General features: G+C 69.0%; 55 protein-coding genes (2 of these 55 running past the window's edge). 22 read left to right on the plus strand and 33 right to left on the minus strand.

What is annotated here, in order from left to right; translation table 11 throughout:
- Nucleotides 1-339, plus strand: the 3' end of a protein-coding gene (locus EOINJALH_RS14175) for an alpha/beta fold hydrolase (protein ID WP_088281065.1). 558 nt of this gene lie to the left of the window's left edge; the window shows 339 of its 897 coding nt (coding positions 559-897); its start codon lies beyond the left edge, outside the window; its stop codon occupies nt 337-339.
- 36 nt (nt 340-375) lie between these two features.
- Here the strand turns inward: EOINJALH_RS14175 and EOINJALH_RS14180 are convergent, their stop codons facing one another.
- Both EOINJALH_RS14180 and EOINJALH_RS14185 read right to left on the minus strand, forming a co-directional pair.
- Nucleotides 376-1182 carry an RES family NAD+ phosphorylase gene (locus EOINJALH_RS14180; RefSeq protein WP_088281067.1) on the minus strand — a complete coding sequence of 269 codons (807 nt, stop codon included), beginning with the start codon at nt 1180-1182 and terminating at the stop codon, nt 376-378.
- Nucleotides 1179-1589 (minus strand): MbcA/ParS/Xre antitoxin family protein, encoded by a 411-nt coding sequence (locus EOINJALH_RS14185; protein ID WP_088281069.1) that lies wholly within the window; start codon nt 1587-1589, stop codon nt 1179-1181. Before EOINJALH_RS14185 ends, EOINJALH_RS14180 begins: the two co-directional genes overlap by 4 nt.
- 283 nt (nt 1590-1872) lie before the next feature.
- Here EOINJALH_RS14185 and EOINJALH_RS14190 point away from each other — a divergent pair, with 283 nt between their 5' ends.
- From EOINJALH_RS14190 to EOINJALH_RS14200, 3 genes are all read left to right on the plus strand, one after another.
- Nucleotides 1873-2055 carry a DUF3563 family protein gene (locus EOINJALH_RS14190; RefSeq protein WP_088281071.1) on the plus strand — a complete coding sequence of 61 codons (183 nt, stop codon included), beginning with the start codon at nt 1873-1875 and terminating at the stop codon, nt 2053-2055.
- Nucleotides 2055-2315, plus strand: coding sequence for a hypothetical protein (locus tag EOINJALH_RS14195; RefSeq protein ID WP_144290036.1), 261 nt, complete (start codon nt 2055-2057; stop codon nt 2313-2315). Before EOINJALH_RS14190 ends, EOINJALH_RS14195 begins: the two co-directional genes overlap by 1 nt.
- A gap of 119 nt (nt 2316-2434) precedes the next feature.
- Entirely contained in the window at nt 2435-2656 is a 222-nt protein-coding gene (locus EOINJALH_RS14200) for a hypothetical protein (protein ID WP_088281075.1), read from the plus strand.
- A gap of 45 nt (nt 2657-2701) precedes the next feature.
- Here EOINJALH_RS14200 and EOINJALH_RS14205 read toward each other — a convergent pair whose 3' ends face one another.
- From EOINJALH_RS14205 to EOINJALH_RS14225, 5 genes are all read right to left on the minus strand, one after another.
- Nucleotides 2702-3394: a DUF2894 domain-containing protein gene (locus tag EOINJALH_RS14205; protein ID WP_088281409.1), complete on the minus strand. Its 693-nt coding sequence runs from the start codon at nt 3392-3394 to the stop codon at nt 2702-2704.
- A gap of 49 nt (nt 3395-3443) precedes the next feature.
- Entirely contained in the window at nt 3444-4091 is a 648-nt protein-coding gene (locus EOINJALH_RS14210; protein ID WP_199873384.1) for an OmpA family protein, read from the minus strand.
- Complete coding sequence (locus EOINJALH_RS14215) at nt 4088-6301, minus strand: DUF802 domain-containing protein (RefSeq protein WP_088281079.1); 2214 nt, start codon at nt 6299-6301, stop codon at nt 4088-4090. The genes EOINJALH_RS14210 and EOINJALH_RS14215 overlap by 4 nt, the downstream gene beginning before the upstream one ends.
- Nucleotides 6298-7089 carry a DUF3348 domain-containing protein gene (locus EOINJALH_RS14220; RefSeq protein WP_088281081.1) on the minus strand — a complete coding sequence of 264 codons (792 nt, stop codon included), beginning with the start codon at nt 7087-7089 and terminating at the stop codon, nt 6298-6300. Before EOINJALH_RS14220 ends, EOINJALH_RS14215 begins: the two co-directional genes overlap by 4 nt.
- A gap of 169 nt (nt 7090-7258) precedes the next feature.
- A complete protein-coding gene (locus EOINJALH_RS14225; RefSeq protein ID WP_088281083.1) occupies nt 7259-8167 on the minus strand; it encodes a LysR family transcriptional regulator in 909 nt (302 codons plus the stop codon).
- Between the two features lie 143 nt (nt 8168-8310).
- Here EOINJALH_RS14225 and gcl point away from each other — a divergent pair, with 143 nt between their 5' ends.
- From gcl to glxR, 3 genes are read left to right on the plus strand one after another with little or no spacing between them, the layout of a single operon-like run.
- Nucleotides 8311-10101, plus strand: a complete 1791-nt coding sequence (gene gcl, locus EOINJALH_RS14230; protein WP_088281085.1) for a glyoxylate carboligase — start codon at nt 8311-8313, stop codon at nt 10099-10101.
- Nucleotides 10102-10146: 45 nt separating this feature from the next.
- Entirely contained in the window at nt 10147-10941 is a 795-nt protein-coding gene (gene hyi, locus EOINJALH_RS14235; protein ID WP_088281087.1) for a hydroxypyruvate isomerase, read from the plus strand.
- Nucleotides 10942-10970: 29 nt separating this feature from the next.
- A complete protein-coding gene (glxR, locus tag EOINJALH_RS14240) occupies nt 10971-11876 on the plus strand; it encodes a 2-hydroxy-3-oxopropionate reductase (RefSeq protein WP_088281089.1) in 906 nt (301 codons plus the stop codon).
- A 178-nt stretch (nt 11877-12054) separates the two neighbouring features.
- Here the strand turns inward: glxR and EOINJALH_RS14245 are convergent, their stop codons facing one another.
- Nucleotides 12055-12552 (minus strand): DUF4405 domain-containing protein, encoded by a 498-nt coding sequence (locus EOINJALH_RS14245; protein ID WP_088281091.1) that lies wholly within the window; start codon nt 12550-12552, stop codon nt 12055-12057.
- A 519-nt stretch (nt 12553-13071) separates the two neighbouring features.
- Between EOINJALH_RS14245 and dusA the strand changes: the two genes are divergently transcribed.
- Genes dusA through mtnA form a run of 3 tightly spaced genes read left to right on the plus strand, consistent with a single transcriptional unit; the run spans nt 13072 to nt 16056 of the window.
- A complete protein-coding gene (gene dusA, locus EOINJALH_RS14250) occupies nt 13072-14094 on the plus strand; it encodes a tRNA dihydrouridine(20/20a) synthase DusA (protein WP_234413843.1) in 1023 nt (340 codons plus the stop codon).
- A gap of 13 nt (nt 14095-14107) precedes the next feature.
- Complete coding sequence (locus EOINJALH_RS14255) at nt 14108-14986, plus strand: S-methyl-5'-thioadenosine phosphorylase (protein ID WP_088281095.1); 879 nt, start codon at nt 14108-14110, stop codon at nt 14984-14986.
- Entirely contained in the window at nt 14983-16056 is a 1074-nt protein-coding gene (gene mtnA, locus EOINJALH_RS14260) for an S-methyl-5-thioribose-1-phosphate isomerase (protein ID WP_088281097.1), read from the plus strand. The genes EOINJALH_RS14255 and mtnA overlap by 4 nt, the downstream gene beginning before the upstream one ends.
- Here mtnA and EOINJALH_RS14265 read toward each other — a convergent pair.
- The 13 genes from EOINJALH_RS14265 to EOINJALH_RS14325 all read right to left on the minus strand — a co-directional run bounded on the left by EOINJALH_RS14265 (nt 16053) and on the right by EOINJALH_RS14325 (nt 31924).
- Nucleotides 16053-16916, minus strand: coding sequence for a DMT family transporter (locus EOINJALH_RS14265; protein WP_088281099.1), 864 nt, complete (start codon nt 16914-16916; stop codon nt 16053-16055). The two genes, mtnA and EOINJALH_RS14265, sit on opposite strands and share 4 nt — an antisense overlap.
- Before the next feature lie 136 nt (nt 16917-17052).
- Nucleotides 17053-18405 carry a type III glutamate--ammonia ligase gene (gene glnT / locus EOINJALH_RS14270; RefSeq protein WP_088281101.1) on the minus strand — a complete coding sequence of 451 codons (1353 nt, stop codon included), beginning with the start codon at nt 18403-18405 and terminating at the stop codon, nt 17053-17055.
- Nucleotides 18406-18507: 102 nt separating this feature from the next.
- Nucleotides 18508-20001 (minus strand): aldehyde dehydrogenase, encoded by a 1494-nt coding sequence (locus EOINJALH_RS14275; RefSeq protein WP_088281103.1) that lies wholly within the window; start codon nt 19999-20001, stop codon nt 18508-18510.
- 66 nt (nt 20002-20067) lie between these two features.
- Nucleotides 20068-21432, minus strand: coding sequence for a DUF3138 family protein (locus EOINJALH_RS14280; protein ID WP_088281105.1), 1365 nt, complete (start codon nt 21430-21432; stop codon nt 20068-20070).
- A 47-nt stretch (nt 21433-21479) separates the two neighbouring features.
- Nucleotides 21480-22319: an ABC transporter permease gene (locus EOINJALH_RS14285; protein ID WP_088281107.1), complete on the minus strand. Its 840-nt coding sequence runs from the start codon at nt 22317-22319 to the stop codon at nt 21480-21482.
- Complete coding sequence (locus EOINJALH_RS14290) at nt 22316-23257, minus strand: ABC transporter permease subunit (protein ID WP_088281109.1); 942 nt, start codon at nt 23255-23257, stop codon at nt 22316-22318. The genes EOINJALH_RS14285 and EOINJALH_RS14290 overlap by 4 nt, the downstream gene beginning before the upstream one ends.
- A 7-nt stretch (nt 23258-23264) precedes the next feature.
- Nucleotides 23265-24374, minus strand: coding sequence for an ABC transporter ATP-binding protein (locus tag EOINJALH_RS14295; protein ID WP_088281111.1), 1110 nt, complete (start codon nt 24372-24374; stop codon nt 23265-23267).
- A gap of 4 nt (nt 24375-24378) precedes the next feature.
- Nucleotides 24379-25497 carry a polyamine ABC transporter substrate-binding protein gene (locus tag EOINJALH_RS14300; protein ID WP_088281113.1) on the minus strand — a complete coding sequence of 373 codons (1119 nt, stop codon included), beginning with the start codon at nt 25495-25497 and terminating at the stop codon, nt 24379-24381.
- A 108-nt stretch (nt 25498-25605) separates the two neighbouring features.
- On the minus strand, nt 25606-27009 hold the full coding sequence (locus EOINJALH_RS14305) for an aspartate aminotransferase family protein (protein WP_088281115.1): 1404 nt from the start codon (nt 27007-27009) through the stop codon (nt 25606-25608).
- A gap of 31 nt (nt 27010-27040) precedes the next feature.
- Entirely contained in the window at nt 27041-28408 is a 1368-nt protein-coding gene (locus tag EOINJALH_RS14310; protein WP_088281117.1) for a glutamine synthetase family protein, read from the minus strand.
- A gap of 92 nt (nt 28409-28500) precedes the next feature.
- A complete protein-coding gene (locus tag EOINJALH_RS14315) occupies nt 28501-29271 on the minus strand; it encodes a gamma-glutamyl-gamma-aminobutyrate hydrolase family protein (RefSeq protein ID WP_088281119.1) in 771 nt (256 codons plus the stop codon).
- On the minus strand, nt 29268-30569 hold the full coding sequence (locus EOINJALH_RS14320) for an FAD-binding oxidoreductase (protein ID WP_088281121.1): 1302 nt from the start codon (nt 30567-30569) through the stop codon (nt 29268-29270). Before EOINJALH_RS14320 ends, EOINJALH_RS14315 begins: the two co-directional genes overlap by 4 nt.
- 47 nt (nt 30570-30616) lie before the next feature.
- Nucleotides 30617-31924, minus strand: a complete 1308-nt coding sequence (locus EOINJALH_RS14325; RefSeq protein WP_088281123.1) for an aspartate aminotransferase family protein — start codon at nt 31922-31924, stop codon at nt 30617-30619.
- Nucleotides 31925-32080: 156 nt separating this feature from the next.
- On the opposite strand from EOINJALH_RS14325, the gene EOINJALH_RS14330 reads away from it, so the two are divergent.
- A complete protein-coding gene (locus EOINJALH_RS14330) occupies nt 32081-32560 on the plus strand; it encodes an Lrp/AsnC family transcriptional regulator (protein ID WP_088281125.1) in 480 nt (159 codons plus the stop codon).
- A 112-nt stretch (nt 32561-32672) separates the two neighbouring features.
- Here the strand turns inward: EOINJALH_RS14330 and EOINJALH_RS14335 are convergent, their stop codons facing one another.
- Nucleotides 32673-33116 (minus strand): hemerythrin domain-containing protein, encoded by a 444-nt coding sequence (locus EOINJALH_RS14335; protein ID WP_144290043.1) that lies wholly within the window; start codon nt 33114-33116, stop codon nt 32673-32675.
- A 144-nt stretch (nt 33117-33260) separates the two neighbouring features.
- A complete protein-coding gene (locus EOINJALH_RS14340) occupies nt 33261-34196 on the minus strand; it encodes an agmatinase (RefSeq protein WP_088281129.1) in 936 nt (311 codons plus the stop codon).
- Here EOINJALH_RS14340 and EOINJALH_RS14345 point away from each other — a divergent pair.
- Both EOINJALH_RS14345 and aceA read left to right on the plus strand, forming a co-directional pair.
- Nucleotides 34195-34971, plus strand: a complete 777-nt coding sequence (locus EOINJALH_RS14345) for a type 1 glutamine amidotransferase (RefSeq protein ID WP_234413844.1) — start codon at nt 34195-34197, stop codon at nt 34969-34971. The genes EOINJALH_RS14340 and EOINJALH_RS14345 overlap by 2 nt on opposite strands.
- A 251-nt stretch (nt 34972-35222) precedes the next feature.
- Nucleotides 35223-36521, plus strand: a complete 1299-nt coding sequence (gene aceA, locus EOINJALH_RS14350; protein WP_088281133.1) for an isocitrate lyase — start codon at nt 35223-35225, stop codon at nt 36519-36521.
- A gap of 119 nt (nt 36522-36640) precedes the next feature.
- Here the strand turns inward: aceA and EOINJALH_RS14355 are convergent, their stop codons facing one another.
- On the minus strand, nt 36641-38212 hold the full coding sequence (locus EOINJALH_RS14355) for a hypothetical protein (protein WP_158219772.1): 1572 nt from the start codon (nt 38210-38212) through the stop codon (nt 36641-36643).
- Between the two features lie 158 nt (nt 38213-38370).
- Here EOINJALH_RS14355 and trkA point away from each other — a divergent pair, with 158 nt between their 5' ends.
- Both trkA and EOINJALH_RS14365 read left to right on the plus strand, forming a co-directional pair.
- Nucleotides 38371-39780 carry a Trk system potassium transporter TrkA gene (trkA, locus tag EOINJALH_RS14360; protein WP_088281137.1) on the plus strand — a complete coding sequence of 470 codons (1410 nt, stop codon included), beginning with the start codon at nt 38371-38373 and terminating at the stop codon, nt 39778-39780.
- Nucleotides 39781-39791: 11 nt separating this feature from the next.
- On the plus strand, nt 39792-41249 hold the full coding sequence (locus EOINJALH_RS14365; protein WP_088281139.1) for a TrkH family potassium uptake protein: 1458 nt from the start codon (nt 39792-39794) through the stop codon (nt 41247-41249).
- 24 nt (nt 41250-41273) lie between these two features.
- Here EOINJALH_RS14365 and EOINJALH_RS14370 read toward each other — a convergent pair whose 3' ends face one another.
- Nucleotides 41274-42422: an iron-containing alcohol dehydrogenase gene (locus tag EOINJALH_RS14370; RefSeq protein ID WP_088281141.1), complete on the minus strand. Its 1149-nt coding sequence runs from the start codon at nt 42420-42422 to the stop codon at nt 41274-41276.
- Nucleotides 42423-42519: 97 nt separating this feature from the next.
- Between EOINJALH_RS14370 and EOINJALH_RS14375 the strand changes: the two genes are divergently transcribed.
- Both EOINJALH_RS14375 and EOINJALH_RS14380 read left to right on the plus strand, forming a co-directional pair.
- Entirely contained in the window at nt 42520-43431 is a 912-nt protein-coding gene (locus EOINJALH_RS14375; protein ID WP_088281143.1) for an alpha/beta hydrolase, read from the plus strand.
- Between the two features lie 4 nt (nt 43432-43435).
- Nucleotides 43436-44311, plus strand: coding sequence for a YbgC/FadM family acyl-CoA thioesterase (locus EOINJALH_RS14380; RefSeq protein ID WP_088281145.1), 876 nt, complete (start codon nt 43436-43438; stop codon nt 44309-44311).
- Between the two features lie 55 nt (nt 44312-44366).
- On the opposite strand, the gene EOINJALH_RS14385 is transcribed toward EOINJALH_RS14380, so the two are convergent.
- From EOINJALH_RS14385 to EOINJALH_RS14415, 7 genes are all read right to left on the minus strand, one after another.
- A complete protein-coding gene (locus EOINJALH_RS14385) occupies nt 44367-45125 on the minus strand; it encodes a 3-hydroxyacyl-CoA dehydrogenase (protein WP_088281147.1) in 759 nt (252 codons plus the stop codon).
- 4 nt (nt 45126-45129) lie between these two features.
- Nucleotides 45130-45786: an adenylate kinase gene (adk, locus tag EOINJALH_RS14390; RefSeq protein ID WP_088281149.1), complete on the minus strand. Its 657-nt coding sequence runs from the start codon at nt 45784-45786 to the stop codon at nt 45130-45132.
- Nucleotides 45787-45960: 174 nt separating this feature from the next.
- Nucleotides 45961-46713: a 3-deoxy-manno-octulosonate cytidylyltransferase gene (gene kdsB / locus EOINJALH_RS14395; RefSeq protein ID WP_088281151.1), complete on the minus strand. Its 753-nt coding sequence runs from the start codon at nt 46711-46713 to the stop codon at nt 45961-45963.
- Entirely contained in the window at nt 46710-46913 is a 204-nt protein-coding gene (locus EOINJALH_RS14400; RefSeq protein WP_088281153.1) for a Trm112 family protein, read from the minus strand. Before EOINJALH_RS14400 ends, kdsB begins: the two co-directional genes overlap by 4 nt.
- Nucleotides 46910-47953 (minus strand): tetraacyldisaccharide 4'-kinase, encoded by a 1044-nt coding sequence (lpxK, locus tag EOINJALH_RS14405; RefSeq protein ID WP_088281155.1) that lies wholly within the window; start codon nt 47951-47953, stop codon nt 46910-46912. The genes EOINJALH_RS14400 and lpxK overlap by 4 nt, the downstream gene beginning before the upstream one ends.
- Nucleotides 47954-47963: 10 nt before the next feature.
- Complete coding sequence (locus tag EOINJALH_RS14410; RefSeq protein WP_088281157.1) at nt 47964-48386, minus strand: biopolymer transporter ExbD; 423 nt, start codon at nt 48384-48386, stop codon at nt 47964-47966.
- Between the two features lie 13 nt (nt 48387-48399).
- Nucleotides 48400-49050: a MotA/TolQ/ExbB proton channel family protein gene (locus EOINJALH_RS14415; RefSeq protein WP_088281159.1), complete on the minus strand. Its 651-nt coding sequence runs from the start codon at nt 49048-49050 to the stop codon at nt 48400-48402.
- Between EOINJALH_RS14415 and xseA the strand changes: the two genes are divergently transcribed.
- The 4 genes from xseA to EOINJALH_RS14435 all read left to right on the plus strand — a co-directional run bounded on the left by xseA (nt 48983) and on the right by EOINJALH_RS14435 (nt 53375).
- Complete coding sequence (gene xseA / locus EOINJALH_RS14420; protein ID WP_234413845.1) at nt 48983-50458, plus strand: exodeoxyribonuclease VII large subunit; 1476 nt, start codon at nt 48983-48985, stop codon at nt 50456-50458. The two genes, EOINJALH_RS14415 and xseA, sit on opposite strands and share 68 nt — an antisense overlap.
- Nucleotides 50459-50580: 122 nt before the next feature.
- Nucleotides 50581-51165: a superoxide dismutase gene (locus EOINJALH_RS14425; RefSeq protein ID WP_088281161.1), complete on the plus strand. Its 585-nt coding sequence runs from the start codon at nt 50581-50583 to the stop codon at nt 51163-51165.
- Nucleotides 51166-51241: 76 nt separating this feature from the next.
- Nucleotides 51242-51940 (plus strand): response regulator transcription factor, encoded by a 699-nt coding sequence (locus EOINJALH_RS14430; protein ID WP_088281163.1) that lies wholly within the window; start codon nt 51242-51244, stop codon nt 51938-51940.
- A gap of 22 nt (nt 51941-51962) precedes the next feature.
- On the plus strand, nt 51963-53375 hold the full coding sequence (locus EOINJALH_RS14435; protein WP_088281165.1) for a sensor histidine kinase: 1413 nt from the start codon (nt 51963-51965) through the stop codon (nt 53373-53375).
- A 5-nt stretch (nt 53376-53380) separates the two neighbouring features.
- On the opposite strand, the gene EOINJALH_RS14440 is transcribed toward EOINJALH_RS14435, so the two are convergent.
- A complete protein-coding gene (locus tag EOINJALH_RS14440) occupies nt 53381-53851 on the minus strand; it encodes a DUF192 domain-containing protein (RefSeq protein ID WP_088281167.1) in 471 nt (156 codons plus the stop codon).
- Nucleotides 53852-54018: 167 nt separating this feature from the next.
- Between EOINJALH_RS14440 and EOINJALH_RS14445 the strand changes: the two genes are divergently transcribed.
- On the plus strand, nt 54019-55163 hold the 5' portion of the coding sequence (locus tag EOINJALH_RS14445; protein WP_234413846.1) for a cation-translocating P-type ATPase. 1009 nt of this gene lie beyond the right edge of the window; only the first 1145 of its 2154 coding nucleotides appear in the window; its start codon is at nt 54019-54021; its stop codon lies off the right edge, out of view.

The following is a 55163-nucleotide window of genomic DNA, read 5'->3' on the forward strand; positions in this document are numbered from 1 at the left end:
GGCTACCCGCCCGATCCGTCGCGGCAGCGCGCACGGCTCGAGGCCATGGTGCGTCGGGCCTGGCGTCCAAAGGGCACCGCCCGGCAGTTGCTGGCCGTGGTGGCCGATGGGGACCGCAGCCCCCTGCTGCGACTGATCACGGCGCCCACGCGGGTGGTGCATGGCCAGGCCGATCCGCTGATCCCGGTGGCCTCGGCGCACGACCTGGTGGCCAGGATTCCGAAGGCCGTGGCGGACATCATCCCGGGAATGGGGCATGACCTGCCCTTGCCGCTGATGCCGCGGCTGGCCGCCGCCATCGCGGAGAACGCGGCCCGCGCCGCGCCAGCCGTCGGCTGACCGCCACCTGGCGCGCCGTTGCGCCGCGCCGGTGGCTCAGCCGCCCGGGATGGGCTTGCGCGCCCTGGCTGGAGCAGTGCGACGCGGTGATCGCGTCGTCGGGGCGGCCGTGTCGCTTGCGGCCTCGCCTTGCGCTCCAGTGGCCTCCAGCACGTGCGGCTCGCCCTTCTCGAACCAATGCGTGATGCGATGGCCATCCCAGTGCAGGCTCACGTGCCCGGCGGGCCGGGCATTGGCCAGCGCGCGCGGCACGAACACCGCCACGCATTCGCCAGTGCGGTGGCGCACGCTGTCGTAGGCGAGGGCGGCGCTGCCGGCGTCCCGCATCGCCTGCGCCAGCGCTTGGCCGGCGCCATAGCGATCAGGGTGGTAGACCTCCGCGAAGTCCGCCGCACGCCCGCGCAGATCGTGTGCGGCCACCTGCAGGTCGGCCTGGATCCATCGCAGGTCGACGTCGATTTCGGGTTCAGCGGTGCGGGCCAGGAAGATGGCGCGATGGTGGCTGACCTCCGCGATCGCGGTCTCCAGTGCGCGAGCGGCGTAGTACACGCCACGGCTGCCGTCGCTGAAGCGCGAGCCTTCGGGGTTGAGGTGGGTGAACGCCGCCATCACCAGCGTGGCCCCGGGGCCGGTCACCCGCTCGGCGGGTGGCACCAGCGACAGCGCACCCAGTTCCTGGCGAATGCGCGGGTTGGTGAGCGCCTCGATGGCGAAGACGACGTCGAGGTCTTCGGGGCGGGCGATGTCGTCGTACAGGCCGACCGTGGGAAAGCGGCTGGCAATCAGCCGGTGGCAGGGCGTCCAGGACAGGTCGACGACCGGGATGGCGTCCAGACCCGTCATGCCTTGCCGCCGCGCTGGGCATCGAGGTACTGGCGCACGACGTAAAGGTCGACCACCTGCCCCGCAAGCATGCGGTCGAGCGCCGACTGCCCACCCAGGAAGGGTGCGCTGTTGGGCTTGCGCACCCAGGCATCGGCACGCTCGGGCACCGGGAACAGCACGTGCAGCGCGGCATAGATGCCGAAGAGATAGGACAGGCGCTCCAGCACATGCCGGTCGAGCGGGCTGAATCGGCCTTGCCGCCACTGGTACAGCGTGGTGCGCCCGACCCCCAACAGGGTGTGCTGCTCGGCCGCGGTGAGCTGCCAGGCCTCCGCAAGGCGCCAGAAGGTGCGCAAGGCTGCCTCTGCGGCGGCGGCGGACTGCAGATCGACGGAAGGACCGGCCGGTTGGGGAAGGGCGCTCATGGGTGGCTCCAGTGCACACCCGCGATCGTACGCTTTTGAACAGAAACTTGCCTGGTGTTCAGAAACGAATATGGTTTATGAATGCGTGGAGGGAGCCCGGGCCCCTGCGATCCATCCGGCGCCCGCTCGCCGGATGCCCCGTGTTGGTGGTTTCGAAAGCTTGCAGATCGTGGTTTCGATGCCCATGGCACGAACTGCATGGGGCTGGCCGTGCTGTTCCCCACATTGAAAGATAAGGGTTTGCCCTAATATGGTGTCCTTATCCCATCTCAAGTGACTGACCATGTCCAACCTGACAGAGCTCATCCAAGCTCTCCTCCCGCACCTTGCGACAGAAGCCGAGGCTGACGAGGCCTATCTCAACCAATCGGTCGATCTGAACGACCTCGAGCGCCGCATGCACGAGATCGACGTGCGAGGCCGCGCCGACACCACGGGCCTGGTGCAAGGCCTGTTCCTTCCGTGATGCAGGCGCGCAAGCACATCGTCGCCGCCAGGCCAGACCCGGTCGCCGGCCTGTCCAGGGGCTGGACGATGCCGTTGGAAGGCGCTCGGCGGGCCGCCATCGGGCTGCTGACGCTGCCTTTCGACACCGCCCGAGTCCGATACGGCGCGGCCGTCGAACTGGGCCTGGTGCATCGCTCGATGTTGGCTGGCGCGGCCTTCGAGCGTGACCTCGCCGCCTGGGAGCACTTCACCTTGGGCGCCTGGGCTCGCAGGGTCTGATCTGTCTGCCTGCGTTCGGCGTGCACAACGCCGTATTGAACTTGGCAGCGGTTCAGGCGCATCGACGCAGGCCGACGTTCGGCAGGTCATACTGCCCCTTTTTCTCGCAGGATGGGGCAATGGCGGACAGCCGGATCATTCGACACAAGGAATACGACCTGCACTGCAGCGCCAGGGCGGTCGACGGGGGCCTGTATGCACCGGTGCTGGTGGCGGTGAAGGCGACTTGGCCCACCCGACCCCGGACGATCGAGGTGCCGCGCGGGCACCATCAGGACGAGGCCTCCGCCATCGAGGCGGCCCGCACCCTCGGCATCGAGTGGGTGTCGAACTACGGCTAGCGGCCAACCGGCTGGAGGATGCCCCGACTGACGCGCCCGCAGCCGTCAGGCGCCCTTGCGGCGGGTCGGTTTGCGCTTCTTCTCGACGACGCCGCGCGGGGCGACGGCGGGCGCCGGTGCGACGCTGCCACTCGCGTGGTCCAGCCACAGCAAGGCGTCGACATGCGAGACAAAACGCTGCAGGTAGGCCGGCGACAGGCCTCGCAGGCAGCCGAGCGATCTCGACACGAGCCGGTGTGAGTTGAGCGGGCCCGCGTTCTGAGGCACCGTGGCCAGCGATTGGCTCAACTGGTGGTCGACGCTGAGCGTCGACCAGACGCGCCTGAAGTAACGCAGCGTCGCCTCCTCGACCCTCGCGCCGGCAGCCGGCGTCCCAGCACCAGGCGACCCCTTCATGCCGTTCTCCGGCGAGTGCCGAGCGATGTGGTCGACCAGTTCGGCCAACGGGCCGCGGTGGCCCCGGGAAGGCGCTTCAGTGGCCAGCCTGCGACGCGGACCGCCCGCAGCGCCCATGGCAGTGCCGCGCTGGTGCTCGGGAAGGCTTCCAGCCGAGCAGTCCACCCGGTCGAGCTGTTCGACGCACTCCGCCAGCGCCTTGGAGAGCTTGGTCTCCAGGACGCGTCTGACCTCGCCATCGCAGGCCGTTGTCCTTCGAGCCAGCACCTCGATGAACCGGAATCGGACCGGATCGGCCCGGTCAGCGCCGCGCGCGCGCAGCGCATCGACCCGGGCGCCCAACTCGCCAGGGTGGCCTGCCACTGGTGCCCCCGCGCTGGCGGGCGCAGCCTCACTCACGGCGTGTGGCCGAGGCACTGCGTGACTTCGGCACCGGGGCCATCTCCACGCGCCGGTTCCGCGACCGGCCCTCGGCCTCGGTGTTCGAGGCCACCGGCTGCTCGGGCCCGAAGGCTGCGGCAAAGACCGACGACGACGGCAGCCCTTCGTCGACGAGCGCGCGGGTCACCGTCAGGGCCCGCTGGGCCGACAGCTCCAGGTTGTCGGCGAAGCGCCGGTTGGTCTCGCGCACCGGTCGGTCGTCGGTGAAGCCGCTGACCATCAGCAGTTCGTCGCGGGCACCGAGATAGCCGGTCAATGGCGCGGCCAGGCTCTTCAGCAGATGCCGGCCCTCGGGCTGCAACTGGTCGGAGTTCAGCGAGAACAGCACGCTGCCGCTGATGCCGATGCGCCCGTTGTCCAGGGTCACCCGGCCCGAGGCCAGCGGCACCGCCAGGGCCTTCTCGAGGGCCAGGCGGCGCTGCTCTTCGGACTGGCGCCGCTTGACCTCTGTTTCGAGGTTCGTCACCAGTTCCAGCTGCACGCCGAGCACGCACACCAGCATCAGCACGAAGGCGCCGAGCAGGCCCGACATCAGGTCGCCGAAGACGGCCCACACCGGCGCCGTCTGCTCCATGCCGGCGTCGAGGTCCTCCATCAGCCCACCTCGGCGGCCAGGGGCACCGGGCGGTGCGCCAGGCGCTGCAGCTCTTCGACGATCTGCTTCTGCGACAGGATGCTCAGGTCGATGATCTCCCTGGCCTGGGCCACGTAGTACGCGAGTTGCTCGTCGCTGCGCGCCATCGACTTGTTCAGCGAGCCTTCGATGCGCTGCAGGCTGTCCACCAGCGCACCGCTGGAGGTCCCGAACATCTGCACGGCGAGACCGAAGGACTCGCCCAGGCTGGACACCTCGATGGCGCTGCCGGTGACCTGCGATGCGGCCGTCGACAACCGGCCGGCTTCGGCCTCGACCTGCTCGGCGAAGCGTGTGCCGGCGTGCTGCAGCAGCGCCGCGGACGAGGCCACCAGCGAATCGATCGCGCCGCGCTGTTCGGTGGCGGCATGGTTGACGGCGTCGAGCAGGGTGCTCAGCGTCTGCATGACGCGGCTGCGCTCCTCGAGCAGGCCGTTGTCCCGCGCCATGCTGTCGGACAGTTCCTGCCGCAAGGCGCCGATCACCTCGGCGGCCGCCCGGGGCGCCTCGGCGGCGGCGTGCATGAGCCCAGCCATCTCGGCGATGGTGTCGCGCGCCTGCGCGTCGGCGCGCGCCTGGATGGCCTGCGCGGTCTGCTCCAGGGTCCGGCAGATGTGTTCCTGCTGCCCCAGGGTCTGCTCGCCCGCACGCTGCCATGCCTGCTGCAGCGACGCGGCCATTGCCTCGAGGGACTGCGCCAGGGCGGCCTGCCGCCGATGGTCCTGCGAGGCCAGGTCGGACTGCCAGGCGCCATGGGTCTGGTCCACCGTGGCCAGCAGCGACGCCGACTGCTGCGCGAAGGTTTCCGCGGTCGTCGCCAGCGACGCCCGCAGGTCGGCGACCAGCTGTTCGCTGGCGCGCTGGTGTCGGGCGACGGCGTCTGTCCAGGCACCCGACAAGTCGGTCGCCGTGCTGCCCAGGCGCTGCGACACGCCATCGAGCTGACGCTCCACCGTGCCGGCCATGCGCTCGTGCCATTCGGTCGACTGCCTTGCCAGGTCGGACAGCGACACCTTCCATTCGCCCTGCAAGGCCGAGTGCGTGGCCTCGACCGACGACAGCAGCGTGGCCGAGCGCTGCTCGAAGCTCGTCATGACCTGCTCCAGCGACTGCCGCAGGCCCTGGGCCAGGCCGTCGCTGGTGCGCTCGTGCGCGGCCAGTGCGGTCGTCCAGACCTCCGACACCGTGCCGACCGTGGCGCCGAACCGGGCCGACAGGCCCTCCAGCTGCGCCTGCACCGTGCCGGCGATGCGCTCGTGCAGCAGCGAGGTCTCGCGTGCGATGCCCGCCATCGTGGCTTCGACCACCGGCTGGATCGTGGCGCCGGCCGACCGGGCACTCTCGGTCAGGCTGTCCTTGAGCGATCGGTCGACGGACACCGCCAGGTCGGAGTACACCGTCCTGGCCTCGCGGTGGAAGGTCTGCTGCTGGTCCAGCAGTCGCTCGTTCAGGGCCTGGCCCTGCCGTTCCATCGCCGCCATCATGGCCTGCAGCTGATCGGCCACCCGGGGCATCACCTGCGCCTGGAAGCGCAAGGCGTCCAGCGTTTCCTGCCGCTGATGGGCGAGCGAGAAGCGGCGGAGGCCGGTGGCGATGCGGGTGTCCAGCAGCTGGGCCGCCTGCAGCCGCTCTCGCCGGCACAGCGCCGACATCAGGCCCAGCATCGCCGACGCGGCCACACCGGCCACCGAGGTGCCAAAGGCCAGGCCCAGGCCCTTCACCGGCGCCGCCAGTGCGGCACGGATGGTCGGCAGATCGGTCGTGCTTTCCAGCGCCAGCACGGCGCCGTTCAGCGTGACCACCATGCCCAGGAAGGTGCCCAGCATCCCCAGCAGCACCAGCAGGCCCACCAGGTACGGTGTCATCGACGGGCCGGGCAGGCCGACGCGTTCACCCTCGATGCGCAGGCGCACCGGGTTCTGCAGCGCGGCGGGCACCTGGCCGAGCCAGTCGCCAAGCTGCGGCAGGTCGGCCGGAATAGCCGCCAGGGCGGTGCCCAGCGACGCGGTGGCCTGCTGGAAACGGCGCAGCTCGAGCGCGCCCATCAGGTAGAACGCGCCGATCAGCAGCGTCATCGTCAGCGCCAGCGGGCTCGATCCGACATAGCCGGCCCCCACCCAGCCCACGGCCACCAGCCCCAGGACGAAGCTGGCCACACAGAGTTGTCGATTCATGGCCCTTCCGTGACCTCGTTGCCAGTGGCTTCCAACAGGGCTTCCAACAGGCCCTCGACCGGCTGCAGGCGGACGTCGAGTTCGGCCAGCAGCACCTCGTGCATGTCCCTGCGGTAGGCGGCCAGCCAGGCGGCCGGGGGCGTCGAGGTGCCCGAGCCGGCTGGCCGTTCGTCGCCGCCCTCAGTCGATGCATGCGCCGCGCGCAGGCGCGCGAAGTGCTGCTCGAGCCAGCGCGGCACCGTCGACAGCAGATGCTGCTCGCGTGCCGCCAGGGCTTCTTCCAGCACGGCATCGAATGCCGCGAGTTGCCCACCGCTGGGCGACTGACCGGCCAGCGCCGCCCGCGCTTCGGCGCGCAAGGGCTTGATCTTCGTTTCCATCGCGCGCTGGTGGGCCTGATAGCGCCGTCGGTGCGGTGCAAAGTCGTTGGCGTCGCCGTCGTCGACCACGGTGGTTGGCGTGCGCGATGCCGCGGTGCCGGCGCGGCCCGTCGAGCGACTCGCGTCCGTGGTCAGTGCCCGGGTCAGGTCGAGGCGCACGCGGGCGAGTTGGTCGGCCACCGAGCGTACTGACACGGTCGTCGTGGTGCGGGCCGCCTGCTGCGGTCTGGAAGCGGCCTCGCCCTGCACGACGGCGGACAGCGCGATGGCATCGGTCCAGTCCAGCCACAGGCCCAGCCGTTCGGCGAAGGGCTGTGTGGACTCGGCCACCTCGGCGGTGGCCATGTCCGCCAACAGGCGAACCAACCTCGAACCGTTGCGACTTTTGCGCGGCAACGCTGGCGCCATACCGATGCTCGAACCCCGAAGAAAAAGCCGGGCAGTCTACTACAGCGCAGGCCCAGGGCCGCCGGCCTCGGCAGGGCCGTGACCTGGCGGGCCGATCAGCCGCCGGCGTCCTGCCCCGGCGGTCCGCCCCGCGCAGGCCGCCGGGGCCAACGTCGGCCATCGCCGCCCGTCACCGGGGATCGGACCACCAGGTCGGCCCGAGCTGGCCCTGCAGCCATTCGACGACCCGGCTCACCTTGGCCGGCACCAGGCGCGGCGAGGGGTAGACCGCATGGATTTCCTGCGACGGCAGCGACCACTCGGCCAGCACCGGCTGCACGGCGCCGGACTTGACGGAGTCGTGCGCCACGTACCAGGGCAGGGCGGCCAGGCCCATGCCGCCGCGCGCGGCGGCCAGCAGCGCCGACAGGTTGTTCGACCGCAGCGGGCCGCGCACGGCGGTGGGCTCCAGCCGCCCGTCGGCCCCGGTGAACAGCCAGCGCGCATCGCCCTGCACGGTGCTGTAGATCAGCGCGTCGTGATCGGCCAGGTCCGCCGGCCGTCCCGGAACGCCGCGCTGCGCCAGGTAGTCGGGCGAGGCCACCAGCACCCAGGGGTTGATGCCCAGGAAGCGCGCGCCCAGCGTCGAATCGGCCAGCCGCCCCATGCGGATGGCGACATCGATGCCTTGCGCCACCAGGTCGACGTAGCGGTCCTCGAAGGTGAGCTCGATCTGCAGCTTCGGGTTCAGCTTCATGAAGCGCATCACCAGCGGCACCAGCACCCGCCGACCGAAGGCCACCGAGGTGCTGATGCGCAGACCGCCCTGCACCTGCGAATGCATCAGCGCGGCCACCGACTCGGCTTCTTCGACATGGTGGGCGATGAGCTTGCACTTCTCGTAGTACAGCTGCCCGATCTCGGTGGGGGTCACGCCGTGGGTGGACCGGTGCAGCAGCCTCGAGCCCAGCCGCGCTTCGAGCTGGGCCACCTGCTTGGTGGCCGAGGGCTGGCCGATGCCCAGGTCAGCGGCGGCCTTGCTGAAGGAGCCGAGGTCGACGACGCGGATGAAGAGCTTGACGCCTTGGATGCGGTCCATGCCCGCGATTGGGACACAGGCGCGGCGCCCCGGCGTATTCCGAACCGGAATTTCCGTCATGCACGCACGGGGTCTTCCGTCCGTCGGCGCGCGCCGCGAGCATTCGGCCCAGTGAGATCCCAACCCAAGCAGGAGACGTCGACATGGCAAGGATGAAGGCCGCAATGGCCGCAGTGCTGGTGATGGAGAAAGAGGGCATCACGCAGGCCTTCGGCGTGCCGGGTGCTGCGATCAACCCGCTGTACGCGGCGATGCGCGAGCGTGAATCGATCGGCCACATCCTGGCCCGCCACGTCGAAGCCGCGTCGCACATGGCCGAGGGCTATACCCGGGCCAGGGCCGGCAACATCGGCGTGTGCATCGGCACCTCGGGCCCGGCGGGCACCGACATGATCACCGGCCTGTACTCGGCCATCGCCGACAGCATTCCCATCCTGTGCATCACCGGCCAGGCGCCGCGCGCACGGCTGTACAAGGAGGACTTCCAGGCGGTGGACATCGAGTCCATCAGCAAGCCCGTCACCAAGTGGAGCGTGACGGTGCGCGAGCCGGCGCAGGTGCCGCGCGCCTTCCAGCAGGCCTTCCACCTGATGCGCAGCGGTCGCCCGGGCCCGGTGCTGATCGACCTGCCGTTCGACGTGCAGATGGCCGAGATCGAGTTCGACATCGACACCTACGAGCCACTGGCGGTGTACAAGCCCGCGGCCACCCGCAAGCAGGTCGAGAAAGCGCTGGACATGCTGACGGCGGCGGCCAAGCCGCTGATCGTGGCCGGCGGCGGCATCATCAACGCCGATGCGTCCGATCTGCTGGTGGAGTTTGCCGAACTCACCGGCGTGCCGGTGATCCCGACGCTGATGGGCTGGGGCGCGATCCCCGACGACCACCCGCTGATGGCCGGCATGGTGGGCCTGCAGACCAGCCACCGCTACGGCAACGCCACGATGCTGGCCAGCGACTTCGTGCTCGGCATCGGCAACCGCTGGGCCAACCGCCACACCGGTTCGCCCGAGGTGTACTGCAAGGGCCGCACCTTCGTGCACGTCGACATCGAGCCGACGCAGATCGGCCGGGTCTTCAATCCGGACCTGGGCATCGTCAGCGACGCCAAGGCGGCGCTCGAACTCTTCGTGCAGGTGGCCCGCGAGCGCCAGGCGGCACGCAGGCTGAAGGACTTCAGCGACTGGTCGGGCCGCTGTGCCGAGCGCAAGCGGCTGATGCACCGCAAGTCCCACTACACCGAGACGCCGATCAAGCCGATGCGCGTGTACGAGGAGATGAACAAGGTGCTGCCGCGCGACACGGTCTACGTCACCACCATCGGCCTGAGCCAGATCGCCGGCGCGCAGTTCCTCAACGTCTACGGCCCGCGCCAGTGGATCAACTGCGGCCAGGCCGGTCCGCTGGGATGGACCATGCCGGCCGCGCTGGGCGTGGTGGCCGCCGACCCGACGCGGCACGTGGTGGCCCTGTCGGGCGACTATGACTTCCAGTTCATGGTCGAGGAACTGGCCGTGGGCGCGCAGTTCCGCCTGCCCTATGTGCACGTGCTGGTGAACAACAGCTACCTGGGCCTGATCCGCCAGAGCCAGCGCGGCTTCGAGATGGACTTCTGCGTGCAGCTCGCCTTCGAGAACCAGAACGTCGACGACGCCACGCTGCAGAGCTACGGCGTGGACCACCAGGCGGTGGTGCAGGGCCTGGGCTGCCGAAGCCTGCGCGTCACCGACCCCGAGAAGCTGGAAGGTGCCCTGGTGGAGGCGCGCGCGCTGGCAGACCGGTACCGCGTGCCGGTGGTCGTCGAGGTGATCCTGGAGAAGGTGACCAACATCGCGATGGGCACCGAGATCGACAAGATCAACGAGTTCGAGGACATCGACTGCCGCCACCCCGAGGGCCGCCAGGGCTTGGAGATGGCCGGGCTGCTGGAGTAGCCCGCCGCCGCACCGACGACACCCACCCGATCACCGGAGACCCCCATGCCCCGTTTCGCCGCGAACCTCACGATGATGTTCACCGAGCACCCCTTCCTCGATCGCTTCGGGCTGGCCGCGCAGGCCGGCTTCGAGGCCGTCGAGTTCCTGTTCCCCTATGCCTTCGAGGCCAGCGAGATCGCGCGCCGGCTCGACGACCACGGCCTGACCCTGGTGCTGCACAACCTGCCCGCCGGCGACTGGGACGCCGGCGAGCGCGGCATCGCCTGCCACCCGGACCGGGTCGGCGAATTCCGCGCCGGGGTGGACCGTGCCATCGGCTACGCCCAGGCCTTGGGGGTGACGCGGCTCAACTGCCTGGCCGGCAAGGCGCCCGCCGGGGTGGCCGACGAGGTGCTGCGCCGCACCTTCGTCGACAACCTGCGCCACGCCGCCGGCGCGCTGCGGGCCGCCGGCCTGACGCTGCTGATCGAGCCGATCAACACCTTCGACATCCCGTGCTTCTACCTCCACCGCACCGCCCAGGCGGCCGGGATCCTGGCCGAGGTCGGCGCCGACAACGCGCTCATCCAGTACGACCTGTACCACGCCCAGCGCATGGAAGGCGAACTGGCCGCCACGGTGCAGCGTTACCTGCCGCTCATCGGCCACATCCAGCTGGCCGACAACCCGGGCCGTCACGAGCCCGGCACCGGGGAGATCAACTACCCCTTCCTGTTCGATCACCTCGACCGCATCGGCTACCGCGGCTGGATCGGCTGCGAGTACAAGCCGGCCACCACGACGGCCGCCGGCCTCGGCTGGCTGCGCACGATGGCCACGGCCCCGAACGCCGCATGACGCCGACCCACCACCCCACAGGACACGACATGATTTCAGCGCCCCTCGACATCGGCTTCGTCGGCCTCGGCATCATGGGCGCGCCCATGGCGGGCCACCTGCTCGCGGCCGGCCACCGGCTCTTCGTGCACACGCGGGGCAAGGTGCCCGAGGCCATTGCCAACAGCCGGGCCACGCAGTGCGTCAGCGCGCGCGGCGTGGCCGAGCGCGCCGACATCGTCATCCTGATGGTGCCCGACACGCCGGACGTCGAGGCCGCGCTGTTCGCCGACAACGGCATCGCGGCCGGCCTGCGCAAGGGCAAGGTCGTGGTGGACATGAGCTCCATCTCGCCGATCGCCACCAAGGCGTTCGCCCAGAAGATCAACGCCCTGGGCTGCGACTACCTCGACGCGCCGGTGTCGGGGGGCGAGGTCGGCGCGAAGAACGCGACGCTGTCGATCATGGTCGGCGGCCCCGAGGCGGCCTTCGAGCGCGTCAAGCCGCTGTTCGAGCGGTTGGGCAAGAACATCACCCTGGTCGGCGGCAACGGCGACGGGCAGACGGCCAAGGTGGCCAACCAGATCATCGTGGCGCTGACCATCGAGGCCGTGGCCGAGGCGCTGCTGTTCGCCGCCAAGGCCGGCGCCGACCCGGCGCGCGTGCGCCAGGCGCTGATGGGGGGTTTCGCGTCGTCCAGGATCCTCGAGGTGCATGGCGAGCGCATGGTGCAGCGCCGCTTCGACCCGGGCTTCCGCATCGAGCTGCACCAGAAGGACCTGAACCTGGCGCTGTCCAGCGCCCGGGCGCTGGGCGTGTCGCTGCCCAACACCGCCACGGCACAGGAACTGTTCAATGCGTGCGTGGCCCATGGCGGCAAGGCCTGGGACCATTCGGCCATGGTGAGGGCGCTGGAGACGATGGCGAACTTCGAGATCGGACAGACCCCCGCCTGACAGGTGATCGCAATCCGGCGGTGTCCCGATCTGGCGGGCGGGGAGCCGGCACGTCCGGCAAGTCCTGGCCTGTGGCGCGGGCCGGGGGCGCCATGGCCTCCACCTGAGCACCGGCGCCTCCGACGTTGGCTCGCGCAGCCTTTCGCATGCCGATGCGGCTCTGGCCGCTCGCCCGGCTTCAGGGTGCAGATGCCAACAGGGTGCGCACGGCCAGCCCCATCTTGCGGCGGTCTCCGCCGCTCAGGTCCTGCAGGCTCCGGTCGCCGTCTGCCATGGGCAGGCCCGCGGCCGCGAGGTCGGCTTGCGCCTGTGCCAGGGTCTTGCCCGCCAGCGGCGCCGCCACCTTCAACGGCGCCCGGCCGATGGCCTGCATCGCCAGCAGCGGCGGGGATGGACCATCGCTGCCGCTGACGACGAAGCTGGCCGCCAGCGCGACCGTGGACACCCCCAGCACGAGCTGGGCTCGCCGGGACGCGGTGATGTGGCGCCGCAAACTCGGCCAGTTGGCCCACCCATGCGCAGCGACCGCGGCCACCATCAGCCACCCCAACCACTCGTGCGCGGCCTTGTTCAGCCCCATGTCGAGATGGAAGAACATCAGCAGGCCAGTGACGGCCATGACAACGAACACCCCGACGGTCACGGGCGTGGCCCATTCACGCGACACCTTGATCACAGCTCGACTCCTGTCTGCACGCCACGGTGCGTGCCCCGGTCAACACTGTGGCGGGAGGGCGTTGCTGTTCCATTGCCGGTTCGATAACGCCGGCGCTGCGCATTTGCAGTGGATCAAGGCTCCCCGGAAAGCGCCCGGTGGGGTTCGGCACGGTCCGAGAGGTCGCTGGCACAGGCTGCGGCGTACCAGGTGCGCGCGTGCAGGATGGCGTGGGTTCCGCCTGTTCCCGCAGGCGGTCCGGGCCCCTGCACGGCGGGCGGCACCGGCCGCCAGCGCTGCGCCAGGTCGTCCGCCATCGGCGGGCTGCACGGGCTGCCACAGACCGGGATAATGCGCCCCGCAGCGGCCCCTTGCCCGACCCCCTGGGAGAGAGCCCGAGCGAGCGCCCGGCATCGGGTGGCTGGCTTCGATGCGCTGCCGAACTGCCCCCACTGCGCCTGGAAACGACATCGTCGCAAGCCTTTGACCGATCGAGCCACACTGTCGACCTCCAGCCCCTGGCGGCTGTCGGTCGCGCCCATGATGGAATGGACTGACCGGCACTGCCGTGTCTTCCATCGCCTGATCACGCGCCGTACCCGCCTGTACACCGAGATGGTGACCACCGGCGCCCTGCGCCACGGCGATGTGCCGCGGCATCTGGACTACTCTGAGCTCGAGCATCCGCTGGCCCTGCAACTCGGCGGCAGCGAGCCCGACGAACTGGCCCACTCGGCTCGGCTGGCGCAGCACTGGGGCTACGACGAGATCAATCTCAACTGCGGTTGCCCCAGCGAGCGCGTGCAGCTCGGGGCCTTCGGCGCCTGCCTGATGAACGAGGCCGCGCTGGTGCGCGACGGCGTGGCGGCCATGCGCGACGCGGTGGGCGGCGCGATGCCGGTGACGGTGAAGCACCGCATCGGCATCGACCGGGTCGAGGACTACGGCTTCGTCCGCGACTTCATCGGCACCGTGGCCACGGCCGGTTGCACCGTGTTCATCGTGCACGCCCGCAACGCCTGGCTGAAGGGCCTGAGCCCGAAGGACAACCGCGAGATCCCGCCGCTGCGGTACGAGGTGGTGCACCGCCTCAAGCGCGAGTTCCCGGCGCTGACGATCGTGATCAACGGCGGCTTCACCGACAACGCCGCGATCGCGGCGCAGCTGGGCGGCCCGTCGTCGCCCGGGCCGGTCGACGGCGTGATGGTCGGCCGACAGGCTTACCACGATCCGGCGCTGATGGCCGGCTGGGACGCGGCGTGGCTGGACCCTGCAGCGCCGTCGGTGCCGCCGTCGGGCGACCCCGGCGACGAGTGGCGCCGCACGGTCGAGGACGGCATGGTGGCCTACCTCTCGCAGCTTGGCGACGTGCCCTGGACGCACGCCTCACGCCACATGCTGGGCCTATGGAACGGGCGGCCCGGCGCCCGCCGCTGGCGGCAGGTGTGGAGCGACCACCGCCTGAAGACCCTGCGGCCAACCGAGGTGCAGCGCCAGGCCACGGCCGCGCGCACCCAAGCCCTTGTGCGGCCGCAGGACGCGGCCATGGCCCCCAACCCATGACACGGAACACGACATGACTGGCATCCTCGGCATCATCGGCGGCAGCGGCCTGTACGACCTGCCCGGGCTCACCGACACCGGCTGGGTGGCGGTGGACACGCCCTGGGGGGCGCCATCCGACGAGATCTTCATGGGTACGCTGCAGCAGGGCGACAAGGCCTCGCGCCTGGCCTTCCTGCCACGCCACGGACGCGGCCACCGCGTGCCGCCCAGCGAGGTGAACTACCGCGCCAACATCGCGGCACTGAAGCAGCTGGGGGTCACCGACGTGCTGTCGCTCAGCGCGGTGGGCGGCCTGCGCGCCGACCTGCCGCCCGGCACCTTCGTCGTCGTCGACCAGTTCATCGACCGCACCTTCGCCCGCGAGAAGTCCTTCTTCGGCACCGGTCTGGTGGCCCACGTGTCGATGGCCCGGCCGGTGTGCCCGCGCCTGGGCGACCATGTGCAGGCCGGGCTGGCGGCGCTGGGGGTGCCGCACGTGCGCGGCGGCACCTACCTGGCGATGGAGGGGCCGCAGTTCAGCACGCTGGCCGAGTCGCAGCTGTACCGCTCGTGGAACTGCGACGTCATCGGCATGACCAACATGCCCGAGGCCAAGCTGGCTCGCGAGGCCGAGCTGTGCTACGCGTCGGTGGCGATGGTCACCGACTTCGACTGTTGGCACCCGCACCACGACGACGTGACTGTCGAGGCCATCATCGGCGTGCTGCTGTCCAACGCCGACCACGGCCGGGCGCTGGTGGTGCAGGCGGCGCAGGCCGTCACGCACGATGTGCACGCAGCCGGCTGCTCCTGCCGCAGCGCGCTGCAGCACGCGCTGATCACCTCGCCCACGGCCCGCGACCCGCTGATGGTCGAACGCCTGCGGACGATCGCCGGGCGCGTGCTGTGAAGGTCAACGGACAGCCGCGGCGCGCACTCGAGGCGGCGCCGGAGGGCGATGCGGTGGTCGTCATCGACCAGCGCGGCCTGCCGCACCGCTGGTTGCTGGCGCGGCTGGACAGCGTGGCCGCGGTGCGCACGGCCATCGGCGAGATGTGGGTGCGCGGAGCGCCGCTGATCGGCGTGACCGCCGCCTACGGCATCGCGCTGCAGTGCCGGGTCGACGCCGGCGACGCGGCGCTGGATGAGGCCAAGCGCTGGCTCGACAGCGTGCGGCCGACAGCAGTGAACCTGAGCTGGGCGACGCGTCGCATGCTCGAACTGGTGAGGCCGCAGCCCGTGGAGCGACGTGCCGAGGCCGCCTGGGCATTGGCCGGCGCGATGGCCGACGAGGACGTGGCCGTCAACGCGGCCATCGGCGGCCACGGGCTGGTGCTGCTGCAGCAGGCCGCGGCGCGGCGGCCGGGCCGTCGGCTCAACGTGCTGACGCACTGCAATGCCGGCTGGCTGGCCACGGTGGATTGGGGCACGGCGCTGGCGCCGGTGTACCGCGCGCACCAGGTCGGGCTGGACCTGCACGTGTGGGTCGACGAGACCCGGCCGCGCAACCAGGGCGCCAGCCTCACCGCCTGGGAACTGGGGCAGGAGGGCGTGCCGCACACGGTGATCGCCGACAACGCTGGCGGCCACCTGATGCAGCACGGGCAGGTCGACCTGGTCATCGTCGGCGCCGACCGGGTGACCGGCCGGGGCGACGTGTGCAACAAGATCGGCACCTACCTGAAGGCGCTGGCGGCGCACGACAACGGCGTGCCGTTCTACGTGGCGGTGCCGCGGTCGACGCTCGACCTGTCGCTGGACGACGGCCTGGCCGAGATCGAGATCGAGGAGCGCTCCGCGCGCGAGGTGACGCACGTCACCGGGCTGGATGGCTCGGGGCAGCTCACCGAGGTGGCGCTGATGCCGGCAGGCTCGCCAGCCGCCAACCCGGCCTTCGACGTGACACCGGCCCGGCTGGTGACGGGGCTCATCACCGAGCTGGGCGTGCTGGCCGCGACACCGGACGCCTTGCGCGGCTAACCTTCGGACCGGGAGGGCCATGTGGCGAGCAGCAGCCCGGCCAGCGCCAGCACCAGCGCCACGCCATGCCACGGGCCGAATCGCTCGCCGAGGACCAGCACGCCGACCGCCGCGGCCGAGATCGGCAGCCAGACCGTGAAGACGCCGGCCTTCGGCGCCGGCACCTGCGCCAGCCCCTTCATCCACAGCCACACGGTGACCATGCTCGCCGCCAGCGAGTAGAACACCAGCAATCCCCAGTGGCCGGGCGCCACCGACGAAAAGTCGAATCGCATCGCCTGCCACAGGCCGAAGGGGGTGACCAGGGCCAGGCCCCACAGGTTGATGAGCGCGCTGATGCGGCGTGGCGACACCGTGCCGGTGAGCCGCTTGCCAATGACCACGTAGCTGGCTTCGCAGAACACCGCGCCCAGCAGCAGTGCGTGGCCGGCCAGGGCCCAGCCGTCGGAGGCGGTTGCGCCCGGGGCCGCCGGTGCGCGCGCCCAGGCCATCAAGCCGATGCCCAGCGCCGCGCAGCCGATGGCGCCGGCCACGCGCCCGGCGATGCGCTCGCCCAGCCACCACCAGCTGAGCAGCGCCACCGCGGCCGGGATGGCGGCCATCACCACGCCGGCCGAGACGGCCGAGGTCCAGGCCACCCCGTAGAGCATGCACACCGAGAAGCCGAAGTTGCCCAGGAAGCTCTCCCAGAACAGCAGCCGCCGGTCGTGAGGAGAAAGCGGCGCCTCTCCAGGTGTGCGGCGCACCCAGTGCGCCATCGCCACCGCCGCGATGCCGAAGCGCAGCCAGGCCAGCAGGAACACCGGGAACACCGCCACCAGCAGCTTCGACAGGCCCACGTAGCTGCCCACCAGCGCCATGCTGGACGCCAGCGCGCCGTACGCCAGCCAGGGGGTGGGGTGAGCGGCCTGAGGGTTCTCTCGAGGACATGCGGCTTTGCTGATTTCCTCGATCCCGCCGGGGGACGGGCGCCGCAGGGCGGCGTCCTGGGGGCCGTCAGAACGCACGGGTGTAGCGGTCCAGCTCCCAGTCCGACACATGGCGGGCATGGGCCACGTGCTCCGCGCGCTTGAGTTCGACAAACTGGGCACACAGGGCCGGGCCCAGCGCCTCGCAGACGACCTCATCTGCCTGCAAGGCATCGACCGCTTCGCCCAGGCTCTGCGGCAGCACCGCGATGCCGCGCTCGGCGATGCGGGCCAGGCTGGGCTCGAACAGGTCGTCGTCGCAGGCGGGTGGCAGTTCGAGTGCTCGATCGATGCCGTCCAGCCCCGCGGCGATGAGCGCGGCACTGGCCAGGTAGGGGTTGGCGCTGGCATCGGGCAAGCGCCATTCGAAGCGGCCACTCAGCGTGCGCACCAGCGCCGTCCGGTTGTTGGCGCCATGCGCGATGTAGGCCGGGGCCCAGCTCGTGCCCGACAGCGATTCGCCCACCACCAGCCGCTTGTACGAGTTGACCGTGGGCGCGGCCAGCGCGCACAGCGCCGCCGAATGCGCCAGCACCCCGGCGGCGAACTGCCGCCCCAGCGGCGAGAGCAGGGCGCCGGTGTCGACCGAACCGTCGATGCGGTGCGGCACGAACACGTTGCTGGCGTTGTCGCCATGGCCCTTCCAGAGCGACACATGGAAGTGCATGCCACTGCCGGGCTGGTTGGCGAAGGGCTTGGGCATCATCGAGAAGACCATGCCACGGGCCTCGGCCAGCGCATGCGCAGCCTGCTTGAACAGCATCAGGTGGTCGGCGCTGGCCAATGCCTCGTCGAAGCCGAAGTTCACCTCGTACTGCCCCTGTGCGTCCTCGTGGTCGAGCTGCAGCACGTCCAGGCCGCAGGCCTCGAGCGAACGCTGCAGCGCCTGCAGGAACTCGGCCTGGCGGGGCAACGCCTTCAGGTCGTAGCTGGGCTTGTCGAGGCGGTCGGCATCGTCGGCCGGCAGCCACCGGCCGCCCAGCTGCTTGAGCAGGAAGAACTCGGGCTCGATGCCCGTGCGCAGGTGCCAGCCGCGCTGGCCCAGCCGGGCCACGGCGCGGCGCAGCACCTGTCGCGGACAGGCGTCGAACGGCTCGCCGGCCACGAAGCCATCGCACACCACCCGCGCGTAGCCGGGCATCCAGGGCAGCGGGCGGGCCGTGCTGGCGTTGCCGCGGGCCCAGTATTCAGACCGCGGCCCCGTGCGCGGCAGGCCCGTGCCGGCGATCGACGGGCCGCTGAAACCGGCGCCTTCGGTGAGCAGGTCGTCGAGGTGGGCCAGTGGCAGGTACTTGCCCTTGGCCACGCCATGCAGATCGGTGAACTGCGCCAGCAGGGTATGCACGCCGGCGGCGGCCAGGCGTTCTCGAAGGTCCTTCATGGCAGGCTCCCGACAGAGTCGACATGGGGCCGCTCCCGAGGTGACTCACCCCTCGGGGGGCGGGCGACGCGGCGCGCCATCCCGGTGGGCATTGTCGACCGTTCAGTCGATGCGGATCCACGTGGTCTTCAGCTCCGTGTACTTGTCGAAGGCGTGGAGCGACTTGTCGCGGCCGTTGCCGCTTTGCTTGACGCCACCGAAGGGCACGGTGATGTCGTCCTCGTCGTACTGGTTCACGTGCACGGTGCCGGCGCGCAACGCGCGGGCCACCCGGTGCGCGCGGTTGAGCTGGTCGGTCCAGACGGCCGCCTGCAGGCCATAGGGGCTGTCGTTGGCCAGCGCGACGGCCTCGGCTTCGTCGCGGAAGCGCAGCACCGACATCACCGGGCCGAAGATCTCCTCGCGGACGATCTTCATCGCCGGCGTCGCGCCGTCGAAGACGGTGGGTTGCACGTAGAAGCCGCCGGTTTCGGCCAGGGCCTGCTGGCCACCGGACACGCAGTGCGCGCCCTCGGCGCGGCCGCTGTCGATGTAGCCGAGCACGGCGCGCAGCTGGGTGTCGTCGACCACGGCACCCATCACCGTGCCGGCCAGCAACGGGTCGGCCGGCGCGTAATGCGGCACCTCGGCCGCGACGCGGGCGATGAACTCGTCGGCCACGCGCTCGTGCACCAGCACGCGCGATGGCGCGTTGCAGCTCTCGCCCTGGTTGAAGAACAGGCCGCCTGCGGCGGTGGCGGCGGCACGCCCGAGGTCGGCGAAGTCGTCGAACACCACGAAGGCCGACTTGCCACCCAACTCGTTGTACACGCGCTTCAGGTTGGAGCGGCCTGCGTACTCCAGCATGCGCCGTCCGGTGCGGGTGGAGCCAGTGAAGCCGATGGCGTCCACGTCCATGTGCAGCGCCAGGGCCTCGCCCGCCTCGGCGCCGTAGCCCGGCACCACGTTGAACACGCCGGGCGGGATGCCTGCGGCCACCGCCAGCTCGGCCAGGCGCAGCGCGGTGAGCGGGCTCTTCTCGCTGGGCTTGAGCACCACCGAGTTGCCCGCCGCCAGCGCCGGCCCCAGCTTCCAGGCGGCCATGATCATCGGGTAGATCCAGGGCACGATGGCGCCGATCACGCCCATCGGCTCGCGGGTGATCAGCGCCAGCGCGCTGCGCGCGGTGGGCGCGATCTCGTCGTAGACCTTGTCCACCGCCTCGGCGTACCAGGCGATGCAGCGCGCGGTGGCCGGCACGTCGACCGACAGCGAGTACTGGATCGGCTTGCCCATGTCCACCGTCTCGAGCAGCGCCAGTTCGTCCTTCGCGCCGAGGATGAGTTCGGCAAACCGCTGCAGGATCTTCTTGCGGACGGCAGGCGCGCTGTGGGCCCAGCGCCCGTCGTCGAAGGCGCGGCGCGAGGCGGCCACTGCGGCGTCGACATCGGCCTGTCGGCCGCGTGCCACTTCGCCGATCGGCTGGCCGTTGATCGGCGAGCGGCAGGTGAAGGTTTCGCCGCTGGCGCTGGGCCGGCGCTCGCCGTCGATGACCATGCGGCCATCGATGACCAGCGCACGGGCGCGGGCATGCCAGTCGATGCTGGGTTGGGGCATGGGGAACGCTCCTCGCTGAAACGGCAAGGGCCGGGCATCGACGCCCGGCCCTCGGGGGTCAGGCCATCAGAACGCGACGACGACCGAGGTGCCGAGCACGTTGTTGCTCTTGCGGTACTCGCCCGTGCGCACGTCCAGGAACACCGGCAGGTTGGCGCGGTCCATCCGGTACTCGGCCTTGAAGGTGGTGTTGAGGTTGAACAGGTAGCTCAGGCCCAGCGACAGCGCCATGCGGTTGGCGCCTTTCTCGGGATCGCCCGCGGGGTCGGGACCGATGCCGTTGCGGTCGTCGGCCGAGGTGTAGCCGAGCAGGCCGCCGCCGTTCTTGCTGTTGTTGAGGTAGTCGAAGCGGCCCACCACCTCCCAGCGCGGGATGAATTTGTAGGCCAGCAGCGTGGACAGGCCGTACCAGCTGGCGTCGCGCAGGCTGCCGTCGGCCGCCGGCGTGATCGATGCCTGGCGCTGGCGGCCATAGCTGAGCTGGCCTTGCCAGGTGAGGTCGCCGCGGATGAAGTAGGCGTCGGCCTCGAACAGGTCGACGCGCGAATCGCGCTGCGCCACCGGGTTGCCCTCTTCGTCGACCATGTTCTCGCTGAAGTTGGCCGCCTTGCCATGCACACCAGCGAAGCCGAAGCCCTGGTACTCACCCTTGGAATAGTCCACACGGTAAGCGAACGCCGGCGCACGCTCGTTGCTGTTGCGCTTGCTGGTGTTCATGTTGTTCAGGGCCCACTTGATGAGCCATTTGCCGCGCGTGTACTCCATGCCGGCGCCGGTGTAGAGCGTGGGCAGCGTGAAGTCGTAGAGCAGGTTGTGGGTGATCAGCTTGTTCAGTGTGGCCTGCTGGTACTCGTAGCCCGACCAGTCGGGGATCTGGCCGGCGATGAAGCGCGTCTGCAGGCTGCCCAGCGGCACCGACACGGAGGCCTCCTGCACGATGGAGTTCTCGCCGATCACCGAGCCCGTGCCACGGTTGGGCACCAGCGTCAGGCGCCACTTGGTGCCGCCTTCCATTTCTTTCTGGAAGTCGAAGAACACGCCGCCGAAGTACGAGTTGTCGTAGTTGTAGCCGTCGGAGGCCACCGGGTTCAGGAACTGGAAGCCGGCGCGGCGCTGGCGCTGATTCCACAGGTAGGTGGGGTCCATGAAGCCGCTGATCTTCAGCATCTTCAGGCCCTGGCTGTCGAGGGCGTCCTCGACGGCTTCGGTCTTGATGCCGACGCGGTTGAGCTCGCGCACCTGGTCGGGCGTCATGCCCCACTGAGGCGCGCCGCCGGCCGCACTGCCCTGTGCATTGAGCTTGCCCTCGAGCTCGGCCACCTTGGCCTTGAGCGCCTGCAACTCCTTCAGGATGTCGGCATTGCTCTGGGCCGACGCCGGCAGCGCCGCCGCCAGGGCCACGGCGAGCGCGGTGAGTTTCAGGATGTGCATGGGTGGGCTCCTCTTCCAGGGGGTTGGTTGTATCGTCTACCGCGCCGTCAACTGCGGCCAGCGGCGGAAAGCTCGAGTTGGCGCTGACGCTCGGCGCGGGCGATCCACCAGCTGGCGGCCACCACGCCCAATGCGACGATGACCACGATGATGGTGGCCACGGCATTGACGCTGGGGTTCAGGCCCAGCCGGGCGCGCGAGAAGATCACCAGCGGCATGGTCGTGGAGCCCGGGCCCGACAGGAAGGCCGACAGCACCACGTCGTCGAGCGAGAGGGTGAAGGTGAGCAGCCAGGCCGACATCAGCGACTGGGTGATCATCGGCAGCGTGACCAGCGTGAACACCTGCCAGGGCCGGGCGCCCAGGTCCATCGCCGCTTCTTCGAGCTGCGGATTCAGGTCTTTCAGGCGCGCCTGGATCACCACCGTGGCGTAGGCCATGCCCAGCAGCAGGTGGCCGATCCAGATCGTGAGCATGCCGCGTTCGGGGAAGCCGATGGCGCGCTGCACCGACACCAGCATCAGCAGCAGCGACAGGCCCACCACGACCTCGGGCATCACCAGCGGCGCGTTGACCATGCCCGAGAACACCGTGCGACCGGTGAATCGCTTGTACTTGACCAGCGCGAAGGCCGCCAGCGTGCCCATCACCACCGAGCCGCAGGCGGTGAGGAAGGCGATCTTCAGGCTCAGCCACAGGCCGCTGACCATCTCGCGGTCGTCGGCCAGCGCGGCATACCACTTGAGGGTGAAGCCGCGCCACACATTGGGCACCTGCGAGTCGTTGAACGAGTACAGCACCAGCGCGACGATGGGCAGGTACAGGAAGGCATAGCCGGCCGACAGCCAGCCCTTGCCGAACCACTGGTTGATGGTGGACGCCTTCATCGCGACCCCTCCACCGCCTCGGCCTGGTACTTGTTGAACACCGCCAGCGGCACGATGATCAGCAGGATCATCACCACCGCCACGCTGGACGCCATGGGCCAGTCGTTGTTGCTGAAGAACTCGTCCCACAGCACGCGGCCGATCATCAGCGTCTCGGGGCCGCCCAGCAGTTCGGGGATGACGAACTCGCCGACGCAGGGGATGAACACCAGCATCGAGCCGGCGATGATGCCGGCCTTGGACAAGGGCACGGTCACCTTCCAGAATGCCGTCCAGGGCGTGGCACCCAGGTCGGCGGCGGCCTCGAGCAGGCGCAGGTCCATCTTCGACAGGTTGCCGAACAGAGGCAGGATCATGAACGGCAGGTAGGTGTAGGTCATGCCCAGCACCAGCGAGAACGGCGTGTGCATCAGCTTGCCCGGCGCGGTGATCAGGCCCAGCGCGGCCAGCACCTGGTCGAGGCCGCTGCCGATGATCAGGTCGGCCACCCAGCCGTTCTCGGACAGCAGGCCCTTCCAGGCATAGACGCGCAGCAGGAACGAGGTCCAGAACGGCAGCATCACCAGCATCAGCAGCGCCGGCTGCACGGTGGCCGAGGCACGGGCCATGAAGTAGGCGAACGGGTAGCCGATGAACAGGCACAGCACCGTGGTGGCCAGGGCGTAGCGCAGGCTCGCCAGGTAGGTCTTGATGTAGAGCGCGTCCTCCGTCATGAAGACGTAGTTGGACAGCTTGACGGTGAGCTGCAGCAGGCCTTCCTTGTAGGTGACGAGATCCTTGAAGACCACGGTCTCCATCTCGCTGATGCTGATCTTGGCCAGGATCAGGAAGGGCAGCAGGAAGAACAGCAGCAGCCAGCCATACGGAATGCCGATGACCACCGCACGGCCGGTCGGGCGCAGGCGCTTCAGCAGGGCAGGGACGGAGGGCAGGGCCATGAACCGCCTACTGCGTGAGGACCACATGCGCCGAGCGCGACCAATGCGCCCACACCGCATCGCCCCAGGTCAGCTCGTCGTCCTTGTGGCGCGAGGTGTTGGCCTGGCTCACCTTGAGGCGCGCGCCGCTGGCGAGTTGCAGGTGATAGACGGTGAAGCTGCCGAAGTACGACATCTCCTTGATCGTGCCGGGCGCGCTGTTGTACTCGTCGGCAGGCTTGTGCCGCGAAACGTGGATCTTTTCGGGCCGCAGCGCCACCGTCACGGCCATGCCCGGCGTGCCGGTGATGCCATGGCCCACGTAGTGCTTGCAGTCCGCCGAGGCGATCACCACGTGGTCGGCCTCGTCCTCCTCGACAGTGCCGTCCATGAGGTTGACGTTGCCGATGAAGTCGGCCACGAAGCGCGAGGCCGGCGTCTCGTAGATGTCGGCCGGTGCGCCCACCTGCAGGAAGCGGCCCTCGCTCATCACCGCGATGCGCGAGGCCATGGTCATGGCCTCTTCCTGGTCGTGGGTGACCATCACGCAGGTCACGCCCACCTGCTCGATGATGTTGACCAGCTCGATCTGCGTTTCCTCGCGCAGCTTCTTGTCGAGCGCGCCCAGCGGCTCGTCGAGCAGCAGCACCTGCGGCTGCTTGGCCAGGCTGCGCGCCAGCGCCACCCGCTGCTGCTGGCCGCCCGACAGCTGATGGGGCTTGCGCTTGGCGTACTTGCCCAGTTGCACCAGCTTGAGCATGGCCTCCACCCGCTCGGCCACGCGGTCCTTCGGCAGCCCGTCGCGGCGCAGTCCGAAGGCGATGTTGTCCCACACGCTGAGGTGCGGGAAGAGCGCATAGCTCTGGAACATCATGTTCATCGGCCGCTCGTAGGGCGGCAGACCGGCGAGGTCCTGCCCGTTCAGCACGATGCGGCCCGACGTGGGCGTCTCGAAGCCGGCCAACATGCGCAGGAGCGTGCTCTTGCCGCAGCCCGACGAACCGAGCAGCGCGAAGATCTCGCCCTTGGCGATGTCGAGCGAGACGTTGTTGACGGCCTTGTAGCCGGCGAAGTCCTTCACCACGCCCTGGATCTGCAGGAACGCGGCGTCCTTTCCGCGGGGGTCGCCGGCCGCCATCGCCTTACAGCCCGGTCTTGAAGGCGGTGTAGGTGCGGGTCATCAGCCGCCGCAGGTCGTTGTTCAGCGAGTCGGGCGGCACCATGCGCGCCAGGTCGGTGGGCGACAGGAAGACGGTGGGGTTGTTGGCCACCTCGGGCTTGATGTGCTTGCGCGACTCGGGCACCGGGTTGGCGTAGAAGACCTTGTTGGTCAGGCTGCCGGCCACTTCGGGGCGCAGCATGTAGTTGATGAACTTGTGGGCGTTGCCGGGGTGGGCCGCGTCGGCCGGGATCACCATCACGTCGAAGAACAGAACGCCGCCGGTCTTGGGGATCAGCGCCTGGATGTTCTGTCCGGTCTTGCCGTCGATGGCCCGTTGGCGGGCGATGTTGATGTCACCGGACCAGCCGAAGGCCAGGCAGATCGAGCCATTGGCCATGTCGTTGATGTAGCCGGACGAGCTGAACAGCGTCACGTGCGGGCGGATCGACTTCAGCACCTGGGCCGCGGCCGTGTAGTCGGTGGGCACCTTGCTGAACGGCGGCTTGCCCAGGTAATGCAGCACCGACGGCACCACCTCGGTGGCCGAATCGAGCATCGACACGCCGCAGCCCTTGAGCTTGCTGATGTACTCGGGCTTGAAGACCAGGTCCCAGACGTTGTCGGGCATGGGCGTGGAGCCCAGCGCGGCCTTGACCTTGTCGACGTTGATGCCCACGGTGTCGAAGCCCCACAGCCAGTTCACCATGTACTGGTTGCCCGGGTCCATGCGCGCCAGTTGCGCCTGCACGGCCGGGTCGAGGTTCTTGAAGTTCGGGATCTTGGACTTGTCGATCTTGGCCAGCAGGCCACCGTCGATCTGCAGCTTGGCCCAGTTGGACGAGGGCACGACGATGTCGTAGCCCGTCTTGCCGGCCACCAGCTTGGCGTGGACGATCTCGTTGTTGTCGAAGTTGTCGTACCGGACCTTGATGCCGGTTTCCTTCTCGAAATTGCGGATCGTGTCTTCGGCGATGTAGTCCGACCAGTTGTAGATGTTGAGGACCTTGTCCTCCTCCTGGGCCACGGCCGACTGCCAGCCCAGGGCCGAGGCGGCGGCCAGGCACAGCACAGCAAGCGAGCGACGGGACGACAGCTTCATGAATCAACCTCCGGAAGGGTGTGATCGGGTGTGGTGGGTTTGGGGTGAGTCTACGCAGCGCGCCGGCACGGGTTCATCCGGGGATGCCTGGGGGCACGAGCCCACCGCTCAGGCCAGCCAGCCTTCGCGTTGGGCATCGGCCAGCGTGAGGTCGAGGCAGCGCCGGATCAAGGCCATCATCTCGTCGATCTGGGCGCGGGTGATGACCAGCGGCGGGGCGATGATCATGCGACTGCCCACGGCACGCATGACCAGGCCGTTGGCGAAGCAGTGGCCGCGGCACACCATGCCGATGCCCACGGCGGGGTCGAACGGGGTCCATCGGGCCTTGTCCTTCACGAGCAGCAGCGCGCCCATCAGCCCGCAGGTCTCGGCATCGCCGACGAGCGGGTGGTCACGCAGTGTTTCGTAGGCCTTCGCAAGATACGGGCCCACGTCGTCGTGCACATGCTCCACCAGCCGCTGCTCGCGGATCAGCTTGATGTTGGCCAAGGCCACCGCGCAGGCCACGGGGTGGCCGGAGTAGGTGTAGCCATGCTCGAACTCGCCGCCTTGCTCGATCAGCACCTTGGCGATGCGGTCGCCGACCATCACCCCGCCCAGCGGCACATAGCCGCTGGTGACGCCCTTGGCGAAGGTCATCAGGTCAGGCCTGAAGCCGAAGCGCTCGCAGCCGAACCAGTGGCCCGTGCGGCCGAAACCGCAGATCACCTCGTCGCTGACCAGCAGGATGCCGTACTGGTCGCAGATGCGCTGGATCTCAGGCCAGTAGGTGTCGGGCGGGATGATCACGCCGCCGGCGCCCTGCACCGGCTCGCCGATGAAGGCGGCCACCTTGTCGGCACCGATCTCGAGGATCTTGGCCTCCAGCCAGCCGGCGGCCACCTTGCCGAACTCGTCGCGGCTCATGCTGCGGCCGTGCTCGGCCCAGTACGGTTGCTCGATGTGCACGATGTTGGGGATCGGCAACCCACCTTGGGCATGCATGCCGCTCATGCCCCCCAGCGAGGCGCCGGCCATCGTGGAGCCGTGGTAGGCGTTGTGGCGGCTGATGATCACCTGCCGGTCGGGCTGGCCCAGCACGTCCCAGTAGCGGCGCACCATGCGCACCACGGTGTCGTTGCCTTCGGAGCCCGAGCCGGAGAAGAACACGTGCTTGAACTGCGGCGGCGTCACTTCGGACAGCAACTCGGCCAGCTCGATGGCCGGCGGCGTGGCGGTCTGGAAGAAGGCGTTGTAGAAGGGCAGTTCCATCATCTGCTTCGCCGCGGCGTCGACCAGCGCGCGCTGGCCGTAGCCCACGTTGACGCACCACAGGCCCGACATCGCGTCGAGCAGCTTGTGGCCGTCGCTGTCCCAGAGGTAGATGCCCTCGGCGCGGGTGATGATGCGCGAGCCCTTCCTGGCCAGCGACTGGAAGTCGGTGAAGGGGTGCAGGAAGTGCGCCGAGTCGGCGGCCTGCCAGGACTGTGTGCTGCGGACGGGCGACGTAGGTTGGAGAACGGCGTTCATGGGTGGTTTCCTCGGGTCTCGGTCGGCAGGATCAGACGTGGAGCAGCAGGTGTTCGCGCTCCCAGGGGGAGATCACCTTCATGAACTCGGCGTACTCGATTTCCTTGACCTCGGTGTAGACGGTGATGAAGTCGGCGCCCAGCACGTCGTGCAGGTCCTTCTCGTCGCGCAGCAACTGCAGCGCTTCGCCCAGGCTGCGCGGCAGCTGGTGGTCGCCCAGGTAGGCGTCGCCCTTGCACTCGGCGCTCGGCTCGATCTGCTTCTGCATGCCGAGGTAGCCGCAGGCCAGCGTGGCGGCCAGCGCCACGTAGGGGTTGGCGTCGGCACCGATCACCCGGTTCTCGATGCGCCGGGCGGCGGGCGAGGCCACGGGCGAGCGGATGCCCACGGTGCGGTTGTCGGTGCCCCACTGGATGTTGATCGGCGCGGCAGTGAAGCGGGCCAGCCGGCGGTAGCTGTTGACGTAAGGCGCGAACAGCGCCATCGCCGCGGGGATGTAACGCTGCAGCCCGCCGATGTACCAGAAGAACTCCTTGCTGGGCGAGCCATCCGCGTTGCTGAAGATGTTGCCGCCGTCGCTCTCGCGCACCACGCTCTGGTGCACGTGCATCGCGCTGCCCGGTTCGCCGGCGATCGGCTTGGCCATGAAGGTGGCGAACATGTCGTGGCGCAGCGCGGCCTCGCGCACCGTGCGCTTGAACAGGAACACCTCGTCGGCCAGGCCCAACGGGTGGTCGTGGAAGAAGTTGATCTCCATCTGGCCGGCACCGATCTCGTGGATCAGCGTGTCGACGTTGAGCTTCATCTTCTCGCAGTAGTCGTACACGTCCTCGAACAGCGGGTCGAACTCGTTGACCGCGTCGATGGAGTAGGCCTGGCGCGAGGTTTCGGCGCGGCCGCTGCGGCCGATGGGCGGCTTGAGCGGGATGTCGGGGTCGGTGTTGCGCGCCACCAGGTAGAACTCGAGCTCGGGGGCCACCACCGGCTTCCAGCCTTTGGCCGCGTACAGGTCGCACACGCCGCGCAGCACCGATCGCGGGGCAAAGCTGATGAGCTTGCCCTCGGCGTCGTAGCAGTCGTGGATGACCTGCGCCGTGGGGTCGGTGGCCCAGGGCACGATGCGCACGGTGGACGCATCGGGGCGCAGGTGCATGTCGCGGTCGGTGGGGCCGATCACGTCGTAGTACGGGCCGGCCTCGGGGAACTCACCGGTCACGCCCATGCCGACGATGGCCTCGGGCAGCCGCATGCCACGGTCTTCAGTGAACTTCTCGCGCGGCAGGATCTTGCCGCGGGCCACGCCGGTGAGGTCGGGCACGAGGCACTCGATCTCGGTCACGCGATGTTCATTGAGCCAGCGTTCGAGCTCGCTGAAATTGAAGGGGTCTCGGTTCACCATGGGTCACCTGTGGGTTCGCATCGATCGGGTGGCGGCTCTCGTGGAGGCCACCGGGGAAGAAGGGCGCCGGTGGGCGCCTTGCGCTAGGACAGCTAGGGAATCGCGGTTCGATGGCGGTCGCGCCAGGACCGGCAGGCGGCACCGAAGGCCTGCAGCATCTGCATCGACACCGGGTTGCCGGCGGCCTGCCATTCGGGGTGCCATTGCACGCAGAGGTTGAAGCCCTTGGCCTCGGCCACCGAGAACGCTTCGACCAGGCCATCGGGGGCCCGCGCTTCGACGCGCAGGCCGGGGGCCAGGCGGTTCACGGCCTGGCCGTGCACCGAGTTGACGGCGAAGCGTCGGGCCTCGACCACCTCGGACAGCAGGCCACCCGGCACCACGTCCACATCGTGCGAGGGGCCGTACTGCACGGCGGCCGGTTCACCGGCGGGCGCGCGGTGGTCGCGATAGCGGCCGACGTCCTGCACGGCCTGGTGCAGCGAACCACCGAGCGCCACGTTCACCTCCTGCGTGCCGCGGCAGATGGCGAACAGCGGCAGCCCGCGCGCCAGCACCTTGGGGATCAGCGGCAGCGTCCAGGCGTCGCGATCGGTGTCCAGCGGCAGGGCGCTGTCGTGCACCGCCTCCTCGAAGTGGCTCGGGTGCACGTTGGACGGTGAACCGGTGAGCAGCACGCCGTCGGCGAGGTCGAGCAGGGCGTCCAGTTCCTCGGGCTGCGCGAAGGGCACCACCAGTGGCAGGGCGCCGGCCAGGCGCACCGCGTCGATGTACTTCTTGCCGACGATGTGGAAGGGGTGGTCGCCCAGTTGACGGTTGCAGGCCGGCACGAGCAACACGGGTTTGCGTGCGAGGGAGCTCATGCCAGGGCGTCCTTCATGCGGTACCAGGCCATGCCCAGCACGAGCGCGGGCGTGCGCAGCCAGCGTCCGCCGGGGAAGGCCCGGTGCTTGATGCGGGCGAAGGTGTCGAAACGCATGGCATCACCGGCCATGGCCTCGGCCACCAGGCGGCCGGCCAGCCCGGTGAGCGCCAGGCCATGTCCGGAAAAGCCTTGCAGGTAGTACACCTGCGGCTGGTCGGGCAAACGGCCGAAGTCGGGCGCGCGGTTCATCGAGATGTCGACGAAGCCGCCCCAGGCGTATTCGATCGGCGTCGGGGCCAGTGCGGAGAAGGTGCCGACCATTCGGCGCTTCATGCTTTCGGCCAGGTTCATCGGCGTGGCGGTGCTGTAGCTGACCCGTCCGCCGTAGAGCATGCGGTGGTCGGCGCTGAAGCGGAAGTAGTCGAGCACGACGTTGTTGTCGCACACCGCCGCCCCGCACGGGATCAGTTGCTGCACCAGCGCCGGCGATACCGGCGCGCTGGCCACGATGTAGGTGCCGACCGGCATGATGCGCGACTCCAGCGCCGGGGCCACACCCTGCAGGTAGACATTGCCGGCCAGCAGCACCTGACGCGCGGTGACAGATCCGCAGGCCGTGTGCAGCACCGGCCGCGGGCCCGGGGTCATCGAGGTGACGGCGGTCTGCTCGTGCACCTGCACCCCCAGCAGCGTGGCCGCGCGGGCCAGGCCCAGCGTGTACTTCAGCGGGTGCAGGTGGCCCGAGCGCGGATCGTGCACACCGGCCACGTAGCGCGGGCTGTCGATCCAGCCGGGCAGCGCGGCGCGGTCGATCGGCGTCATCGGGTAGCCGTAGGCGCTGGCCAGGCGGTCGGCCCCGGCCAGCAGCTCGCGGGCCTTGCCGTCGCTGACCGCGACACCGAGGTAGCCGTCGCGCCAGTCGCAGTCGATGGCGAAGCGGGCGCGGCGCTCGCCGATCATGTCCAGCGCCTCGATCGTCATCGCGAACACCTGCCGGGCCGTCTCGAGCCCCAGCTGCGATTCGATCTCGGCGTTGTCGCAGGCCAGGCCGTGGATGGCCTGCCCACCGTTGCGGCCGCTGGCACCGAAGCCGATCTCGCGGGCTTCCAGCAGCCGCACCGAGAACCCGCGGTCGGCCAGTTCGATGGCCGCCGACAGGCCGGCCAGGCCGCCCCCGACGATGGCCACGTCGCAGTCCACCGCGCCTTCCAGCGCCGGATGGGACACGCCCCGTACGGCCGTGGCGGCGTAGTACGAGTCGCGCGTGAGTTCTCGATCGGCGCTCAGGAAGTGCATGGGGTACGCGCTAGGCAGGTCCTCAGTGGGCTCGGTGGCGTGCGCTGTCAGGCGGCGCGCTGGATGGCGCCGCGCAGCGTGTCGACGATCTGGTCGATCTGCTCGCGCTCGACGATCAGCGGCGGCGACAGGGCGATGATGTCACCGGTGACGCGGATCAGCATGCCCTTCTGGAAGCAGTCTAAGAACACGTTGAAGGCGCGCTTGGCCGGCTCGCCGGTGATCGGTGCCAGCTCGACCGCGCCGACCAGGCCGAGGTTGCGGATGTCGATCACGTTCGGCAGGCCGCGCAGCGAGTGCACGGCTTCGGCGAAGTAGCCCTGCAGTTGCTGGCCGCGGGTGAGCAGGCCGTCGTCGGCATAGGTCTCGAGCGTGGCCAGGCCGGCGGCGCAGGCCAGCGGGTGCGCCGAGTAGGTGTAGCCATGGAAGAACTCGATCAGGTGCTCGGGCCCGTTCATGAACACGTCGTGGATCTGCTGCTTCACCGCCACCGCACCCATCGGCACGCAGCCGTTGGTGATGCCCTTGGCCATCGTCATCAGGTCGGGCGTGACGCCGAAGGTCTGTGCGGCGAAGGGTTGGCCGGTGCGGCCGAAGCCGGTGATGACCTCGTCGAAGATCAGCAGGATGCCGTGCTTGTCGCAGATCTCGCGCAGGCGCTGCAGGTAGCCCTGCGGCGGCACCAGCACGCCGGTGGAGCCGGCGATCGGCTCGACGATCACCGCGGCGATGGTCGACGGATCGTGCAGCAGGCACAGCCGCTCGAGGTCGTCGGCCAGTTCGGCGCCATGCGTGGGTTGCCCCACCGAGAACGCATTGCGGGACAGGTCGTGCGTGTGGCGGATGTGGTCGACGCCGGCCAGCATGGCGCCGAACATCTTGCGGTTGGCCAGGATGCCGCCCACCGAGATGCCGCCGAAATTGACGCCGTGGTAGCCGCGCTCGCGGCCGATCAGCCGGGTGCGGTGGCCCTCGCCGCGCACGCGGTGGTAGGCCAGCGCCATCTTCAGCGCGGTGTCCACCGACTCGGAGCCCGAGTTGGTGTAGAAAACCTTGTTCATGCCGGCCGGCAGCAGCTTGCTCACCGCATCGGCCAGTTCGAAGGCCTTGGGGTGGGCCATCTGGAAGGGCGGTGCGTAGTCCATCTCGGCCGCCTGGTCGGCGATGGCCTTGACGATCTTCGGCCGCGCGTGGCCGGCGTTGACGCACCACATGCCGGCGGAACTGTCGAGGATCTGCCGGCCGTCGTCGGTCCAGTAATGCATGCCCGATGCCTTGGTGAGCATGCGGGGGGCCTTCTTGAACTGGCGGTTGGCCGTGAACGGCATCCAGAACGCGTCGAGATCGGGCTTCATCGGGGCTCCTTGCAAGGCGGCATGTCGGCGGCGCCAAAGCTGCCGATGCTGGGTTGGAGTCTAGCCATCCGCGGGCGCAATGTGCTTGCGCAATCCTGCCTCGCCGTTGACGCGCGAGCAATAGAATGCGGCGCAACGGCAGATCAATCGAATTTCATGCGAACAGACAGCCCCAAGCCGCAACTCGATGCGATCGATCGGCAGATCCTGCAGGCGCTGCAGGTCGATGGTCGCCTGTCCAATGTCGACCTCGCCGAGCGGGTGCACCTGTCACCGTCGGCCTGCCTGCGGCGCGTGAAGCAACTTGAGGAGTCGGGCGTGATCGGCCAGTACGTGGCCCTGCTCAACGCCAAGGCCCTGGGCCAGCATGGCACCTGCTTCACCATCATCAACCTCACGGCGATGAACGATGGCGTGCTGGAGGCGTTCGAGCGCGCAGTGCGCGACCAGCCCGAGGTGCTGGATTGCTTCTATGTCGCCGGCTCGAACGACTACCTGATCCGCTTCAGCTACCGCGATGCGGAGGACCTGGAGCGTTTCCACACCCAGGTGCTGATGCGCCTGCCGGGCGTGGAGCGCTCGAACTCGATGCTGGTGCTGCGCACGGTGAAGAAGACCACCGCGCTGCCGTTGTGACGGTGCGAATACGCACGCCGCGGCATCCACGGCGCGCCCCACGGCCGGCCTGGCAGGGCCGGCCTCTTCGCCAGCCACACGAGCCCGCACCAGCGGACTCGTGTGCGCGGGCTCAGCCCAGCGCCTTGGCGCCGAGTTCGCGAGCGCGCGGGTAGATCATCGACTCTTCCAGCGCGATGTGGTCGAGGTACAGCGCGGCGAACACGCTGACACTGTGGCGGAACTCGTCGAGGTCGTACCAGCTGTAGCCCTCGGCCACCGCCTGCAGCTGGGGCGCGAGTTCGATCCAGTCTTCCTCGAGCCAGCCATGGTCCTGCTTCAGGCGTTCGATGTGCTGGGCGAGTTGCTCGTCACCGCTGCGCAGCAGGCCCGGGAAGATCAGTCGTTCTTCGTCGGCGTGGTGCTGGCGGGCGTTCTCGTTGAAGAACGCGCAGATGGAGCGTGCGCTGTCCCGGGCGATCGGTGTCACGCCATCGGCTTCGAGGTGCGACAGCAGGCGATCGAGTTCGGCCAGCACTTCGAGCATGCGGACGTGGGTCTGGTCGAGCGCGGCCATGCCGGGCAGGGCGGGCGCAGGCGGACGGGCGGGGCGGGGCGCCTNCTTGGCGGCGGCGGTGGGCTTGTTCATCGTTGGCTCCTGACAATGGGCCCGATTCTTCGCCGCCTGCAAATTCAACGCTTGAGACGTGTCAAGTCCCCGTCAAACATCCTGGCGCGCGAGGCGACGCCGTTGGCCACACAGGTAGGTCCACACCAGCGTGGCGGCCGCGTTGCTGGTGAGTTCGGACAGGTCGAACGGCGGCGCCACCTCGACGCAGTCCATGCCCACGAAGGGCAGGTCGGCGGATTCCTCCAGCAGCGTCAGCAGCTGCGCGGTGCTCAGGCCGCCGGGCTCGGGGGTGCCGGTGCCGGGGGCGTAGGCCGGATCGAGCGCATCGATGTCCAGGCTCAGGTACAGCGGCGGATGACCGTGGGCCGCCAGGCGCTCGCGCACGGCCTGCAGCACTGGCGCCAGCTGCGCCGGCGAGCTCAGGCCCCGCAGGTCGCGGGCAGTGAAGATCAGGCCGCCCTGGTCGCGCACGTACTCGCGCGCCTCGCGCCGCCCCGACGAACGGATGCCGACCTGCACCATGCATTCGCGCTGCACCAGGCCTTCCTGGATGGCCTCGTACACCCAGGTGCCGTGGCCGCTGGGCTCGCCGAAGTGGTCTTCCCAGGTGTCGCAATGGGCATCGAAGTGCAGCACGGCCAACGGCCGGCCCAGCACCTGTCGAAGCGAGCGCAGCACGCTCAGGGTGACCGAATGGTCGCCACCCAGCCAGGCCATGTGGTGGGAGCGCAGCAGCGCAGGCGCCTGCGACTCGATGGCGCTGCGGCAGGCGTCCAGGCTGGTGTTGGGCAAGGGCAGGTCACCGGCGTCGCCGAGGGCTCCTTCGAGGTCCAGGTCGAAGTGCGGGTGCGTGCCGTCGCACAGCATGTGGCTGGCTTCGCGGATGGCGCGCGGACCAAGCCTGGCACCCGGCCGGTTGGTCACCGCGCCGTCCCAGGCCAGCCCCGCCACGCCGAACCGATGGGCGGCGGCCAGCGGCGGGCATCTGAGAAATGTGGTCTGGGACAAGAAGGCGAAAGCGGACATGGACGATCCCTGGGGCACACTGGCGCGCGATGATAGGCCGCCACAGGAAGGTCAAACTCCGATGAAGCCCGTGCTCGTGCTGCAACACCTCGTCAACGACGGACCGGCCTACCTGGACACCTGGTTGCGCCGCCAGGGCGTCCCGGTTGAACTGCGCTGCACCGAGGCGGGCCAGGCGTTTCCCGATCGGCTGGACGGCTACTCGGCCCTCGCGCTGTTGGGCGGCTCGATGAGTGCGAACGACGACCTGCCGTCGCTGCGGCAGGCCGAGACGCTCATCCTGCAGGCCATGGCGCTCGACGTGCCGATGATCGGCCATTGCCTCGGCGGCCAGTTGATGGCCCGTGCGCTGGGCGCCGAGGTGACCGAGTCGCCGGCCCCCGAGGTCGGCTGGTCGCCGATCCAGGTGCTGGGCGGCTCCACGGCGCGCACATGGTTCGGCGGGGCACCCTCCCCGACGGTGTTCCAGTGGCACTACGAGGCCTTCGATCTGCCCGAGGGCGCCGAACCCCTGGCAGGCAACGATGCCGCGCCGAACCAGGCCTTTGCCATCGGGCCCCATCTGGCCATGCAGTTCCACATCGAGGTCGACGAGGCCAAGTTGTCGATCTGGCTCGAGCACCTCGATGCCGGCTATGCGCCGGCCTTGCAGTCGCACCCGGCGAGCGTGCAATCGGTGCAGGCCATGCGCGACGGAGTGGCTCAGCATCTTGCAGCGCATCAGGTCATGGCCGATCGCATCTACCGCCGATGGCTGAGTCGCGCCCAGCGCTGATCCCACGATGTGAAAGATCCGTTTCGGATCGCGGAATCATCACTTGCTGCGCTGCAGCAGAATTTTCCATGACAAAGAATTGCCTTTCGCATCATGGAAAACTGGCGTTAAGTTGTTGATTCTTAAGGCATGAAATTTATGTCTTCTATAAGACATAAGTCTTCCCAAGGTGCCGCGGGCACGTTACGCTAAGCCCATCGATCGACAGGTTTACAAGCGTTTCTCCCACCCCCCGTCACCTAGGAGTCTTCATGAGCCAACTCACCCGCGAACAGCAAATTGCCGCCCTCGAAAAGGATTGGGCTGAAAACCCCCGTTGGAAGGGCATCAAGCGCGGCTACTCCGCGGCCGACGTCGTGCGCCTGCGCGGCTCGCTGCAGGTCGAGCACACGCTGGCCAAGCGCGGTGCAGAGAAGCTGTGGAACCTGATCAACACCGAGCCGTTCGTCAACTCGCTGGGCGCTCTCACCGGCAACCAGGCCATGCAGCAGGTCAAGGCCGGCCTGAAGGCCATCTACCTGTCGGGCTGGCAAGTCGCCGGTGACGCCAACAGCAATGGCGAGATGTACCCCGACCAGTCGCTGTACTCGGTGGACTCGGTGCCGAAGGTCGTCAAGAAGATCAACGCCACTTTCGCCCGTGCCGACCAGATCCAGTGGTCCGAAGGCAAGAACGATATCGACTACTTCGCGCCCATCGTGGCCGATGCCGAAGCCGGTTTCGGCGGCGTGCTCAACGCCTTCGAACTGATGAAGGCCATGATCGAAGCAGGCGCCGCCGGCGTGCACTTCGAAGACCAGTTGGCAGCTGCCAAGAAGTGCGGCCACATGGGTGGCAAGGTGCTGGTGCCGACGCGTGAGGCCGTGAGCAAGCTCGTCGCCGCCCGTCTGGCTGCCGACGTGATGGGCACGCCCACCATCCTGCTGGCCCGCACCGATGCCGAAGCCGCCGACCTGGTGACCACCGACGTCGACGACAACGACAAGCCCTTCTTCACCGGCGAGCGCACGGTCGAAGGCTTCTACCGCAGCCGCAACGGTGTGGACCAGGCCATCAGCCGCGGTCTGGCCTATGCCGAGTACGCCGACCTGATCTGGTGCGAAACCGGCACGCCGGACCTGGCCTTCGCCAAGAAGTTTGCCGACGCCATCCACGCCAAGTTCCCGGGCAAGCTGCTGGCCTACAACTGCTCGCCCTCGTTCAACTGGAAGAAGAACCTCGACGACGCCACCATCGCCAAGTTCCAGCGCGAGCTGGGCGCGATGGGCTACAAGTTCCAGTTCATCACGCTGGCCGGCTTCCACAGCCTGAACTACTCGATGTTCAACCTGGCCTACGGCTATGCGCGCAACAACATGACCGCGTTCGTCGAACTGCAGGAGGCCGAATTCGCCGCTGCCGAGAAGGGCTTCACCGCCGTGAAGCACCAGCGCGAAGTGGGCACCGGTTACTTCGACGCCGTGACCACCACGATCGAAGCCAACGCCTCGACCGCTGCGTTGAAGGGCTCCACCGAAGACGAACAGTTCTTCGACAAGAAGCACGGCTGATCAGGCGGGCAGGGCAGCCCCATCAGGGCTGTCCTGCCGGTCGTCACGGCTGTGGTGCAAGACCCGCTCGGGGCCTGGTGTGAACGTCGCACCAGGCCCCGAGTCCCTTGGGCGGCGGGTCAGAAGAGGCGGATGCCGATCACCCTGGCTGGGGTCACCTGCACGTCGCGGCTGGGCGGGCCGATGCCGAGCTGGCCCATGTCGTTGACGCCCCAGGACACGACGGTGCCGTCGCGCTGCCGTACGACGACGAACCCCCGCCCGGCGCTCACTTCGACGGCCTGGCGTTCGGCGCCGAACACGGCCCTGGGCTGCAACACCGGCGCGGCGGAAGCGTAGCCCAGCGGCCCCTCGCCCCAGCTCCACAGTTGCCCTTGGCGATCGACGGCAAATGCCGCCGTCGCGGTGAGTGCGACGTCCACGATGTCGGTCAGGCCGGCCACACGGGTGGGGACGTCGACCACGACGTCCTCCAGTTGGCCGTTGCCCAGCGCGCCGTGGGCGTTGCTGCCCCACACCCAGACGCTGCCATCCTGCGCAAGGACCATGCAGTTGCGTTCGGCACAGGCGGCCGATTTCGCCGCCGGCAGGCCCGGAATGCGCTGTGCGGGGTGCGTCGCCTGGTAGCTGCCGTCGGCCGCGCCCTGGATGCGCCATGCCGAATCGTCGAGCCCGATGGCGACGAGGCCGACCTCCGCTCTGGCGGCAGACGATCGGCCCAGGGCGCGCACCACGGGCAGTCCGGTGACCCGCACCGGCACGTACCGATGGCCCACGCCGTTGGGACTGCGTGCGTTCTGGCCAGGACCGATCCACACGCTGCCGTCCTCCCTCAGCGCGGCACTGGTGCCCTGGAAGTCTTCCTCGATCTGGACGATGCGGTCCGGCAGGTGCAAGCGTGTCGGGGTGGTCACCCGATACATGACGGCAGGAAACGCCGCGCCCTCGGGGAATTCGTCGCCCGTGGCCCAGAGCCCACCGAGGTAGGCGTCCCATATCAGGACCGTGCCATCCAGGCCGACCGCCCGCGGCGCGAGGCCGTGCCCGATCCAGCGGGCGTCCAGGCCGGTGTCCCGAACCTGTGTGCCGGGCGTCGTCGTGCCGTAGGGCACGTCGACGTTGGACCATCGCACCACCGTGCCCATGCCCCAGGCCAGCACCCGGCCGTCCGACCGAAGGGCGGCCGTGCCGTCCATCCCGGCCGCCAGGGTACGGCGTTCCTGCTGCCAGCCGCAGGCAGGGGCCAGCGGATAGACCGAGCAACGATCGGCCTGCAGACGCGCCGACCAGTCGCTCGCCTGGCCCAAGCGCTGCAGGCGGTCCTGCGTGAAATCGCCGAGTCCATAAACCTCCCCGTCGGGGGTGACGCCGAGGTAGCGCCAGCCCCACGGGCCCGCGTACGCCCGCACCGTGAAGTCGAGGCCGCCGTGCTGGACGTGCCAGCTGAGCGTTCCCTTGGGAAACTCTGCCGGGTAGGTGGTTTCGGCCCAGTCGAGCAGAGCCTCGGGGTCGACGGCCGGCGCCTCGGACATGGCGGCCGCGAGGGCATGACGCATGGCGACCTCGAGCGGACGGGCGGCGGCCGAACCGCCGTCGCCACCGCCACACCCGACCAGTCCTGCAAGTCCCGCCGCTGCAACGAAAGCGATCGCGGCACGGCGGCCCTGCTGAAGGGGAATGCATTCGCTCATGGTGGTCCTGGCGTTGCGAAGGAACGGGGCACAGGATAACGGGTCCGCTGGGCGCATGCCGGCGCCCACGGCAGCGCCGGCGCGTCCGGGCGTCGACTGCGACCACTCGCCGCGGCGAGATCGTTCCGGCCGGTCGCTGCCGTTCGTATGATCTCGCCATGAACATCATCATCCTCGGCGCCGGCCGGGTGGGGGAGAGCGTCGCCGAGAGCCTGGTGTCCGAGCGCAACGACATCACGGTGATCGACACCAATCCGGCTCGCCTCCGTGCGCTGCAGGACCGGCTCGACCTGCGAGGGGTGGCCGGCAACGGCATCCAGCCGTCGGTGCTCGAGGCCGCCGGCGCCCGCGACGCGGACATGCTGATCGCGTGTGCGCCCGCCGACGAGACCAACCTGGTGGTGTGCAAGGTCGCGCACGACCTGTTCAACATCCCGACCACCATTGCGCGCATCCGCTCGCCGGAGTTCGAGCAGGGCAGCCCGATGCTGGGCAAGTCGGGGTTCGCCGTCGACCAGGTCATCTGCCCCGAGGCATCGCTCACGGCCTACATCTGCAAGCTGATCGACTACCCCGAGGCGCTGCAGGTGCTGGAGTTCGCGCAGGGCATGGTCAGCCTGATCGCGGTGCGTGCCGTCACGGGGGGGCCCATGGTGCGGCACGTCATCTCCGAACTGCCGCAATTGGCGCCCGGCGTCGAGATGCGCATCGTGGCCATTTACCGCAAGGACGAGCAGGGCACCGACCACCGGATCATCTGCGATGGCAAGACCCGGATCGAACCCGGGGACGAAGTCTTCGTGCTGGCAGCAACCCGCCACATCCGCCGTGTGCTGGACGCGCTGCGCCGACGCGACCAGCCTGTGCGTCGAGTGATGATTGCCGGCGGCGGCAAGGTGGGGTTGCGCCTGGCCAGGCAGGTCCAGGGCGAATGCCATCTCAAGGTCATAGAGGCCGACGCGTCACGCTGCGAGTACCTGAACGGGCAACTCTCGGGCGACGTCCTGGTGCTGCACGGTGACAGCACGGACGAGGAACTGCTCGACAGCGAGAACGTTCAGGACACCGACCTCTTTCTTGCGCTGACCAGCGATGACGAGGACAACATCATGGCTTGCCTGCTGGCCAAGCGCATGGGGGCTCGGAGGGTCCTGGCGCTCATCAACCGGCGTGCCTACGCCGACCTGGTGCAGGGCACGCAGATCGACATCGCGCTGTCGCCGGCCCAAACGGTGATCGGCGAGTTGCTGGCCTACGTGCGCCGGGGCGACGTGGAAGCCGTCTACAGCCTGCGCCGTGGCGCGGCCGAAGCGCTGGAAGCCGTGGCACATGGCGATCAGAAGACGTCCAAGGTCGTGGGCCGACGCGTCGAGGACATCAAGCTGCCCAAGGGGGCCGAGATCGGCGCCATCGTGCGCGAGGTCGGCGCCGAGTCGGGGCGGCAGGTCGTCATCCCGCACCACGACACTGTGATCCACAGCGGCGACCACGTCATCGTCTTCGTGCCTCGCAAGCGCATGGTCCGAGAGGTCGAACGACTCTTCCAGGTCGGCGCCACGTTCTTCTGATCCGCCCAGCGATGCCTTCGATTCTTCCCTTGCTGCCCGTGCTGGGCATCGTGCTTGTGTTGTTCTCCGTGACGATGGGGGTGCCATTGGCGTTCTCGTGGGTTCAGCGCGATGGTGTGCTGCATGCCCATGCATTGGCCATGGCCGCCACCTTGATCAGCGGGTTGCTGTTGCGGATCGGCAGCCTTCGCCGACACCATGAACTCAAAGCCCGGGATGGGTTCCTCCTCGTGGCGCTGGTGTGGACGGTCCTGCCCGCCTACGGGACGCTGCCATTGCTGCTGTCGATCGACGACCTGAGCTTCACCGATGCGTACTTCGAGGCTGTGTCCGGGTTGACCACCACCGGCGCCACCGTGTTGACGGGCTTGGAGAAGTTACCCTTGTCGGTCAACGTCTGGCGCTGCTTCATGGTCCTGATCGGCGGCATGGGCATCATCGTGCTGACGGTGGCCATCCTGCCCCTGCTGGGCGTGGGCGGAGCACAGTTGTTCAAGGCCGAGACGGCCGGGCCCATGAAGGATGAGAAGCTCACCCCACGCATCGCCGAGACGGCCCGCGGACTGTGGAGTGTCTACTTCATCCTGGCGCTGCTCTGCTTCCTGTCCTATCGGGCCGCTGGCATGGCATGGAGCGACGCCTTCATGCACATGTGCTCGACGATGGGCCTGGGCGGCTTCGCCGCCTACGATGCCAGCTTCGGCGCGTTCAATTCGCCCCGGATCGAAGCGGTGGCCATCGTCTTCATGCTGCTGTCCGGCATCAACTTCGCCTTGTACTTCGTGGCCTTCAAGCGTCGATCGCTCCAGGGCCTGCTGCGCGATACCGAGGTGCGCAGCTATGTCGTGCTGATGTCCGCGTCCGTGCTGCTGATTGCCCTGTTCCTGGCGGCCAACAAGGTGTACCCGAGCTTCGGCGAATCGTTCCGGCATGCCGCATTCAATGTCGTGTCGGTGGCGACCACGACGGGATTCGCGTCGGTGGACTATGCCCAGTGGCCGATCTTCGCGCCGGTGCTGATGCTGTTCCTGTGCGGCTTTGCCACCTGTGCGGGATCCACCGGCGGTGGCATCAAGCTGATCCGATCCATCCTGCTGTTGAAGCAGACACAGCGGGAACTCATCCGCATCGTGCATCCTCGGGCCGCCGTGCCTGTGACGCTGGGCGGCGCCGTGGTCCCCAATCACGTCCTGACCTCCGTGATCGCCTTCATGCTGGTCTACGGCGCGGTGATGGTGGTGGCCACGCTGCTGCTGCTGTTCACAGGGCTCGACATCGTAAGCGCGTTCACGGCGGTGGTGGCCTGCATCAACAACACCGGGCCCGGACTCGGCCAGGTCGGGCCCGCCGCAAACTACCAGGGCCTCACCGACTTCCAGACCTGGGTCTGCACCACGACCATGCTGTTTGGTCGGCTCGAACTGCTGAGCCTGCTGGTGCTGTTCACGCCGCAGTTCTGGCGCGGCTGACCGGTGCCGTGACGGCCCGGGCAATCACATCGAATCGGCCAGCATCGACCGGTACTCGTCGCGGGTGGCGATGCGCGGGTTGGTCTTGTGGCAGTGGTCGGCCATCGCGCCGTCGATGACGCGCTCGAACAGGTCGGGCGTCACACCCATCGCCGCGAGGCCCGTGGGCAGGCCAAGGCGCGCATTCAGTTCGCGGATCGCCTCCGCCACCTCCGTGCCCGCCGCATCGCAGCCGCCGATGCCGATGGCCTGCGCGATGCGCTGCAGCCGGCGGTCGCGGCGCATGCTGTCGGCCGAGGCGTTGAAGCGCACCACCGCCGGCAGGAACATCGCGTTCAGCGTGCCATGGTGCAGGCGCGGGTTCACGCCGCCCAGGCTGTGACTCAGCGAGTGCACGCAGCCCAACCCTTTCTGGAAGGCCATCGCGCCCTGCATGCTGGCGCTCATCATGGCCCAGCGGGCGTCGCGGTCCTGGCCGTCGCGCGTGGCGCGTTCGATGTGGGCCCAGCCGCGTTCCAGTCCGTCGAGCGCAATGCCGTCCGCTGGCGGATTGACGGCCGGCGCCATGAAGGTCTCCAGGCAATGGGCGATGGCGTCCATGCCGGTGGCGGCCGTCAGCATCGGCGGCAGTCCCAGCGTCAGTTCGGGGTCGAGCAGCGCCGCCTTGGGCATCAGGTGCCAGCTGTGGAAGCCGAGCTTGCGGCCGTCGTCGACGATGACGATGGCGCCGCGTGCCACCTCGCTGCCGGTGCCGGCGGTGGTGGGCACCGCGATCAGCGGTGCCACGGCCTCGGTGATCTTCGGGCTGCCGCCTTCGATGGTGGCGTAGGTCTTCAACGGGCCGGGGTGGGTGGCGGCGATGGCCACGCCCTTGGCCAGGTCGATGCTCGAGCCGCCGCCGACCGCGATCAGGCCATCGCAGCCCTCGGCCGCATACACCGCGCAGGCGGCGCGCACGCCGGCCTCGGTGGGGTTGCTCGGGGTCTGGTCGAACACGGCGTGCGGCAGATCGCCCAGCGCGGCGAGCGCGAGGTCGAGCACACCTGCGGCCCGCACACCCACGTCGGTGACGACCAGCGGCTTGCGCATGCCCACGCGCTCGCACTCGGCCGGCAGGCCCTTGACGACGCCGAAGTCGATGTCGATCTGGGTGAGGTACAGGATGCGGGCCATGGTGCGGTTCGTCGGCAGTGGCAGGAGCGCGAAGTATGCTTGGAGCCATGTGCGATGGTGTGATCCCTCGGTGACAGTGCGGCTCCTGACGCCGGCGATGGCCGGCCTGCTCGACCGCATCCGGCGTGCCCAGCGCATGCCCTTCCATGCGATGACGCCGCAGGAGGCCCGCGCGGCCTACCTGAAGGCAGCCGAGGTACTGGAGCCGCCCCGCGTGCCGCTGGCCCGCGTCCAGGACATCGAGATTCCCGCGGCCGACGGCACGCCGCTGCCGGCCCGCCTGTATGCCGACGGCCACGACCTGCGCCCGGTGCTGCTGTACCTGCACGGCGGCGGTTTCGTCATCGGCGGCCCGGAGACGCACGACAGCCTGTGCCGCCAGTTGGCCTTGCGCTCGGGTGGCGCTGTGGTCTCGCTCGACTACCGACTGGCGCCGGAGCACCGCTTTCCCACCGCCGTGGACGATGCCTGGGCGGCGATGCGTTGGCTGGCGGCCCATGGGCGCGAGGCACTGGGCCTGGACACCACGCGCCTGGCGGTCGGTGGCGACAGCGCCGGTGGCACGCTGGCGGCCACCTGCGCCATCCATGCGCGCGACATCGGCCTCCCACTGGCACTGCAACTGCTCATCACGCCGGGCACCACGGCGCATGCCGACACGCCGTCGCACCGGCTGTTCGCCAACGGCTTCCTGCTCGATTCGGCCAACGTGCAGTGGTTCTTCGACCACTACATCGACGTGCACCATCGCCGCGACTGGCGCTTCGCCCCGCTGGAGGCCGACGACCTCGAGGGCGTCGCGCCGGCCTGCCTGGTGCTGGCCGAGTGCGACCCCTTGATCGACGAAGGACTGGCCTACGGCGACCGCCTGCGTGCGGCCGGCGTGCCGGTCGAACTGGAGATCGGGCGCGGCCTGACCCATGATTTCATCAAGATGGGCCGCGTGCTGAAGGAGGCCGGTGCGGCCCAGGCCGCGGCCGCCCACGCATTGACCCTGGCCTGGAGATGAGCCGATGAGCCAACGCAAGCAGTTCAAGTTCCTCGACCGCCTGCGCGTGCGCTGGGCCGAGGTCGACATGCAGAAGATCGTCTTCAACGGCCACTACCTGATGTACATCGACACCGCCGTGGCCGGTTACTGGCGCGCGCTGGCGCTGCCCTACCACGAGACGATGGAACACCTGGGCGGCGACCTGTACGTGCGCAAGGCCACGCTCGAGTACTTCGGCTCGGCCCGCTATGACGACCAACTGGAGGTCGGCATCCGCACCGCACGCATCGGCAACAGTTCGATGCTGATCGAGGGTGCGGTGTTCCGCGGCGAGGAGTTGCTGGTGTCGGGCGAGTTGGTGTACGTCTTCGCCAATCCGGCGACGCAGACCAGCCTGCCGGTTCCCGCCGCGCTGCGCGAGGTGCTGACGGATTTCGAGGCCGGCGATCCGATGGTGTCGGTGAGCACCGGGACGTGGGAGGCCTTGGGTGCGGCGGCCGGGCCGATCCGCCAACAGGTGTTCGTGCAAGAGCAGAAGATCCCCGCCGACCTGGAATGGGACGAGGCCGACCTGACGGCGCTGCACGCCCTGGCCGTCAACCGCTTCGGCGTGGCGCTGGCCACCGGGCGGCTCGTGACGTTGGCCCCGGGTGTGGCCAAGATCGGTCGCATGGCGGTGATGGCGTCGATGCGGGGCAGCCGCATCGGGCGCGCGGTGCTCGACGCGCTGGTGCACGCCGCCGCCGCTCGGGGCGACCACGAGGTGCTGCTGCATGCGCAGGCCACGGCCGCGCCGTTCTACCTGCGGGCGGGGTTCTCGGTGCGGGGCGAGCCCTTCGAGGAGGCCGGCATCGAGCACATCGAGATGACGCGCCTGCTGAGGCCCCCGGCGTCCTGACCTGTCGGACGCGTCGTCGTGCGGACTGCGCCTTCCGGCGCGGCCCGCACGGCGGTCACTTCGGGGCCAGGCGGATCGCGCCGTCGAGGCGGATCACCTCGCCATTGAGCATGTCGTTGGCCAGGATGTGCTGCACGAGCTTGGCGTAGTCCTCTGGCCGGCCCAGTCGGCTGGGGAAGGGCACGCTGGCGGCCAGGGCGTCCTGCACCGCTTGCGGCATCGTGAACAGCATCGGCGTGCCGAAGATGCCCGGCGCGATGGTCATCACGCGGATGCCGTTGCGCGCCAGATCGCGCGCGATCGGCAGCGTCATGCCGACCACGCCGCCCTTGGACGCGGCGTAGGCCGCCTGGCCAATCTGTCCGTCGTAGGCCGCCACGCTGGCGGTGCTGACGATCACGCCGCGCTCGCCCGTGGGCTCGGGCTCATTGGCGCACATGGCCTCGGCGGCCAGGCGGATCATGTTGAAGGTGCCGATCAGGTTGACCGTGATGACCCGCGTGTAGACGTCGAGCGGGTGCGCGCCGTCCTTGCCCACGGTCTTGACGGCCGGCGCGATGCCTGCGCAGTTGACCAGTCCGGCCAGCTTGCCCAGCGCCTGGGCCTGCGCCACCGCGGCACGGCCGTCGGCCTCCTGGCTGACGTCGCAGCGCACGAAGGCGCCGCCCAGATCGGCCGCCAGGGCCTGCCCGCGCTCGACCTGCAGGTCGGCGATGACGACCTTGCCGCCCTCGCGGGCCAGCATGCGCGCGGTGCCCTCGCCGAGGCCCGAGGCCCCCCCAGTGACGATGAAGGCCTTGCCGGCGATGTCCATCGGCTCAGCCCTCCAGGGCCTTCAGCGCGCGCGAGGTGATCTCCTCGACGCTGCCAGTGCCGGAGATGCGCTCGTAGCGCGGCGCCTGGCCGTCGCCGGTGCGGGCCCAGGCCGAGTAGTACTCGACCAGCGGCCGCGTCTGGCTCTGGTACACCTCGAGGCGCTTGCGCACCGTGGCTTCTGAATCGTCGTCGCGCTGGATCAGGTCTTCGCCGGTCACGTCGTCCTTGCCGGCCACCTTGGGTGGGTTGAACTTGACGTGGTAGCTGCGGCCCGAGGGCTGGTGCACGCGGCGGCCGCTCATGCGCTCGATGATGGCGGCGTCGGGCACGTCGATCTCGAGCACGAGGTCGAGCTTGACCCCGGCCGCCTTCATGGCCTCGGCCTGCGGGATGGTGCGCGGGAAGCCGTCGAACAGGAAGCCCTTGGCGCAGTCGGGCTGCGTGATGCGCTCCTTCACGAGGCCGATGATGATGTCGTCGCTGACCAGGCCGCCGGCGTCCATCACCTTCTTGGCCGCCAGGCCCATCGCGGTGCCGGCCTTGACGGCCGCACGCAGCATGTCGCCAGTGGAAATCTGCGGAATGCTGTACTTCTGGCAGATGAAGGCGGCCTGTGTCCCCTTGCCCGCTCCGGGCGCGCCCAGCAGAATCAGTCTCATCGGTTCCTCGATCGTGTTGTGGGTCTGGCGCCCTGGTCGGGGCATGCCGAGACGTTAAAAATTGCCGGCCAGAATAGCATGGCATGCCCTGCGTCAAACTGACGCTGACCCCGCTTGGCGGGGCCTCGCGGATGTGCCATGCGGGCCGTCGGCTGGCCTGCGGCCCTTGCCGTTTCAGCCGAAGAGAGCGCGCACCCTGGCCAGGTCATTCGCCGTGTCGACGCCAGGCCCGGGACGTTCGTCGGACACATGCACGGCGATGCGCTCTCCATGCCACAGCACGCGCAGTTGCTCCAGCGCCTCCACCACCTCGAGCGGTGATTGCGCCAGCGCGGGAAATCGACGCAGGAACCCGGCCCTGTAGGCGTACAGGCCCACGTGCCGTAGCGGACGGGGCGTCGGCAGCACGCCCTGGCCCGTGAGGTGGCCGTCACGCCACCAGGCGATGGGCGCGCGCGAGAAGTACAGCGCCCGTGAGTGCGCATCGAGCACCACCTTCACCACGTTGGGGTTCGTGTACTCCTGGAAATCGTCGATGGCATGCGCCACGGTGCCCATCACGCAATCGGGTCGATCGTCGAGCAGGCGGGCGCAGGCATCGATCATCGCCGGGGCAATCAGCGGCTCGTCCCCCTGCAGGTTGACGACGCGTTCGTCGCCATCGAGGCCGAGCAGCACGCAGGCCTCGGCCAGTCGATCACTGCCGCTGGGGTGATCGTCTCGGGTGGACACCGCCTCGACGCCATGGCGCGCACAGGCCTCGACGATGGCCGTGGCATCGGCCGCCACCACCACCCGGGCGGCTGAACTGCGCGCCGCGGCCTGGGCCACCCGCACGATCATTGGCAGGCCACCGATGTCGGCCAGCGGCTTGTCGGGCAGGCGAGTGCTGGCCAGCCGTGCCGGGATCAGGACGGTGAAGCTCACGCGCCGGCGTCGTCGGGCTGGGGCAGGGCGCGGGCTTCGGTCTCCAGCATCACCGGGATGCCATCGCGGATCGGGAAGCCCAGTCGATCGGCCGCGCAACAGAGTTCGGTGGGCCGGTTGTTGCTGTCCCGGCCCATCGTCAAGGGCCCCTTGCACAGCGGGCAGACAAGCAGGTCGATCAGGCGGTGGTCAAGGCTCATGGCGGTGTGGGGTTCATCAGGCGGCGCAGGGCGTCGCCGAAGGCTGGCTCGGGTTCGAAGTCTAGCGTCGCCACCCACACCCGCGTGGTGCCCGCGCGGCTAGGGGGCAACTTGACGGCGTCCTTCTCGGTGACGACCACGTCCGCTTCGTCGTCGGACCAGGGCAGGCTCGCAAAGTCGTGGTGATCGGGCAATGGCAGCCGGCGGATCGCCACGCCAGCAGCGTCGAGCATGTCGAAAAAGGCGTTCGGGCGTGCCAGGCCAGCCGCCGCCAGCACGTTGCGGCCGGTCAGCACCGACAGCGGTTGCACGGCCAACGGACCACCGCGCCACCAATCCTGCAATGCCACCACGCCACCCAGTCGGCGCAGGCCGAGATGGCCTTGCAGTGGTGTGCTGGGTCGGGCGGCGTTGTACAGCACCAGTTGCCGCGGCCCGAGCGTGCGCGGCAGAGGTTCGCGCAATAGGCCGGCCGGCAGCAGCAAGCCGTTGCCCGCTCCGCGCTCGTCGAACACCAGCACCTCGATGTCGCGGGCCAGGGCCAGGTGCTGCAAGCCGTCGTCGGCCACGATCACGTCGACCTCGGGGTGCGCCGCGCACAGGCGTGCGGCGGCAGCGGCACGGTCGCGCCCGACCAGCACCGGCACGCCGGTGCGGCGGTGGATCAGCAGGGGTTCGTCGCCGGCGGCCGAGGCCGCGGTGGTGGCGTGGACGTCGATCAGTTCGTCGGTCGCACGGCCATGGCCGCGCGACACCACGCCTGGGACTCGGCCTTCGGCCTGCAGCCAGCGCACCAATGCCATCACCGCGGGGGTCTTGCCGGCCCCCCCGGCCACGATGTTGCCGACGACGATGGTCGGGCGCGGGGCGGGCAAGACGGTCCGCAGTCCACAGCGGAAGGGCCAGCGGTGGACGGCTGCCAGGGCGCCATACAGCCACGACACGGGCTGCAGAAGCCGGGCAGCCAGGCTGGGCACGGGCATGGCCCATTGCCCCGTCAGCCACTGCTGCCATCGGGGCGTTCGGCCCGGAAGGCTCATGCGTTGCTGATCAGCGCCCGTTGCCGGGCACCTGCGTGGCGAAGGTCAGGCGTGGCAGGCCGGCACGCCGCGCGGCGTCGAGCACGTTGACGACGGACTGGTGCGCCGCCATGGCATCGGCGGAGACGATCACCACGGTACCGTCGCCACCGGACGCCGCGGCGCGCAACTCGGCCGCCAGCAGTTCCACGCTGCGTCCCTCGATGGGTCGATGGTCGATCAGGTAGCGGCCCTCGGCCGTCACGGACACCAGCACCTCGGCCGGCCGCTCCTTCAGCCGCTCGGCGTCTGCCGTCGGCAAGGTGATCTGCAACTCGGAGTAACGACTGTAGGTCGTCGAGAGCATCAGGAAGATGAGGATCACCAGCAACACGTCGATGAACGGGATCAGGTTGATCTCGGGCTCTTCGGGCGTGCGTCGGCTGAACTTCATGGTGGCGGCCCGATCAGTTGCCGTGGCTGGCCGCCGCCGCAGCACGCAGCGCGAAGCGCATCAGGTGCGGCACCATGCGTTCGGCGGCCAGTTCGAGGCCCAGCGTCATCTGGTCGACCAGTCCGCGGAAGTAGCGATAGAACATCAGCGAGGGGATCGCGATGATGAGGCCGTACGCCGTGTTGTACAGCGCCACCGAGATGCCGTGGGCCAGCATGGCGGGATTCGAGCCACCCGTGGGCGCCTGCGAGCCGAAGATCTCGATCATGCCGATCACCGTGCCGAACAGGCCCAGCAGCGGCGCCGCTGCGGCAATGGTGCCGATGGTGTTGAGGTAGCGCTCGAGGCGATGCGCCGCAGCGCGTCCCGCGTTTTCGAAGGCCTGACGCAGGGCGGTCTCGGTGATGCGAGGTTCGGCCACGACGGCACGCAGGCCCGCGGCCAGCACCTGCCCGAGCACGGAGTTGTCGTGCAGCTTGCCGATCACATCGGCCGACGGCAGGCTCTTCTGCGTCACGGCCATCACTTCGTCCAGCAACTTGGGCGGCAGCACGCGCCGGAGCCGCAGGTTCAGCAGCCGCTCGATCACGAGCGTCATGGCCACGAGCGAACACAGGATCAGCGGCGCGATCGGCCATCCGGCCGCTTGTATGATCGAAATCAAATGCTACTTTCGAGGTGTGGCGTCGACCAACGGCTGGCGCGACATCGGTGGCGGGATTATGGCGTCCCGCGCAAGGAGGCTTGTGTCATCCAAATCCCCCGTGTCCGGCGGCTTCCGCGCCGACTTGCCGCCGCCGCAGGCCTGGGGCGTGGCGGCGCTGCTGCAGGCGGTGTCGGACGCGCTGCAGTCGCGCCTGGGTGCGATCACCGTGCGTGGGGAGTTGTCCGGTTTCACGCGTGCCGCCAGCGGCCATTGCTACTTCAACCTGAAGGACAGCGACGGCCAGACGGCCATGCTGCGCTGCGCGATGTTCCGACGGGCCGCCTCGCTGCTCGAGTTCCGGCCCGCGGATGGGCACCAGGTGGAACTGCGCGGCCGCATTGCGGTTTACGAGCAGCGCGGCGAACTGCAATGCGTGGTCGAGTCGATGCAACCGCTGGGTGCGGGCTCGCTGTTCGAGTTGTTCATGCGCCTGAAGGCCAGGCTCGAGGCGGAGGGCTTGTTCGCCGAGGACCGCAAACGCCCGATCCCTGCGCATCCCCGGGCTGTGGGTGTCGTCAGCTCACTGCAGGCTGCCGCGTTGCACGACGTACTGACCGCCGTGGCCCGCCGCGCCCCCCACGTGGCGGTGGTGGTGTACCCCAGTGCGGTGCAAGGCGTCGATGCGCCGGCACAACTGGTCCAGGCCATCGCGCAAGCCAACGAGCGGGATGAGGTCGATGCGCTGATCGTGTGCCGAGGTGGCGGCTCGCTCGAGGATCTGTGGGCCTTCAACGACGAGCGGGTGGTGCGCGCCGTGGCCGCATCGCGTTTGCCCGTGGTCTGCGGTGTCGGCCACGAGACCGACTTCACGCTGTCCGATCTGGCGGCTGACCTCCGCGCGCCCACGCCGACGGCCGCGGCCGAACTGTCCACCCCTGTGACCACTGACGAGTTGGCGCGCTTGCAGGCGGCTCATGTGCGTGCAGTTCGGGCGCTGACCCGCGAACTCGACCGCAGGGCGCAGCGCCTCGATCTTTTGTCGCTGCAGTTCGGCAGGCCGGGCCAATGGGTGTCGCTGCGGCAGTCGCGCCTGCAGGCCTTGGCGCAGCAGGCAGGCCGGGCCGCCATGCGCCGCCTGTCGCAGGAAGCTTCTCAACTCGCGCGTGGGCAGCATCGGCACGACGTGGCCGGCCTGTCCGCAAGGAGGCAGCGTGCGGCCACACTGGACGGCCTGGCCGCCCGACTGGCCGCGGTGGACCCGCGGCAGGTGCTGTCGAGAGGCTATGCGTGGCTCAGCGATGCCGGGGGGCGCCCGGTTTGCGGTGTGGCCGGCCTGGTCGCAGGGCAGCAGCTGTCTGCGCAATGGTTCGATGGCCGTGCCGACGTCGAAGTTGAGCGAATCACCGCGTCGCGGCCGCTCGAATAGGCCCTTGCGGACGCCGCGGCTAGACCGCGGCCTGCCGCGCATGCAAGGGATTTCTGCGCTGCCTACAATCGTCGGCTATTGCAACCCGGCGCGGCCCTCGCGCCCCACGGAGGAGTTTCCGGATGTCGACTTTCACCCTGCCCGCACTGCCGTACGCCGCCGATGCCCTGGCGCCGCACATCTCGAAGGAGACCTTCGAGTACCACCATGGCAAGCACCACCAGGCGTATGTCACCAACCTGAACAACCTCGTGCCTGGCACCGAGTTCGCCGGTCTGTCGCTCGAGGACATTGTCCGCAAGTCGGCGGGGCCGGTGTTCAACAACGCGGCGCAGGTGTGGAACCACACCTTCTTCTGGAACAGCATGAAGCCGGCCGGGGGCGGCGAGCCCAAGGGTGCACTGGCCACCGCGATCAATGCCAAGTGGGGCAGTTTCGCGGCCTTCAAGGAAGCCTTCACCAAGAGCGCTGTCGGCAATTTCGGGTCGGGCTGGACCTGGCTGGTGAAGAAGGCGGACGGCTCGGTCGACATCGTCAACACCAGCAACGCCGGCACGCCGCTGACCGGCGCCGACAAGGCGCTGCTGACGATCGACGTGTGGGAGCACGCCTACTACGTCGACTACCGCAACGCCCGTCCGAAGTTCGTCGAGACCTTCCTCACGTCCTTGGCCAACTGGGACTTCGCCGAGGCCAACTTCGCCTGATCGGACGGCCCATCTGCTGTTCGCCAAGCCGGTCACAGACCGGCTTTTTCATGTCTGGGCACGATAGCATCGCCGCATGCGCATCCTCCTGGTCGAAGACGATCGCGCGCTGAGCCTTGGCATCGGCAGGGCATTCGAGCGCGAAGGCTGGCGCGTCGATGTGCTCGACGACGGCCAATTGGCCATGGCCGACAACCTGCTCGAGCAGTACGACGTGGCCGTGCTCGACCTGGGCCTGCCACGCCGCGATGGCATGGACGTGCTGCGCCATTGGCGGCGCAGCGGGCACCGGCAGCCTGTCCTGCTGCTGACCGCACGCGATGAACTTGGCGATCGGGTGCAGGGGTTGGACGCCGGCGCCGATGACTACCTTGTCAAGCCATTCGACGTGCCCGAGCTTGTGGCGCGCCTTCGCGCACTGAAGCGTCGGTCGGATGGACGGGTGCACGACACGCTGTCGCTGGGCGAATTGCGGTTGGACCTGGGCAACCGCGAGCTCACCTTCCGTGGGGACCGGGTGCGAATGAGTCCGCGCGAGATCGCTCTCACCCAGTTGCTGATCCAGCGTGCCGGCCGTGTCGTGCCCAAGGAATCGATCGTGGCCACGCTGTCCAGTTGGGAATCCGACTTCAGCGAGAACTCTGTCGAGGTCTATGTGCACCGGCTGCGCAAGCGCTTCGCCGATTTCGGCGTGGTGATCAAGACCGTGCGCGGATTCGGCTACGTGATCGAGTGTGACATCGCAGCGGACAAATCGCCTGGCGCCGCCGACTGATTCGAAGCGACTCGACCGCGCCATGGAGTCACCGCGCCGGCATGGCCCGAGCCTGAGGCGCCAACTGCTGCAGCCGCTGTTCTGGGTCTGGGCTTTGGGCATGGTGGTCGCTGTCGTCGGTGCGGTGCTGCTGGCCCGGGCCAGCGCCAATGCCGCATTCGACCGCGGCCTGCAGGACGAAGCCAGCGCCCTGGCCGCCAAGGTGGTATGGACAGAGCGGGGGCCGTTGCTCGACCTCACCCGCCAGGCCATGGAACTGGTCACCTGGGATCGGGGCGACCGGAACGCCTTCGCGATGGTCGATGCCGACGGCACGGTGTTGGCGGGGCAGGGCGGTGTGCCGACCCCGACCTGGCGAAAGGTGGCGGTGGAACAGCCCATGGTGTTCAGCGGCGACTATGCCGGCCTGCCGGTGCGCGGGGCCGTGTTTTCGGTGATGTCACCGATGCTCGACCGCATGGTGTCGATCGTCGTGGTCGAAACCACCAACAAGCGCTCGGCCGCCATGCGGGACATCCAGTTTGGCATCGTGCTGCCCTCGCTGGCCCTGGGGGCGGTGACTTTCGCGCTGCTGGCATGGGGCATCCGCCGCGGCCTGCAGCCGCTGCACGACGTGGCACGGCAGGTGGCTGATCGCGATGCCCACGACTGGCGCCCGCTGTCCTTGCTGAACGTGCCAGCCGAAGCGGTGCCTCTGATCGACCGCATCAACTCCTTGCTGGACAACGTGCGCCACTCGATGTCAGTGCAGCGCCGCTTCATTGCCGACGCCGCACACCAACTGCGCACGCCGGTCGCCGGCATGCGGGTGCTGCTGCAGGAGCTGTCGCATGAATTGCCCAGGCTGCACCACGACCCCAGCGCAGGCTGGCCTGCGGTCCTCGCCCAGTTGCACGCATCGAGCGACCGCATGGCACGTCTGATCGGTCAGCTGCTCAGCCTGGCTCGCTCCGAAACGGCCTTGGTGCTCGACGCCGAGCACAAGCCGCAAGACCTGTTGCCGTTGCTGCGCGAGGTGTCCGAGCCGCATGTGCTGCAGGCTTTGGCGGAAGGGCGTGTGCTGGTGCTCGATGCCCGAGACATTGCGGTCGTGGCGCGTGTGCATGCCGTGTGGTTCGAGGAGGTCGTGTCCAATCTGCTGGACAACGCCATGCGTTACGGCGGCACGAACATCGTGCTGGGCGTGCGTCCGCTGGCCACAGGCGGGGCCGAGGTCTGGGTCGAGGACGACGGGGAGGGGGTCGCAGCCGACTTGCTGCCACGGCTGTTCGAGCCGTTCTGGCGGGGTGACCGTGCCGACCGTCGCAACGACGGCGGCACCGGCCTGGGCCTGGCCATCGCCCGCGAGATCACCGAACGGCTGGGCGGCACACTGACGGCGTCCACTCGGCCCGAGGTGCCCGGGCTCCGATTCACGATGCGCCTGGGCGCCTGACGCGGTCAGCGCTTGAAGTGGGGGCCGTTGATCTTCGAGCCCGCGGTGACGCCGCGCTTGGCGAACCAGCCGACATTCATTTCCAACGCGTAGCGCACGGGCTCGTTCGAGCAGTGCGCGTCGTCGCTCTGCGGCTTCATGTCGGCGATGTTGACGACGCTGCCGTCGTCGCGCAGGAAAGCGATGCTCAAGGGCAGCAAGGTATTGCGCATCCAGAAGCACTGCTTCGTGGCGGATTCGAAGACGAAGAGCATGCCCTCGTGCGTGGCCATGCGTGAGCGGAACATCAGCCCCACGCTGCGCTGCTCCGGCGTCTCTGCCAGTTGCGCAACGATGTTGTGCATGCCCGAGGTCAACGTGACGGTGGGCAGGTTCTGCGGGATGGGCCGAGGCGGGGTCTCGGCGAGCACGGTGCCCACGAGGCCGAACAGCAGGGCCATATGCCCCAACGGCCCCAAGGTCTTGACATAGATCATGCTGAAGCTCCGGGGTGACCGCTAGATTATCGAGGTTCCTGCCCTCGTCCATGATCGCGCCGCCGTCCAGCCCACCGCCAGCCTCTTCCGGCGACCTGTCGCTCCTGGACGATCCGATCGAACAGCGTCGATTCACGCGGTTCAGCGTCGGGCCTGGCGGAGTGAGTGTGGCCGATTCTTCGCTGCGCATCAGCGGCATGCACTGCGCAGCCTGCGCCGGCATCATCGAACAGGCCGTGTCGAAGGTGGGCGGGGTGATCGACGTGCAGGTCAGCGCCGCTGGCGAGCGCGCCCGCATCCACTGGAATCCGGCGCGGGCGTCGATGACCGACATCGTCGCCGCCATCGCCAATGCCGGCTATGGTGCGCTGCCCGATGCCGCGATGGAAGCGCGGGAGGCGCGGCGCCAGGAGCATCGTGCGGCGCTGTGGCGCTTGTTCGTGGCCGCTTTCTGTGCCATGCAGGTGATGATGATGGCCACGCCCAGCTACGTCGCCCATGGAGACGAGTTGGCGATGGACATGCGGCAATTGCTGAACTGGGGCAGTTGGTTGTTGACCTTGCCAGTGCTCGCGTTCTCGGCAGGCCCGTTCTTTCGCGGCGCCTGGCATGCGCTTCGACAACGCCGCATCGGCATGGACGTTCCGGTGTCGCTGGGCATCGCAGTGACCTTCGTGGCCAGCAGCGGTGCCACGTTCGACCCTGCGGGGCCGTTCGGGCATGAGGTTTACTTCGATTCGCTGACCATGTTCGTCAGTTTCCTCCTGGCGGGGCGTTGGCTCGAGGTTCGGGCCCGCCATCGCGTGGCCCAGGTGCTGGAGTCGACCTTGAACGGTATGCCCGAGTCCGCCAACCGCGTGCTCGACGACGGCAGCACCGAGACCGTGAGCGTGCAGCGACTCGCCGTGGGCGACCGTGTGCGTGTCGCCGTGGGCCAGGCCTTTCCGGCGGACGGCGAGTTGATCGAAGGCCAGACCAGCGCCGACGAGGCGCTGCTGACCGGCGAGTCCCGCCCGGTGTCGAAGGTCGAAGGGGCGCCGGTGGTGGCCGGCAGCATCAACCTCGGCGCGCCGGTGACGATGCGGGTGGCGCGCACCGGTCAGGACACCCGGCTGCAGGCCATCGTGGCGATGATGCGCGACGCGATGACCCAGCGCCCGGCGCTGGCCCGTGCCGCCGACCGCTGGGCTGGCCCCTTCCTCTGGACGGTGTTGCTGCTGGCCAGTGGCGCCGCCGCGGTGTGGAGCGTGGTCGATCCGAGCCGGGCCGTCTGGGTGGCGGTGTCGGTGCTGATCGTCACGTGCCCTTGCGC

It is taken from the genome of Ideonella sp. A 288, from assembly GCF_002198735.1.
Taxonomy (GTDB): domain Bacteria; phylum Pseudomonadota; class Gammaproteobacteria; order Burkholderiales; family Burkholderiaceae_C; genus Pseudaquabacterium.

Bases quoted from the DNA above. Each gene is read 5' to 3' on its own strand.
- EOINJALH_RS14315 (WP_088281119.1), bottom strand. From the start codon at position 29,271: ATGAGCTCCCTCGCACGCAAACCCGTGTTGCTCGTGCCGGCCTGCAAC.
- EOINJALH_RS14265 (WP_088281099.1), bottom strand. From the start codon at position 16,916: ATGGCGCTGGTGGGCAGCTACGTGGGCCTGTCGAAGCTGCTGGTGGCG.
- EOINJALH_RS14180 (WP_088281067.1), bottom strand. From the start codon at position 1,182: ATGACGGGTCTGGACGCCATCCCGGTCGTCGACCTGTCCTGGACGCCC.
- EOINJALH_RS14280 (WP_088281105.1), bottom strand. From the start codon at position 21,432: ATGCACATCCTGAAACTCACCGCGCTCGCCGTGGCCCTGGCGGCGGCG.
- glxR (WP_088281089.1), top strand. From the start codon at position 10,971: ATGATTTCAGCGCCCCTCGACATCGGCTTCGTCGGCCTCGGCATCATG.
- lpxK (WP_088281155.1), bottom strand. From the start codon at position 47,953: ATGAGCCTTCCGGGCCGAACGCCCCGATGGCAGCAGTGGCTGACGGGG.
- EOINJALH_RS14220 (WP_088281081.1), bottom strand. From the start codon at position 7,089: ATGGCGCCAGCGTTGCCGCGCAAAAGTCGCAACGGTTCGAGGTTGGTT.
- EOINJALH_RS14215 (WP_088281079.1), bottom strand. From the start codon at position 6,301: ATGAATCGACAACTCTGTGTGGCCAGCTTCGTCCTGGGGCTGGTGGCC.
- EOINJALH_RS14190 (WP_088281071.1), top strand. From the start codon at position 1,873: ATGTCCAACCTGACAGAGCTCATCCAAGCTCTCCTCCCGCACCTTGCG.
- EOINJALH_RS14290 (WP_088281109.1), bottom strand. From the start codon at position 23,257: ATGGCCCTGCCCTCCGTCCCTGCCCTGCTGAAGCGCCTGCGCCCGACC.
- EOINJALH_RS14255 (WP_088281095.1), top strand. From the start codon at position 14,108: ATGACTGGCATCCTCGGCATCATCGGCGGCAGCGGCCTGTACGACCTG.
- EOINJALH_RS14340 (WP_088281129.1), bottom strand. From the start codon at position 34,196: ATGTCCGCTTTCGCCTTCTTGTCCCAGACCACATTTCTCAGATGCCCG.
- EOINJALH_RS14330 (WP_088281125.1), top strand. From the start codon at position 32,081: ATGCGAACAGACAGCCCCAAGCCGCAACTCGATGCGATCGATCGGCAG.
- EOINJALH_RS14355 (WP_158219772.1), bottom strand. From the start codon at position 38,212: ATGAGCGAATGCATTCCCCTTCAGCAGGGCCGCCGTGCCGCGATCGCT.
- EOINJALH_RS14305 (WP_088281115.1), bottom strand. From the start codon at position 27,009: ATGAACGCCGTTCTCCAACCTACGTCGCCCGTCCGCAGCACACAGTCC.
- EOINJALH_RS14295 (WP_088281111.1), bottom strand. From the start codon at position 24,374: ATGGCGGCCGGCGACCCCCGCGGAAAGGACGCCGCGTTCCTGCAGATC.
- dusA (WP_234413843.1), top strand. From the start codon at position 13,072: ATGATGGAATGGACTGACCGGCACTGCCGTGTCTTCCATCGCCTGATC.
- EOINJALH_RS14195 (WP_144290036.1), top strand. From the start codon at position 2,055: ATGCAGGCGCGCAAGCACATCGTCGCCGCCAGGCCAGACCCGGTCGCC.
- glnT (WP_088281101.1), bottom strand. From the start codon at position 18,405: ATGAAGGACCTTCGAGAACGCCTGGCCGCCGCCGGCGTGCATACCCTG.
- adk (WP_088281149.1), bottom strand. From the start codon at position 45,786: ATGAGACTGATTCTGCTGGGCGCGCCCGGAGCGGGCAAGGGGACACAG.
- EOINJALH_RS14370 (WP_088281141.1), bottom strand. From the start codon at position 42,422: ATGGCCCGCATCCTGTACCTCACCCAGATCGACATCGACTTCGGCGTC.
- hyi (WP_088281087.1), top strand. From the start codon at position 10,147: ATGCCCCGTTTCGCCGCGAACCTCACGATGATGTTCACCGAGCACCCC.
- EOINJALH_RS14320 (WP_088281121.1), bottom strand. From the start codon at position 30,569: ATGCACTTCCTGAGCGCCGATCGAGAACTCACGCGCGACTCGTACTAC.
- EOINJALH_RS14200 (WP_088281075.1), top strand. From the start codon at position 2,435: ATGGCGGACAGCCGGATCATTCGACACAAGGAATACGACCTGCACTGC.
- EOINJALH_RS14185 (WP_088281069.1), bottom strand. From the start codon at position 1,589: ATGAGCGCCCTTCCCCAACCGGCCGGTCCTTCCGTCGATCTGCAGTCC.
- EOINJALH_RS14380 (WP_088281145.1), top strand. From the start codon at position 43,436: ATGAGCCAACGCAAGCAGTTCAAGTTCCTCGACCGCCTGCGCGTGCGC.
- EOINJALH_RS14300 (WP_088281113.1), bottom strand. From the start codon at position 25,497: ATGAAGCTGTCGTCCCGTCGCTCGCTTGCTGTGCTGTGCCTGGCCGCC.
- EOINJALH_RS14365 (WP_088281139.1), top strand. From the start codon at position 39,792: ATGCCTTCGATTCTTCCCTTGCTGCCCGTGCTGGGCATCGTGCTTGTG.
- EOINJALH_RS14285 (WP_088281107.1), bottom strand. From the start codon at position 22,319: ATGAAGGCGTCCACCATCAACCAGTGGTTCGGCAAGGGCTGGCTGTCG.
- EOINJALH_RS14345 (WP_234413844.1), top strand. From the start codon at position 34,195: ATGGACGATCCCTGGGGCACACTGGCGCGCGATGATAGGCCGCCACAG.
- EOINJALH_RS14385 (WP_088281147.1), bottom strand. From the start codon at position 45,125: ATGGACATCGCCGGCAAGGCCTTCATCGTCACTGGGGGGGCCTCGGGC.
- gcl (WP_088281085.1), top strand. From the start codon at position 8,311: ATGGCAAGGATGAAGGCCGCAATGGCCGCAGTGCTGGTGATGGAGAAA.
- EOINJALH_RS14325 (WP_088281123.1), bottom strand. From the start codon at position 31,924: ATGAAGCCCGATCTCGACGCGTTCTGGATGCCGTTCACGGCCAACCGC.
- EOINJALH_RS14400 (WP_088281153.1), bottom strand. From the start codon at position 46,913: ATGAGCCTTGACCACCGCCTGATCGACCTGCTTGTCTGCCCGCTGTGC.
- aceA (WP_088281133.1), top strand. From the start codon at position 35,223: ATGAGCCAACTCACCCGCGAACAGCAAATTGCCGCCCTCGAAAAGGAT.
- EOINJALH_RS14440 (WP_088281167.1), bottom strand. From the start codon at position 53,851: ATGATCTATGTCAAGACCTTGGGGCCGTTGGGGCATATGGCCCTGCTG.
- EOINJALH_RS14225 (WP_088281083.1), bottom strand. From the start codon at position 8,167: ATGGACCGCATCCAAGGCGTCAAGCTCTTCATCCGCGTCGTCGACCTC.
- EOINJALH_RS14310 (WP_088281117.1), bottom strand. From the start codon at position 28,408: ATGGTGAACCGAGACCCCTTCAATTTCAGCGAGCTCGAACGCTGGCTC.
- EOINJALH_RS14275 (WP_088281103.1), bottom strand. From the start codon at position 20,001: ATGCCCCAACCCAGCATCGACTGGCATGCCCGCGCCCGTGCGCTGGTC.
- EOINJALH_RS14430 (WP_088281163.1), top strand. From the start codon at position 51,242: ATGCGCATCCTCCTGGTCGAAGACGATCGCGCGCTGAGCCTTGGCATC.
- EOINJALH_RS14335 (WP_144290043.1), bottom strand. From the start codon at position 33,116: ATGGCCGCGCTCGACCAGACCCACGTCCGCATGCTCGAAGTGCTGGCC.
- EOINJALH_RS14425 (WP_088281161.1), top strand. From the start codon at position 50,581: ATGTCGACTTTCACCCTGCCCGCACTGCCGTACGCCGCCGATGCCCTG.
- trkA (WP_088281137.1), top strand. From the start codon at position 38,371: ATGAACATCATCATCCTCGGCGCCGGCCGGGTGGGGGAGAGCGTCGCC.
- EOINJALH_RS14435 (WP_088281165.1), top strand. From the start codon at position 51,963: ATGGAGTCACCGCGCCGGCATGGCCCGAGCCTGAGGCGCCAACTGCTG.
- EOINJALH_RS14410 (WP_088281157.1), bottom strand. From the start codon at position 48,386: ATGAAGTTCAGCCGACGCACGCCCGAAGAGCCCGAGATCAACCTGATC.
- xseA (WP_234413845.1), top strand. From the start codon at position 48,983: ATGGCCACGAGCGAACACAGGATCAGCGGCGCGATCGGCCATCCGGCC.
- EOINJALH_RS14375 (WP_088281143.1), top strand. From the start codon at position 42,520: ATGGCCGGCCTGCTCGACCGCATCCGGCGTGCCCAGCGCATGCCCTTC.